Raw genomic sequence first — 56,899 nt, 5'->3', positions numbered from 1 at the left:
AGGTGTGCGATATGGATTTTGCTAAAAAATACGGTACCTGGGGCGAAGGTTTTATTCACGTCCATCATCACAAACCGATATCTTCAGCGAGCGGGCCTTATCTAGTTGATCCTATCAAGGACCTCATTCCGGTCTGCCCCAATTGCCATGCCATGCTTCATAGAAAGAAGGATGTCATCACGGTTCAGGAGTTGCGTGACCGGCTTCATGACGCCTCACTAACCCACCCGAAGAAGAACTCATTTAATCAATAAGTTAACCACACTTCGAATACCCACAATTCAAGCAAGTCTGACACCCATCCATCATCACCAACGCCTGCGTATTGCACTTGCTGCACAACGTAGCCCCCGCAGGGAACCCTGCCGCGTTGGTGTGCGGTTCGGTGTCTGGTTGTGATTCGGGCGATGGGTCGCGCGCAGGGCGCGCTCCTACAGGGGTGGGGGTGGTGGCGGATTCGTAGGCGGCGCGTTTTTCCGCGATGAGTTGGCGGGTGGCTTCGTCGAGTTCGGGGGCCTGGATCAGGCCGATCGACTTCATATGCTGTTCGATGACGGCGCCGATCTCGGCGACGATGCTGGGCATGTAGATGCCGCCGGCCTTGAAGTAGCCGCCGCGGGGGTCGAAGACGGCCTTGAGCTCTTCGACGATGAAGGTCACGTCGCCTCCCTTGCGGAAGACGGCGGAGAGGATGCGGGTGAGGGCCACGATCCACTGGAAGTGGTCCATGTTCTTCGAGTTGATGAAGATCTCGAAGGGGCGTCGTTGTTCGTGCCGGGTGCCGGCGTTGAGCACGATGTCGTTGATGGTTACGTACAGCGCGTGCTCGAAGAGCGGCGACTTGATCTTGTACGTGTTGCCCAGGAGGGTGTCCGGGCGCTCCAGGCTTTCGTGCATCTGGATGACTTCGGCGGCCGGTTCCTCGGCCGGCGTGGCGGTCGGGGCGGGTTTGTCATCGGGTTTGATGACCTGGTAGCCCGTGATCTTCTTCTCGATCCTGATCGCCATGACTCGGTTTCCTGCTGCGAGCGATGTGCCCGACGGGGTATCCGACCCGGCGCAGGCGCCGGGTCGGATGGGTGCTACTTACTTGCGACGGCCACGGCCGGCGGTCTTGCGCGCCGACGTACGGCCGGTCTTGCTGGCAGTGGACCTCTTGACCGCCGCCTTGGCGACAGTCTTCTTGCCGGTTGCCTTGCGGGCAACCGTCTTGCCTGCGGCCTTGCGGACCGTCTTCTTGGCAGCAGCGCGGCCCGTCACCTTGCGGGCGACCTTGCCGACTGCCTTCTTCACCGCCTTCTTGGCGGCCGTCGCCTTGCGGACGACGCGGTTGGCTGCCTTCTTGACGGCCTTCTTTACTGCAACCTTGCGGCCGGTCTTCTTGACGGCAACCTTCTTCGCTGCCGACTTCTTGACCGCCTTCTTCGCGACAACCTTCTTTGCTGCGCCCTTCTTGACCGCGGCCTTCTTCGGGGCGGCCTTCTTGACGGCCACCTTCTTCGAAGCACCCTTCTTCACGGCCTTCTTGGCGGCAGCCTTCTTCGGAGCGGCCTTCCTCACCGCCTTCTTGGCGGCCACCTTCTTCGAAGCGGCTTTCTTCACGGCCTTCTTGGCCGCAGCCTTCTTCGGAGCGGCTTTCTTTGCAGCCTTCTTGGACGCAGCCTTGGTCGGCGCGGCCTTCTTGGCAGCCTTCTTGGCGGCGGCCTTCTTCGGAGCGGCCTTCTTGCCGGCCTTCTTCGAAGCAGCCTTCACCGGTGCTTCTTCAGCAGCAGCGGCCTTCTTCGCCGGGGCCTTCTTCGCAGCCTTTTTGGCCGGAGCGGCTTCGACGACAGCCGGCTTCGCGGCGGCCTTCTTGACCACCTTGCGAGCCTTCTTCGCCGGCGCCGGAGCGGCCGGTTCATCGGCAACCACCGGGGCCACGTCAGCCACCGGAGCGGCTTCGGCCGCAACCGGCTTGGCCTTCTTCACGGCCGGCTTGCGCGGCTTCTTGACCTTGGCGACCGGGGCTTCGTCGGTCACCGGGTGATCGGCGAAGTCGGAATCGCTGTGATCGGCCGTGCCTTCGAACAGGTCGGCGGGAGCCGGAGCGGCCTCGATGACCTTCCTGGCGACCGGCTTCTTCTTCACCACCGGCTTCGGGGCGACCGGAGCGGCGGTGTCTTCGACCGACTCGGACGAGGCATGGGTGTCGTCGGAGGCAGCGTCTTCACCGGTGACGGTGGTGACGTTGTCTTCGGGCTGGATGTCGTTTACGGGCAACTCGCCCTCGACGGTCTGGTTTTCAATGGACATAGGTTTCCCTCTCCGCGGGGTTTCAGAACTTGCCGTAATAACCTTCCTTCAGGGCATCGAAGAGGTTGGCGGCGGTGTGCATCTCGCCGTCATATTCAACTTCTTCATTGCCCTTCAGTTCGACAACGCTACCGTCTTCCAATTCGAAGCGGTAGTGGGTGCTCTCAAGATCGGCTTCCTTGACGAGTACACCCTGGAACGCGGCGGGGTTGAAACGGAAGGTGGTACAGCCCTTCAGACCCTGCTTGTAGGCGTAAAAATAGATGTCCTTGAAGTCGTCGTAAGGATAATCGGTAGGGACGTTCGCTGTCTTGGAAATCGAGCTGTCGATCCACTTCTGCGAGGCGGCCTGGATGTCCACGTGCTCTTTCGGGCCGATGTCGTCGGCCGCCACGAAGTATTCCGGCAGCCGGATCTTCGGATCGTCGGTGAACGGCATCGCCTCGCTGTTGATCAGCGCCCGGTAGGCCAGCAGCTCGTAGCTGTACACCTCGACCTTTTCTTTCGATTTCTTTCCTTCGCGGATCACGTTGCGCGAATAGTGATGGGCGAAGCTGGGCTCGATGCCGTTGGAGGCGTTGTTGGCCAGGCTCAGCGAGATGGTGCCGGTGGGGGCGATGGAGGTGTGGTGGGTGAAGCGGGCGCCGGTCTCGGCCAGCGCGTCCACCAGGGCCGGGGCCACGCCGGCCACGCGCTGCATGTAGCGGGAATACCTGGCGTGGAGCACGCTGCCGCGGATACGGTCGCCGGATTCCCATCCATCCCTCGCCATTTCCGGGCGCTTGCGCAGCATGTCGCCCGTAACGACGTACTCGCGCGCCAGCACCGGTGCCGGGCCTTTTTCCTTCGCCAGGTCCAGCGCCACTTCCCAGCCCGCCACCGCCATCTCGCGGGATACATCCTCGGTGAAGGACACCGCCTCGGCGGAGCCGTAGCGCATCTTCAGCATGGTGAGGGTGGAACCCAGGCCGAGGAAGCCCATGCCGTGGCGGCGCTTGGACAGGATTTCCTCGCGCTGCTCTGCCAGCGGCAGGCCGTTGATCTCCACCACGTTGTCGAGCATGCGGGTGAACACGCGCACCACCTCGCGGTATTCGTCCCAGTCGAAGCGGGCCTTGGGGCCGAACGGGTCGCGCACGAACAGGGTGAGGTTCACCGAGCCGAGCAGGCACGAGCCGTAGGGCGGCAGCGGCTGCTCGCCGCAGGGGTTGGTGGCGCGGATCTGCTCGCACCACCAGTTGTTGTTCATCTCGTTGACGCGGTCGATGAGGATGAAGCCGGGCTCGGCGTAGTCGTACGTCGAGACCATGATCATGTCCCACAAATGCCGAGCGCGGATCTGGCCGTAGATCTTGCAGGCCACCAGGCCGTCCTCGCGCACCACGTAGTTCTCGTGAATGGGCCATTCGCGCCAGAGAACCTTGCTGGCGTCGTCCAGGTCGATCTCGTCGCGCTCCTTCACGTGCACAGGGAAGACGGTGGGCCAGTCGCGGTCGTGCTCAACGGCCTCCATGAAGCCATCGGTGATCAGCAGCGAGAGGTTGAACTGGCGCAGCCGGCCGTTTTCGCGCTTGGCGCGGATGAACTCCCGGGCGTCCGGATGGCTCACGTCGAAGGTGCCCATCTGCGCACCACGGCGGCCGCCGGCCGACGACACGGTGAAGCACATCTTGTCGTAGATATCCATGAAGGACAGCGGACCGGACGTATAGGCGCCGGCACCGGACACATACGCGCCGCGCGGACGCAGCGTGGAAAACTCGTAGCCGATGCCGCAGCCGGCCTTCAGGGTGAGGCCCGCCTCGTGCACCTTCTGGAGGATGTCGTCCATCGAATCGGCGATGGTGCCCGACACGGTGCAGTTGATCGTGGAGGTGGCGGGCTTGTGCGCTAGGGCACCGGCGTTGGAGGTGATGCGGCCGGCCGGAATCGCGCCACGGCGCAGCGCCCATAGAAAGCGGGCATTCCAGTGTTCGCGCAATTCGGGGGTGGCCTCCACGTCGGCCAGCGCACGGGCCACACGCTGGAAGGTGCCGTCCACGGAGTCGTCCACGGGCTCGCCGGACTTGGCCTTCAGGCGGTACTTCTTGTCCCAGATGTCGTACGAGGCAGGCTGTAACGGAATGGCCGCGGGATCGATGCCCATCGCGTGCGCACGTGCAGTGCTCATGTCGTCGTCATCCTCTCAGCCGGATGCGTGTCCGGCCTGTTGCCATGGGAGCGTCGTCGCACCGTGTCGGCGCCCTCCCCCGGAAGCGGCGCCGACCCATCGACCGTCTCTTACGTTACCGCGCGCGGAAAACCGTTTGCGGGCGATGGTTTGAAGCAGGAATCTCACGAGCCACAACACCACTTCTTGATGATCATCAGTTAACGAAACACAAGATGTTGTGGTTGCTGACGTGGCGAACCTTACCCCCGGCGCATGGCGATGTAAAGTGTCGGAAAACGCTGTCGCGCATCATGAAACCGATGCGTGCCGGCGTGGTCGAATGCGGCGATCCACGTGCCCGGAGCACACCTGCCAAGGAGCGTTTCCATGACCTCTCGCCTTCACCGGCCACTTCCCTCCCTGCTGCTCGGCGCAGCCCTGGCCATGGCGCTGGCTCCGCCCGCCTTCGCCTCGTTGCCGCCGGCCGTCAACGGCGAACCCCTGCCCTCCCTCGCGCCGATGCTGGCGAAGGTGACGCCGGCGGTGGTGAACATCTCCACGAAGACACGCGTGCGCACGCGCAATGCGTATGCCGACGATCCGATCTTCCGCCAGCTGTTCGGCGGCCAGGGCGTGCCGCGCGAGCGCGTGGAGCAGAGCCTGGGCTCGGGCGTGATCGTGGATGCCGGGAAGGGCTATGTGCTCACCAACAATCATGTCGCCGGTGGTGCGGACGACATCACGGTCACCCTGCAGGACGGGCGCGACTTCAAGGCGAAGGTGGTCGGTACCGATCCGGATACCGACCTCGCGGTGTTGCAGATTCCCGCCGAGCGCTTGCAGGCGCTGCCCGTGGCCGATTCCTCGCAGCTGCGAGTCGGCGATTTCGTAGTGGCCGTGGGCGATCCGTTCGGCCTGGGACAGACGGCCACGTCGGGCATGGTCTCGGCGCTGGGGCGTTCGGGCCTGGGCAAGGGCTTCCAGAATTTCATCCAGACGGATGCCTCGATCAATCCGGGCAATTCCGGTGGCGCGCTGGTGAACCTGCGCGGCGAGCTGGTGGGCATCAACTCGATGATCTTCACGCCCTCGGGCGGCAACGTGGGCATCGGCTTCGCCATTCCCACCGATCTGGCCACGGGCGTGATGAAGCAACTGCTCGCCTACGGCAAGGTCCGTCGCGGCAACCTGGGCGTGGAAGTGCAGGACATCACGCCACGCATCGCCCAGGCGCTGGGGCTCAAGGACACCAATGGCGCCGTGGTCACGCGGGTGAACCAGGGCTCGCCTGCCGATGGCGCGGGCTTGCAGACGGGCGACGTGCTTACCGCCATCGACGGCAAGCCGGTGCGCGGCGCACAGGACCTGCGCAATGCCGAGGGCCTGCTGCCGCTGGGCGCGCAGGTGAAGCTGGCGGTGCGCCGCGATGGTACGCCGCGCGATGTGGAGGCCACGATCGAGGCGGTGAAGCTGGCGACGCTGGATGGCGCGAAGGTGGACAAGCGCCTGGCGGGGGTCACGCTTAACGACCTGTCGTCGGACCAGAAATCGCAGGGGCTGTATGGCATCGCCCTGAGTGCGGTGTCGCGCAGTTCGGTGGCCTATCAGGCCGGATTACGTGACGGCGACGTGATTGTCGCCATCGCCCAGCAGCGCATCAACGGTGTGAAGTCACTGCCCACGACGGGCTCGCTGCCGGTGCGGCAGCTGCTGCTCTCGGTCGTCCGTGACGACGCCGTCTACTACGTCGTCCTGTAGGAGCGCGCCTTGCGCGCGACCGGGTCGAAAGATGTGAGCGGGTCGCTCCGATCCGGTCGCGCGCAAGGCGCGCTCCTACAAAAACGGGCGTGTGGGGGCGCGCTCCTACAGCGTCAGCTTTGGTTCGGCTTCGGGAGGGCAGGATGCTGAACGACGTCAATGGTGCGCGCGGGCCTTCAATAGCCCACAATTGCGCCCTTCAGCCTACCCCGTTCCTTCCGAGGTTCTTGCCGTCCATGTCTCTTCGTCTCGCGCGACTGTTCACCGCCACGCTGATCGGCCTTAGCGCCTCTGCCACCGTTCTTGCCGCTGGAACGCAACTTGTCTGGCGTGGCGACATCACCACCGCGCGTGGCGTGGTCACCGATGTTGCCAAGGCATGGGAGAAATCCGGCAAGGGCAAGATCGAACTGCAGCCCTTCAACACCGCCTCGGGCATCGATGCCGTGGTCAACGGCACGGCCGACCTCGCCGGTTCGGCTCGTCCGAGCGTGGGCGCCGCGGAACAGGCGCTGACCTTCACGCCGGTGGCGTGGGACGCGCTGGTCATGGTCACCTACCCGTCGAACCCGGTGAGCAACATCACGCTCAAGCAGCTGCATGACATCTACATGGGCCGCATCACCAACTGGAAGGACCTCGGCGGCGACGACGCGCCGATCAACCTCTACTCGGTGGCCAGCCCGGGTGACGGCGTGGAATACAGCATGCGCAAGCTGCTGTTCGGACGCGGCAACCAGCCGGTGGCGGCGCCCCGCCTCTACGTGAACGTGGCCAAGCTCGAAGAGGGCGTCACCCTCGACCGCCACGGCCTCGGCGCCAGCACGCTCGCCGGCGCGGCAGGCAACAAGAAGCTCAAGGTTCTTTCGATCGATGGCGTCGCGCCGTCGTCGTCCACCGTGGGCAGCGGCGCCTATCCGCTCTACACCGAACTCTACCTGGTCACCAAGGATGCCAATCCGAAGGCGGCCGACATCAAGGAATTCCTGGCGTTCGTCACGTCCGGTTCCGGCAGCTCGCTGCTGCGTGCGCATAGCCTGGTGCCCTACGCCGATGGCCTGGCCCTCGCCTCGGGCGATGCCGCGCGTCGCGCGAAGATCGCCTCCGTGGTCGGTACCCGCGCGAACGTGGGCGAACCGATGACCACGCCGACCGCCGTGGCTGCCGCTCCGGCTGCTGCACCGGAAGCCGTCGCCAAGGCCGAAACCAAGGGCAAGGGTGGCAAGACGAAGGAGCCGAAGGCCGCGGTCGCCGCCGCCGAGCCGTCGCAGTTCGCGAAGGTGCAGGGCACCGTCGCCACCACGGCGCACGTCGGTTTCTCGGGTATCCACGCCGATGCCATCACCGTGTCCGATAACGGCAAGCGTGGCGGCAAGTTCGCCAAGGTCACGGCCGACGTGGTCACCGTGAAGGGCAAGCCGGTCGCCAAGCCCCTGGCTCCGACCGACAGCTCCGAGAAGCCCTCGGGCAAGATCGAAACGCCGAAGGTGAGCGAAGCCAAGCCGGCCAGGGTGCAGGAAGCCAAGCCCGCCAAGGCGGAAAAGAAGGAAGTGGCCAAGGCCGAGAAGAAGCCTGCTGCTGCCTCGCACACCTACAAGGTGTCCACCGGCGACACGCTCTATTCCATCGCCAAGCGCCACAACATCGACGTGAACCAGCTTCGTGCCATGAACGGCCTGAAGGACAACAACGTCAAGCCCGGCCAGGTGCTCAAGGTCGGTGCCCGCTAAGCCGTGCTGATCCGCGCCGTCTCGCTCGACCTCGATGACACCCTGTGGCCGGTACTGCCGGCCCTGATCGAGGCCGAGCACTGCGCCGATCGCTGGCTCAAGGAGCATCACCCCGCGGTTGCCAGCGCATGGCCTATCCAGGCCATGCGCGAACTGCGCGAGAAGATCTCCAGCGACTACCCGCACCTCGCCCACGATTTCAGCGAGCAGCGTCGCCTCACCATCCGCCACGCCTTCGCCACCTGCGGCATCGAGGATGCCCCGGTCGAAGAGCTCTGGCGCATCTATTACGTGGCACGCAACAACGTCGAGCTGTATCCCGACAGCCTCGCGGCCCTGGAACGCATCGCTGCGAAAGTGCCTATCGCCAGCGTGTCCAACGGCAATGCCGACCTGGAAATGATCGGCCTGCACCACCTGTTCAAGGCCCGCCTCAGCGCCGGCCGCGTGGGCTTTGCCAAGCCAGACCCGAAGATCTTCCTCGCCGCAGCCCACGAGCTGGGCGTGAGCCCAGCCGAGATCCTGCATGTCGGCGACGACCCGCTGCTGGACGTGGTGGGTGCCCGCGAAGCCGGGCTGCGCACGGTGTGGCTGAATCGCACGGGCGAGCGCTGGTCGCATGGCCCCACACCCGATTTCGAGTTCGCCGACATGACCGCTCTTGCCGACTGGATTGACAACTCGGTCGATGCGCGCCGGTAGAATAGCGGCCTTCAATTGCAATCATCCATTGTCGCGGTTGCCAACGACCGCGAGGCACGGGAGCCGTAATGTCGTTGATCGAACGCAAGTCTGGAAAACGTAACGTCGTCGCCATCGAAACCGTCGACGCCGCCGGCATGGCCGCGGTCGAGGCAAGGCTCAGCGCGACACACCGCCAGTGGCTGGCGGCGACCGGCTTCCGTCCCACGCCTGGCGCCCTGGCGCTGCTTCCCGACGCCAAGGGCCACATCCATCGCGTACTGGTGGGCGTGGATCGCGCCGACCCGGTGTCCGCACTGGGCGACCTGGCGCGCAGGCTGCCGGAAGGCTCCTACGAGCTGGTCGAGGATGGCGTCATCGACGATCACGAGCTGCTGGCGCTCGGCTGGGCATTGGGTGCCTATCGCTTCGAGCGTTACCGCAGCACGGGCCGCGAACCGGCCTCGCTGTGCGTCGACGGCTCCACCCTGCGCACGTTGCAGCCGCTGATCGAGGCCACCGCGCAGGTGCGCGACCTCGTGAACACGCCCACCGAAGACATGGGGCCGGAGCAGTTGTCCGAGGCGATCCATGCGCATGCCGCCGAGCACAAGGCGAAGGTGCGCGAGTGGGTGGGCGACGAACTGCTGGAAGCCAACTTCCCCACCATCCACGCCGTGGGTCGCGCCAGCCATCGTCCGCCACGCCTCATCGAGCTCACCTGGGGCAAGAACTCCAACCCCAAGCTGGTCATCGTCGGCAAGGGCGTGTGCTTCGACACGGGCGGCCTGGACATCAAGCCGTCCGACGGCATGCGCTGGATGAAGAAGGACATGGGCGGCGCGGCGCATGCGATTGCGCTGGCCGGCCTGGTGATGCGCGCCCGTCTGCCGGTGCGCCTCACCCTGCTGGTGCCTGCCGTGGAGAACGCCATCGCCGGTAATGCCATGCGTCCGGGTGAGATCATTCGCACGCGCGGCGGTCATTCGGTGGAAGTGGACAACACCGATGCCGAGGGTCGCCTGGTCCTGTGCGACGCCCTCGCCTTCGCGGCCGAGCAGGCGCCGGATCTCATCGTGGATTTCGCCACGCTCACCGGTGCCGCGCGTATTGCGCTGGGTCCGGACCTACCCGCGTTGTTCACCAACCGCGACCAGCTCGCCGATCACGTGATCGGTTCGGCCGAGGCCGTGCACGATCCGATGTGGCGCCTGCCGCTGTGGCGTCCGTACCGTCGCATGCTGGATTCCTACCTCGCGGACTTTGCCAATGCGGGGCCGTCGCGTCATGCCGGTGCCATCACGGCGGCGCTGTATATGGAGCGCTTCATTCCCGACAGCCAGAACTGGATGCACCTGGACACCTACTCGTGGAACGACGGCGACCGCCCGGCGCATCCGCGCGGTGGCGAGGCCCAGGGCCTGCGCGCGTTCTTCCGCTTCCTGTCCGAACGTTATTCCTGATCGGCGCCTTCGCCGGCAACCTGCGCGCTCCTGGCTTTCCACGCGATGACCGCGCGCAGGTTGCGCTCCATTTCCGCGAGGGTGAGCGGGAAATAGTTGTCGTCCCGGTCCGAGGCCTGCCAGCTGGCGATGCGCTGGTCGGTGGCCGGCACGCCGATGGCGTTGAGGGCCTGGCGCACGTCAGCGGGGTCGAGATCGGTAGCCTGCAACACCAGTTGCCATAGCCAGTTCATGCGCTGCGGATCGACGCCACGCGTCATCGGCGGCCGGGTGTATTCGCGCGCGGGGATGTCCTGGTCTGTCATGCGAAGGCCTTGGGGGAGTCGGCGGGTCAGTATGCCGTCATTGCGCCTTCGCCGCTCTTGTAGGAGCGCGCCTTGCGCGCGACCGGTATTGCGCGAACGTTGAACATGATCGCAGCGTCCGGTCGCGCGCAAGGCGCGCTCCTACAGGGTGTGTGCTTCCGCTTGTGATACCTGCATCCTCAGGCTTCCCGCTGCACCGGGCGCACGACGTACCCGACCGGTAACCAGCCCTGCGCCCCGGGTGCCAACGACACGGTCTCGTACTGCGTCGCATGGACGAAGTGCGCGATGAAGATCACGTTGAGGTAATCGCCTTCCGGCAGGCCCACGGGATCGCGGACACGCGTCACCTCGAACCACTCGCGCGATTGCAGCGGCCCGCGGTCGATCCGTATCCGGCGCAGGTAGCGTTGCCATTCGCCGCGCGGCACGCGCTTCTGCATCAAGGCCCCGGCTTCCAGCCACATGGCATCGGAACGCCTGCCGTCGGCCAGGCGCACCCAGTGGGTGGCACCGCTGACGGCGTTGTCGAGGGAGTTTGGCTGGGGGCCAAGCCGCGGAGTACCCGCGACAGTGAGCAGCGCGCCGATGGCGGCGGCGCTGGGCGTGACGGTGGCGATCCGGGCACCGTGAAAGCTCGACACGCTCATGGGATGTCCTCCGTGGGTGACGGGGACAGGGTCGTATCGTTGGATCAGTGAGGCAATCGGCCTGATGGTCTAGGCCTGGGTGGTGGGGTCGCGCGGCCGGGCGTTGTGGCTTTGCCGGTCGCGCGCAAGGCGCGCTCCTACAAGGACATCGGCGACTTGTAGGAGCGCGCCTCGCGCGCGACCATCAAGCAGCAGCACGACCAGACTAGCGCCTCCCTGTAGGAGCGCGCCTCGCGCGCGACCGGCGAAGCCGAAAATTAGCCCCTCAGCGCTTGCCGAACGCCAGCACTTCGGAGGTGTAGGTCTCGACCACCAGGCTGAAAGGCTCGTTGGCGGCCGTGTACAGCACCGCACGATGCCTCAGCACCTCGTGCGGAATCGTCAGCGCGCCCGCACGCGGTGCCGGCAGCGGGGTGTCCATTTCCCAGCCCTTCGGCAGCGGCGCCCACAGGAGGTCGGCGCTGATCGTCTGGCGGCGGAAGTGGAGGTCCTGCACGACCTTGCCGAACGGCTGGTCGGTGGTGTCGAGGATATGGTTCATCTCCGGCGTAAGCCGCGCGGGGACATACCAGTTATCCGCCTCGGAAAGCACATGCTCGCCGCAGGCCAGCTGCACGCGGCGATAGCGCACCGGCTCGTCGGCGCCGATGCCCAGCGTCTTGCGATCTTCATCCGCCAGCGGCTTGTCCTGTCCCTTCACGCGCCGGGCGAGGATCTTCGCCTCACCGGCCAGTCCGTGATCGCCGCACCAGCGCTCCAGCGTGAGCGTGGCGCTGGGATGGCTGAGCAGGTCGGCGTTGAGGGTTTCCAGCAAGGCCAGGGCCTGCGTGCGCGAGGCGACGTCGTCGCTCCACGCTTCGCGGGCCTGCACGGGAGCATTGCTGGTGGCGGCCATGACAGCGATGGAACCGGCAGCGATGAGGATACGGGTATGCATGGCTTAAAGCCCCTTGGCCGCCTGCGCCACGGCGCGGAACAGCGCGCGGCCCTTGTTCATGGTTTCTTCCCACTCGGCGCCCGGGTCGGAGTCGTAGACCACGCCGCCGCCGGCCTGCACATGCAGGCGGCCGTCCTGGATGACCGCCGTGCGGATCGCGATGGCGGTGTCCGCATCGCCCCACCAGCCCAGCCAGCCGATGGCACCGGCGTAGATGTTGCGCTTGAAGGGTTCCAGCTCCTGAATGATCTCCAGCGCGCGGATCTTCGGCGCGCCGCTGACCGTGCCCGCCGGGAAGGTGGCCTTGATGACGTCCATGTACGACATGTCGCCCTTCAGGTTGCCTTCCACCTGGGACACGATGTGCATCACGTGGGAGTAGCGCTCCACCACGAAGGATTCCGTAAGCTCTACCGTGCCCGTCTCGCTCACCCGGCCCACGTCGTTGCGGCCGAGGTCGATCAGCATCAGGTGTTCGGCGCGCTCCTTCGGGTCGGCCAGCAGCTCGGTTTCGAGCGCGGTGTCTTCGGCTTCGTCCTTGCCACGGCGACGCGTGCCGGCGATGGGACGCAGCACCACGCGGCCGTTCTTCAGGCGCACGAGGATTTCCGGCGACGAGCCGACGATCTGCGTGGTACCGATGTCGATGAAGAACATGTACGGCGAGGGATTCATCGCACGCAGGGCGCGGTAGACGTCCACGGGCCGCGCGTTGAAGCCGATGCTCAGGCGCTGCGAGGGCACCACCTGGAAGATGTCGCCGGCACGGATGTACTCCTGCGCCGTGCGCACCATGGCTTCGTATTCCTCGCGGGTGAACGAGGATTTGAAATCGGATTCATCGAGCGCCGCAGGCTGCAGCAGCTGCGGATACGACACGCCGCCCTGGCGCAGGCGGAAGGCCAGCGCGTCGAGGCGGCGCGAGGCTTCCGCGTAGGCCTGCGGACGCGAGGGGTCGGCATGCACGATGAGGTACAGACGGCCCTTGAGGTTGTCGAACACGGCCACTTCGTCGGCCAGCATGAGCAGGACGTCGGGCGTGCCCAGTTCGTCGCGCTTGTCCCACTGGGCGAGGCGTTCTTCGATGTAGCCGATGGTCTCGAAGCCGAAATAGCCGACGAGACCGCCGGTGAAGTCCGGCAGGCCGGGCAGCCTGGGCACGTCGTACTGCTTGCGCAGTACTTCGATCTCGGCGAGCGGGTCGTCGAGGTGACGGCGCTCGACCACCTCGCCACTTTCTTCCACTTCCAGCTCGTGGCCGCGCAGGCGATACACGCGCCGCGCCGGCAGGCCGATGATGGAGTGGCGTCCCCAGGTGGCGCCGCCCTCGACCGACTCGAACAGGAAGGTATACGGGCCGTCGGCCAGTTTCAGGTACACCGACAGCGGGGTATCGAGGTCGGAGAAGACCTCGCGCACCAGCGGGATGCGGGTGTGGCCCTGCGCGGCGTAGGCGTCGAATTGTTCGCGGGAGATCATGGGGAGTGCATTGAGGGGTGACTCCCGATTGTAGGCCCAGCCGACGACCAGAGGCACGCCCCTGTAGGAGCGCGCCTTGCGCGCGACCGGATAAACCGGAACGTTCAAGCCAAAACCGGTCGCGCGCGAGGCGCGCTCCTACAGGGGATGCCATTCCGGTTTATCCGGTTGCGCGCAGGCGCGCGCCTACACGGAGAGGCGTTGTCGGGGCATGCCGCGCAGGTGGAGGGTGAAGGCGACGCCGTCGTCGATGTTGCGGGCGCTGGCGGTGCCGCTGTGGCGTTCGGCCACGAGGCGCACGACGTAGAGGCCCAGGCCCAGATGTGGGGCATCGCCTGGGGTGGCCTTGTCGCGCAGGCTCACCAGCGAATCGAACAGGCGGCCCTGCATGGCCTCCGGCAGGGGCGGTCCCTGGTTGGCCAGCTCGATCTCGGCGCCGTCGGCCACCGGCCGCAGGCCGATGCGCAGCCAGCCGTCGGCCGGGGTGAAGGACAAGGCGTTGTCGAACAGCTTGTCGAGCGCCTGGGCGATCAGCTCGGGGGCCACGTGCATGCGCACCGGGCCGGGCGGCAGCTCGGTCTGGATACGCCGCTGGCCGGCCAGCCCGCGATACCCCTCGGCGCAGCCGCGCACGATCTCGGCCAGGTCTACGTCCTCGGCTTCGGCCGCGGCGATGGCGCGCTCCATGCGGCTGGCCTCGCTCATGGCGCGCACCAGCGCACCGAGACGGGCCACGCCATCGCGGGCACGCGCCAGGTAGGGCTCGGCCTCCTTCGGCAGGCCGGCATGATCGAGGTTGTCCAGCGACGACTTCACGATCGCCAGGGGCGTATTGAGCTCATGCGACAGCTTGGAAGCCAGCGTTCGCAGGTAATCCGTATAGCCACCCACCACCTCGAACAGGCGCTCGAAGCTGCGCGCGAGGTCACCCAGCTCGTCGGTGGCATCGGTGAGGGGGAAGGGGCCGTCCAGCCGTCCGTCGTTCCGCTGCGCGCGCTCGGCGGCATTGCGCAGGCGACGCAGGCGGAAGGTGAGCCGCGTGGCAAACAGCAGCAATACGCCACCGGCCACCAGCAGCACGGCAAAGCTGGTGATCAGCAGGCCGAACAATGCCCGGTTCGCCAGCAGCGGTACGGAGCGGCTGGGCTGTTCCAGCAGCACCACGCCGTGCAGCTTGCCGCGCATGGTCACCGGCATCGCCGCCGCCAGCACCACGCTGCCGCGTGCCTCGCCGGCACGCCATGCCGTGGAGGGGTGATCCTGCTGGAGCGCACGACGCACCTCGGGCAGGTCGATGCGTGGAGCATCCTCGGCCCAGGGAGCGGCATCGTCCAGGCGCGTGGCGAGCAACGAACGGTAGACCAGCGACGCGAACCAGCCCGGACGATCGGCAGCCGGCATGTCCGGCAGCGACAGCTTGCCGGCCTGCCCCAGCAGCCATGCATCGGGCGACAGCACGCGCACCCGCACGCCATCGGGCGCCAGACGCGCCAGCTCCTGCGACAGCGCCGTGGAGAAATCGAGCAGCGGCCGGTTGTCGGCAGACAACGGCTCGCCACCGCCATCGGCGGCCAGGTGCACGCCGATGCCGAAGTGATCGAGGCGCAGCCCACGCGGCAGGCGGAATTCCGCATGAAAGCCGCCGCCGTCTTCCTGCCACTGGGCGTTGATCCGGTCGGGTAGCACGCCGGCACCGGGATCAAGTGCGATGGCCGTGGTGGGGCCGGGTGCGGCGCTCGCCAGCAGGTAGCGCTGCGCATCGTCGCCGCTGGCGATGGACACGATCAGATGATCGGCCGAGAGGGCCAGGCGATCACCCGCATCCGCACGACGGCGCGATGGCGCGCGTACGTCGACATAGACGTAGAACCAGTGATCGTCCTCGGCCAGCATCACCCGGCCGTTGCGATCCAGCGACTGCGCCCAGGGACTCAGCGGTGCCCAGTCATCGCCGTAACCGTCGACGGTGATGGGCACGTTGGTCCGCTGCACGTACCAGGATTTGCCGGCCGGCGGCAGCGGCGCGTCCACCACGACGAGGCTGCGCGCGAGTGCGCGGGCGGAAGCCACCAGTGCCTGCGCCTGGCCTTCGCGCAGCAGGGTTTCCATCTGGCGCACGTACAGCCATCCGGCCACCGGCAGGGCCAGTGTGCAGAGGGCGACGAGAAGAAGTTTGCGACGAAGCGTCATACCAGGGCTGTTGTAGGAGCGCGCCTTGCGCGCGACCGGGTGTCTGGAAGATATCGCAGGGACGGTCGCGCGCGAGGCGCGCTCCTACAGCGACCGATCAGGGTGTCCAGCGGTAGCCGACGCCATGCACCGTTTCGATGGCGTCGAAGTCTGGCGCCAGCGCCACGAACTTCTTGCGGATGCGCTTGATGTGCGAGGTGATGGTGGCATCGTCCACCACCAGTTCCGCTTCGCGCATGAGCTGGTCGCGGTTCTTCACGTGGCCGGGGAAACGCACCAGCGTGTGCACCATCCAGAACTCGGTGACGGTGAGCGGAATCTCGATGTTGTTCCAGGTGACCCGCATGCGCTCGGATTCCAGGCGCAGCGGACCATGCTCGATCACCGTCTCGCTCGCCGCCGGCGTCTTCAGCGACTCGATGCGGCGGAACAGCGCCGCGATGCGCGCGGCGAGCTGGTGCAGGCTGGTGTCCTTCGACAGGTAATCGTCGGCGCCCAGGCGCAGGCCGGAGATCACGTCGAAATCCGAATCGCGCGCGGTGAGGAAGATCAGCGGCAGCGTGGCCGACTTGGCACGCAGTTCGCGGCACAGGTCGAAGCCGCCTTCCGGCTCGTCGCCCAGGCCGATGTCGATGATCACCAGCTCCGGCAAACGCATGGCGAAGGCGTTGGATGCCTCGGCGCGCGAGCCGTACCCCCGCGCCTCATAGCCGAAGCGATTGAGCGCCTCGACATAGTTGGCACGGATCAGGGGTTCGTCTTCGACGATGGCGATGCTGCGGGCCATGGGTATTTCCGTAAAGTGAATCGGCGTGCGCAGGGTGCAACGCGCAGGGCCTTACCGCAAGCGATTAAGCCCCTTCACGCCGCTTTGCCCGGGCTTTGCCATAAACGGCCTGTAGATTGCCCCGGCGTCGCCGCTGCCGCCGCCCCACCGGGCGATGAACTAGGCACCACGGCGGCCCGTACCCGATCCGCTCCGAAGAGACCCCATGAAGACCAAGCTCGACGCCGACAACACCGAACTGGAACGCAACTTCGAACCCCTGCGGGTGATGCTCGCCCTTGGCGCGCTCGTGCTGGGCATCCTGTTCGGTCTGCACTGACTTCGTGGAACGTGCCAGGGATGGCACAGGAGCGACCGGCGCGCAGGGAAGTGCGCCGGTCGAGGGGCCTGGACGCCGGTTCCCGTCGATTGACCCGTTTCCCCTCGGGACGCTCCTTCAGCCGGAGCCCCTTCACTCCCCCGCCGGTTGGCCGGGGGAGCTTTTTTGCGAGCGCGCCGCGGCATCGCCTATCGGCACCAGCTGCATGTCGCCGACGGTGACGTGGGTGGAATACCCGTAGAAGAACTCCGCCTTTCGCGTCTGCAGGAAACGGGTGAAGGACAGCGCGCTCTGGGCGCCCGCCATGCCGGGTGCCATGCCGCTGGGCGAGGTGAGGCCATCGATGAAGATGCCCCCGCCGAAGTCGGCCAGCCAGGCGATCTGCCGGTACTCGCGATCAAAGCGCCGCTCGGCTCTGGGAGCGGCTACTTCGTCGGCGTACTTCGTCTTCAGGTCCTTCCAGTAGACGTTGGCCTGGGCCAGTTCTTCGGGCGATACCGAGCGAAAGGCGGAAATGAAGGCCGGCTCATAGGTGGGGTCGTGCCGCTCGGCCGAAAGCGCCAGCCAGGCCAGGCCCAGCGGGCGGTTTTTCTCCATGCGATCGCCGTTGAAGTACATGATGCCCAGGGCGTACTGGGCCGGCTTGCTGGCCCAGGCGGCGGCATCCTTGAGGCTTTCGCGCGCCGCGCCGAATTCGCCGCTCCAGTAATGGCGCGTTGCCGAGCAGAAGTAGTATTCGCCAGGCAGGAAGCGCTCCAGGCCGCCTGGACAGGGCGAAAGCAGCTCACCCACTTTGTCTTTCTGGTCGGGCAACGGTTGCGGGCGTTCGCCGGCAGATGCGCTGCCGGCGAGGATCAGTCCAAGGCACAACGATAGAACGACAGTCGTCTTCATCGGCGGTTCCTCCGCGATTCGCTCCCCCGAGCGAAGGGGAACATATCACCTGTCGCGTTGGCTCGCCGTGGAGCGACTCAGCCTGCGTCGATCGCCGCGTGCATGCGGCGGATCACGTCCGCGTAATCGGGGGCCGTGAAGATGGCCGAACCGGCGACGAAGGTGTCTGCGCCAGCGGCGGCGATCTGGCCGATATTGTCGGTGTTGACGCCACCGTCCACTTCGAGACGGATGGCGCGGCCGCTGGCATCGATGCGCTCGCGCGCCTGGCGGATCTTCTCCAGCGCATGCGGGATGAACTTCTGGCCGCCGAAGCCCGGGTTCACCGACATGATCAGCACGATGTCGATCCTGTCGATCACGTGATCGAGCCAGTTCAGCGGCGTGGCCGGGTTGAATACGAGACCGGCTTCGCAACCTTCGTCCTTGATGAGCTGGATGGTGCGGTCCACATGTTCGGACGCTTCGGGATGGAAGCTGATGCTGCGCGCGCCGGCCTTCGCGAAGTCGGGCACGATGCGATCCACCGGCTTCACCATGAGGTGCACGTCGATGTGCTCGGTGATGCCGTAGTCGCGCAGCGCCTTGAGCACCATGGGGCCGATGGTGAGATTGGGGACGTAGTGGTTGTCCATCACGTCGAAATGCACCCACTGTGCACCGGCGTCGAGCACCTTGCGCGTGTCCTCGCCGAGCCGGGCGAAATCGGCGGAGAGAATGGACGGGGCGATGATGGGGGATTGCTTGGCCATGGGGGATACCGTTCGGTTTCAGCACAAGCCGCCAGATTACCGCAGTCCGCTTCCGTAGGAGCGCGCCTTGCGCGCGACCGGTATGGACGGGGTTTATTGGCGTACCTGATCCGGGGGCATCTGGAAGCTGCGCTTTGTGGCGATAGGTGCGGCTTTTTTGCTTCGTTGGGTGTCGCGCGCGAGGCGCGCTCCTACAGAAGGCGGCGGCTGACAGGGCTTACTTGAAGCCGCGTTCGGCCTTGATGCGTTCGTAGGCGGCGTTGATTTCGCTGGCGCGCGCTTCTGCGCGGCGGCGCATGTCTTCCGGCAGGTCGCCCAGGCGGTCGGGGTGGTGCTCGGAGATCAGCTTGCGGTAGGCGCGCTTGATTGCTCGTTCATCGGAGTCGCGCTGGATGCCGAGCACGGCATAAGGATCAGGCCCCTGCGTGTTCCGCTGGGGAGGCACGTAGCCGCCACCACCGCCACCGTAGGACCGATTGCCACCGCCCGTGCCGGCGTTCCACGCATAGCCCTTCATGGCCATCAGCGCCATAAGCTCCATGTCGCTCACGCGCAGCGCAAAGGCCAGCTGGCGCAGGATCGCCATCTTCTCCGGCGACGGCGCGCCTTCGGCCAGCACGGTGTCGATCACCACGTCGATCACTGGGAAGGCGTGGTCACGGCGATGGCCAACCCACTGGCGCAGTTCGTCGATGACTTCAGTGGCGTTGAACTCGGGCTGCTTGCCCTCGTTGAACGCCTCGATGGCCCGGCGGCGCTCGTCCTGGTCGAGGCCCATGCGCGACATCATGCGTTCGGCAATGGCGATTTCCGCTTCGGAAATGCGGCCATCGGCCTTGGCGACCGCGCCGATCAGCGCGAACAGCGGCCCCACGTAACCGCCCTGAGCAGGCGTGCGGCGACGTTGCTGGCGACTGGCGTCGAACATGAAGCCCAGCGCACCGCCGATGAGGGCGCCGAGCAGGTTGTGGGTGAGCCACATGCCGATGACGGCGCCGATGAGCGTACCGGAGAAGTTCATGGAGCGGCCCTGGAGGGGGTCTGTGCGGAGAACCACTCGGCAAGCTGGTCGAGTTCCGCGTCATTGAGGGGACCGACCGCCGCACGCATCACGGGGATGTTGCGGCGGCCGTCGCGATACTGGTGCAAGGCTTCGCGCAGGTAGTCGAGTTTCTGTCCAGCGAGATTCGGCGCCCCGGGAATCCGTGCCATGCCGTTTTCGCCGTGGCACGCCGCGCACAGGCCCAGGCGCGCCGGCTTCGTGGGCGGCGCGGCGAGGACGGGGGCGGAGAGGGCCAGGGCGATAGCCGCGGTCGTCAGGATTCGCATGGACAAGGTGTGGGGACGGAAGCGCCCGATTCTAGCAGGCCCCTCACCTCCCCCGTGCTGCCCCACCTACACCGCGCGATCTGTAGGAGCGCGCCTGCGCGCAACCGGGTTCAGAGAGGTGCGCTGGACGGCGCTACCCCCTCAAAGCTATCGATTCCATGGCGGTTTCGCTTCGTCGGCTGTCGCGCGCGAGGCGCGCTCCTACAGGCAGGGTCGGTACAATGGGGGGATTCCCCGCCTCACCGGAGCCCCGCCGTGCCCACCACCCTGAGCCAATCCGACCTGCCCGGCCTGGACCTCATCCATCGCGGCAAGGTCCGCGACGTCTACGCCCTGCCCGGCAACCGCCTGCTCATGGTGGCGACGGACCGGCTCTCGGCCTTCGACGTGGTGCTGCCCGACCCGATTCCGGGCAAGGGCGAGATGCTCACCCAGATTTCCAACTTCTGGTTCGCCAAGACGGCCCATATCATTCCGAATCACCTCACCGGCGAGGATGTCGCCTCGGTGCTGCCGCCCGGTGTCGATCCGGCGCTGTACGCGAAGCGCGCGGTCGTCACCAAGCGCCTGAAGCCGGTGCCGGTGGAAGCCATCGCACGCGGCTACATCATCGGTTCGGGCTGGAAGTCGTACCAGGCCACGGGCGATATCTGCGGCATCCGCCTGCCGGAAGGCCTGAAGCAGGCACAGAAGCTGCCGGAGCCGATCTTCACCCCGTCGACCAAGGCGGCCGTGGGCGACCACGACGAGAATGTCAGCTTCGAGAAGGTGGTGGCCGACGTGGGCGCCGACCTGGCCAACGCCGTGCGCGAGGCCACGCTGAAGATCTATCGCTTCGCCGCCGAATACGCGGCCGAGCGCGGTGTGATCATCGCCGATACCAAGCTGGAATTCGGTACCGACGAACACGGCGTGCTGCACGTGATGGACGAGATGCTCACCCCGGATTCCTCGCGTTTCTGGCCGGCCGACGAATACCAGGTGGGCATCAGCCCGCCCAGCTACGACAAGCAGTTCGTGCGCGACTACCTGGAGCGGATTGGCTGGAACAAGCAGCCGCCGGCTCCGAAGGTGCCTGCCGATGTCATCGACGGCACGGCCGCGAAGTACGCCGAAGCGCTGGCAAAGCTGGCCGACCTGCGCCTGGGCTGAGTCTTCCGCCCGTGGCGAAATGCGGCATCGCGAATTGAGCCGGATGCCCGGGCGGTGTAGAAGGTGGAAGCGTCCAATGCAGGACGCTTTCCGCCAAGGCAGACCACCCAACCCATGCGCGATGCAGCTACCTGGTTCGGCAACTACAGCCGCGACCACCAGAACCCCACCAACCGCCTGATCCACTGGATCTGCGTGCCGGCGATCACCTGGACCGTCGTGGCGCTGGTGTGGCTGATCCCGGTCCCGTCCTGGCTGGGGCGCCCGGGCCTGTGGGCCGTGCTGGCGATGTTTCTGGCGTTCTGTTTCTACTATTACCGGCTGTCGCGAAAGATCGGCCTGGCCATGGCCGGAGCCTTCCTCATCCTGGCCTTCGTCACCGACACCCTTTACCAGGGCCTGGGCATCACGGGCCTGGCCTGGCTCGCCATCGGCGTCTTCGTGGTGGCGTGGGTGGGCCAGTTCATCGGCCACAAGATCGAAGGCCGCCGGCCCTCCTTCTTCACCGACCTCCAGTACCTGCTGATCGGCCCCGCGTGGCTGATGAGCAAGGCGCTGGGTCGCTTCGGCGTCAGCTACTGATGACGCAATCGCTGCTGACCCTGCTCTCGGCTGCCATCTGGTGGATCATCTATTCCAGCGCCGCCGCGGTGATACCCGCCGTGATGGTCTGGGCGGCGCTGCGCTGGCTGGAACGCGTGCCCGTGGTGTTCAACCGGGCCTACCTGGCCAGCCTGCTCTGGGCCCTGGCCATCGTTGCCACCTGCGGGCTGGTGATTGCCGCCCAGCACGGCAGCGCGGCCGGGCAGTCGCTGTTCGCCCTGCCCTGGATGCGCGGCGTGCTGGTGGCCGACATGCTGCTGGGCGCCCTCCTCATCTGGCGACTGGTGCCGCGCATCGACGCCCGCCGGGTGAAGCCCACCAGCGCCTGCATGGCCGTGGCCCTGGTCATGGTGGTGGTGCTGGTGGTGGGAACCACGATCCATCGATAGGAATCCCCTATCAGGATCATCCAAAGCATCTGTTGGACTCTGGGGATGGCGTCCCCATAATGAGATTCATTCTTATTGGAGAGTCCGGCTATGGCCAGGAAAATCAAATACGCGGCGACGCATTTCAGCATCGCCTTCTCGATGAGCTATGCGGTGAACCAGAACGTCGCCATCAGCGCCCTGGTGGGCATCGCCGAGCCGTTCGCCTTCGCACTGGGCCGTAACGTGGCCCGCGAGACCCGTGCCGGTTTCCAGCTAACGCCCGCCGCCTGATCCACCACCGACGCGCGCGTTGACGGTGGTCACGGCGCGGGTAAAACCTTCGAACGGGATGTCGGTGATGCCGACCAGCCCGATATGCGCGTTCTCGCCATCGAGGATGCGTCCGGTGACAGGCTGGTCCACATACTGGAACCAGTGGGTGCCGACGATCACGCCCGACGCGGCCGCTGCGTCCACGAAGCGCGCATAGGCCTTGCCCCGCTCTTCCTCGTTCGCCACCGCCGCCACGCCATTGCCGAAGGGGCCGCGGTCCGCCGAGCCGAAATGGAACTCGGTGATGAGTACCGGTTTATCCCACTTGCGAAATTCGGCCACGTCGAAGCCGTGTTCGGGCAAGTCTGTATAGGTGTTGATGCTGGTGACATCGGCGAAATGCGAACTGGCTTCTTCTACTTCGGGCGTGCGCACGGCGAGGCGACCACCCAGGAACATGTGGTGCGGGTCGGCCTTCTTCAGGGTGTCGGCCACGGTCTGGAAATAGCGGGTGGCATAGAGCTTCAGGAAGGCGATGTAGTCGGCGGCGATGGCCGGGTGCGCTTCGGAAGGATCCGGCGCATGGAATCCGGCGGCCTCGACGTGGTTCCAGTCAGGCGCTTCCACGCCCCATGCCTTCGCGAAGGCCGCAGCGTCCGGATACGTTTTCTTCAGATACGCGAGAAAAGCCTGCTTGGCGGGACTGTCGGGCCCTTGCACCAGTGAGCCCACGGCAAGCGCCCAACGTCCCTGGGGACCCTGCCCTGCCCACGCCAGTTCGTTATCGGCGAAGTAGCCCAGCAGCCAGGGATCGTCGCGCACGTTCTTGGTCGCGTTCGCCACGGCGGTTTCGGTCGCACGCACGAAGCGTGGATCGAACGGATCGGGCATGCGTCCCCAGTAGTCGTAACCGGTGCTCACCGTGTTGAAGTCGCCGCGGATCAGGATGGGCACGGTATAGGCCATGCGCTTGTCGTTCGCGAAGGCCGGATCGCTCCAGTTTCCGAGCGTGTTGAAACGCCAGGCGCGCAGGCGATCAACGCTGCGCTTGCGCCAGGACGCTTCGATGTTGCCGTCGAACGTGCGGGCGACATTGTTTGCGTAGATATCCCACCAGCGGCCGTGGTTCATGCCGTTGTCGCGCTGCGAGCCGTTGTTGCTGCGGCTGTCCGCCGCGCCGCCGTAGGGACCGTTTGCACCGTTAGTGTCGGTGAACATGAACTCGCGCCCCTGCACGTAGGTGCGACCGTCGGTGCGGTTCACGGCATTCACGCCCAGCGAGAAGAAGGCATGGCCTTCTGGCGTGACGAGCCACCAGCGGTTGCCTTGCTTCTGTGCGTGGAACCAGCCGGTGACCTTCATGGCGGGAAGATCGGTGCGACCACCGTAGCGGTCGAGGCCTTGCACGTCGGCAGAGGCCGTCACTTCGTTGGCGCGTTTCTTCAGTGCGGCGTCGCTGTCGATCTTTTCAGGCCATGTGGCACGCGTGAACTGGCCGTAGCGATCGACGATGCCCGTGTAGGCCGCGCGCAGTTCGTCATCGCCGGCCACGGTATCCAGCTTGCCGAACAGCACCGTCTGCGCTGCGCCGGGCTGGGGCATGGACAACGTCACGGATTGCACCGCGCTGGCATCGAACGCGCCATCGACGTTCGTGGCGACGAGGCGCTTGGTCGCCCCGTCGTCGAATGGCATCGGTGGGCCGACCTGCATGCCGAATGCGCGCGGCGAGGTGGCATGCAGGGGAATCGAAAGAATCTGCGGCGGACCAGGTGGCAATCCCACCGTCGTCTTCAGGTGTTTACCATTCGATGCAACATCCACCAGCAGGGTGACCGGCCAGGGCATGCCATTCTGCACGTCCAGGCGCAGCGTTCCATCGTTGGACCACGACCAGGCACCCTGGGTCGGTGCCAGCACGACGGAAGGCGATGGCGAGGGCTTGAACGTCACCGCGACAAGGTCGCGGCCGTCCGCCGCCTTGCGCACGGTGGGATCGACGGACGCATCGGTAGCCGTTATCCGGAGTGCATCGCCAGGATGCGTGAGATCCAGCGTTCCCGCGTGGGCGGAAGCGATGGTGCCTGCCAACAGAAGAGGAATGATGGGACGCATGAGCGGACCTTATCACTGTAGGAGCGCGCCTCGCGCGCGACCCGGTTACGCCCCGGTCATCCCAGTCGCGCGCAAGGCGCGCTCCTACACATCATCGACCACCTTGTAGGAGCGCGCCTGCGCGCGACCCGGTTACGCCCCGGTCATCCCAGTCGCGCGCAAGGCGCGCTCCTACTTGCGGCGGCGCCAGAGGTAGTAGACGGGAACACCGATCGCGATGATCAACAGGCTCATGCCAGCGTTCTGCGGCTGGGCGATGGCCGTGGCGGCGATCACGCAGAGTACCGTTGTCGTGAAGATAAGCGGCACCACGGGGTAGCCCGGTACGAGGTACGGCGATGGCTCCGATTTCAACTTGCGGCGATACCAGAAGATCGTCGCGATACCAAAGGCATGCGACAGCCACTCGCCTACGGTCGTGTAATCGACCAGCGCTTCAAAGCTACCCGAAAGAATCAGCGCAATCGCCCAGCCACCCAGCGCCATCAGCGCGATCTGCGGTGCATTCGTGCGCGGGTCGATACGCGCGATCGGTTTGAAGAACATGCCATCGGCGCTCATCACCTGGAGCACGCGCGCACCGCCCGCAATGGCGATGCTGCAATAGCCGAAGGTGGAACAGGCGATACCGACGGCAATGACCGTGGCGCCGGCTTCGCCGAACACACGGCGCATGAGGTCGGCCGCAGGCGCCGTGCTCGCCGCGAGGCCGGCATGTCCCAGCCCCGCCATGTAGGCGATGTTCACCAGCACATAGCACACGACCACGCTGCCCATACCGAGACCGAGCGCACGCGGAAGGGTGCGTTGCGGGTCGCGCACTTCTCCGGCGAGATCGTTGAGGTAGTGGAAGCCGCCGTACGCGAACATGGCCGGCAGCAATGCGCCGATAAGCATGCTCGTCGGCACCTCGCGGGTGGTGTCCGCGACGAAGGCGAGCCCCAGATGACCGCGTGCAAGGTACAGGCCCACCACGATCAGCAACGCCACGGCGCTGAGCTTCAGGATGGTGAAGATGTTCTGCATCAACGCGCCGGCACGGATGCCGAACAGGTTCACGGCCACGATGAAGCTGATGGCACCGACGGCGATGGGTTTGACCCATTCGTGCGGCAGGCCTACGGCACGCGCGGCGTAATCCGCGAACGTGGTGGCCACCGCGGCGACGCTGCCGGGGTAGTTGATAAGGGCCATCGTCCAGCCGAAAAGGAAAGCCGGTAGCTGGCCGAAGGCTTCGCGCAGGTAAACGTAGGTGCCGCCGGCCTGGGGGCGCCTTGCGCCCAGTTCGGCGTAGCAGAGCACGCCGGCCAGGGTGAGCAGGCCGCCGATGGTCCACAGAAGGATGACTTCCGTGCCGGAGCCCGTGCTCTTGGCCACCGCCGCGGGGGTGCGGAAGATGCCCGCGCCGATGACGCCGCCAATGACGATCATCGCGGCATCCCAGATGCCGAGGCGACGGAGGTAATGAGCGGGCTGAGGGGCTGGCATCCGGCGACGATGCCATAAGCGACGGCGGTGTGCGATAGGCCGTGCCTGGCGATTTGTAGGAGCGCGCCTTGCGCGCGACCGGGAAAGACGGTGGATCACCAGGGCTCCGGCGTCTACGCCTTGTCGGCTGTCGCGCGCAAGGCGCGCTCCTACAGGAGGATGCTTTGATGTCGAACTATCAGCGACGGTTACGGGATGACGTTCAATACCGGACATTCACGCCTGCGCCATGGTCGCGTTTCCGAAACTGATCGCATCTATCTCGTCACTACGGTGACCTGGAACCGCGCTCCCGTTTTCCGCGACTACCGTGCTGCCCGGATTGCCGCGCGCATCATCCACGGAAGATCAACCTGGCGGCAGGCCGAGTGCCTGGCATGGGTATTGATGCCGGATCACTGGCACGGGCTACTTCGCCTTGATGACGGAGGCGACCTGTCCAAAGCGGTGGGAAAAATGAAATCGTTGGTTGCGCGGGCGTTTCGGGAAGAAGGGCGAACGTCTCCGCTATGGCAGCGGGCGTTTCATGACCGGGCGCTTCGTGAGGACGATGATCTGAAAGCGGCGGCACGGTATATCGTGGCCAATCCGCTCAGAGCCGGACTGGTGCACCGGATAGGCGATTACCCGTACTGGAATGCCGTATGGCTGTAGGAGCGCGCCTTGCGCGCGACTGGGGAGCCCTGTGAATGACCAGGGTTCCCGCATCTGCGCCCTGTGGGCTGTCGCGCGCGAGGCGCGCTCCTACAGGGGCATCGATCATGCCATGCCGTGTGACTGTAGGAGCGCGCCTTGCGCGCGACTGGGGAACCCTGTGAATGACCCGGGTTCCCGCATCTACGCCTTGTGGGCTGTCGCGCGCGAGGCGCGCTCCTACAGGGGACCTACTTTTTCTTGGGGATGTACAGGTCGGTGATCGTGCCTTCGTACACCTCGGCAGCCATGCCGACGGATTCGCCGAGCGTGGGATGCGGGTGGACGGTGCGGCCGATATCGCCGGCTTCGCAGCCCATTTCGATGGCAAGCGCCAGCTCGGAGATGAGGTCGCCCGCGTGCGGACCGACGATGCCGGCGCCGACGATGCGATGGGTTTCCTCGTCGAAGATGAGCTTGGTGAAGCCTTCGGTGCGGTCGATGCCGATGGCGCGGCCGGAGGCCACCCACGGGAACTTGCCCACGCCGATCTTCAGGCCCTTTTCCTTCGCTTCGCGCTCGGTCACGCCGACCCAGGCGATTTCCGGATCGGTGTAGGCCACCGACGGGATCACGCGTGCGTCGAAGAAGCTCTTCATGCCCGCAGCCACTTCTGCGGCCACCTTGGCTTCGTGCGTGGCCTTGTGCGCCAGCATCGGCTGGCCCACGAGGTCGCCGATGGCGAAGATGTGCTTCACGTTGGTGCGCATCTGGCGGTCGACCGGGATGAAACCGCGATCGGTCACTTCCACGCCGGCCTTGTCCGCACCCACCTTGTTGCCGTTCGGCGAGCGGCCGACCGACACCAGCACGCGATCGTACAGCGTGGTTTCGGGGATGCTGTCGCCTTCGAAGGTGACTTCGATGCCCTTCTTCGTGGCTTCGGCCTTCACCACCTTGGTCTTCAGGTGGATGCCCTTGTAACGCTTGGCGATGCGCTGCTGCAGCGGCTTCACCAGGTCGATGTCAGCGCCCGGCATGAGCTGGTCGGCGAGTTCGACGACGGTGACTTCCGCGCCCAGCGAGGCATACACGGTGGCCATTTCCAGGCCGATGATGCCGCCGCCGACCACGAGCAGCTTCTTCGGCACGTCACGCAGTTCCAACGCGCCGGTGGAGTCGATGATGCGCTCGTCGTCCCACGGGAACGACGGCAGCTTCACCGACTGCGAACCGGCGGCGATGACGGCGTTTTCGAAGCGGATGAGCTTCACGCCATCGGCCGTCTGGACTTCCATCTCGTTGGGCGAGATGAAGCTGCCCACGCCGGTGACGGTGCGTACCTTGCGGGCCTTGGCCATCTTGCCGAGACCGCCGGTGAGCTGGCCGACCACCTTGTCCTTGAACGAGCGCAGCTTGTCGAGATCGATCTTCGGCTTGCCGAAGCTGATGCCGTGCGCGCCGATGGCTTCGGCTTCCTCGATCACGGCAGCGGCGTGCAGCAGCGCCTTGGACGGGATGCAGCCCACGTTGAGGCAGACGCCGCCGAGCGTTTCATAACGCTCGACCAGCACGGTATCCAGGCCGACGTCGGCGCCACGGAATGCGGCGGTGTAGCCGCCCGGGCCCGAGCCCAGCACGACGAGCTGGCATTCGATGTCGGCCTTGCGACCGGAGGCGCCGGCCGCCTGCGGAGCGGCGGCGCGCGGAGCGTCCTGCTTCGGCGGCGGCGGGGCCGGCGACGGTGTGGGAGCCGCCGGGGCGTCCTTCACCGAGGCCTGGCCGACGGCCTTTTCTGCCGCCGGCTGCTCGCCTGCGGCTTCGATGGTGGCGATGACGGTGCCTTCGTTCACCTCGGTGCCGACCTGGACCTTGATCTCGATGATCTTGCCGGCCTGCGAGGCGGGCACGTCCATCGTGGCCTTGTCGGATTCGAGGGTGATGAGGCTCTGGTCCTTCTCGACGGTGTCGCCGACCTTGACCAGGATCTCGATGACCGGCACGTCGTGCGAGCCGCCGAGGTCGGGAACCTTCAGTTCGATGTTTGCCATGATCGTGTCCCTCGCGTCAGAGCAACAGGCGACGGATGTCGCCGAGCTGCTGGGCCAGGTACACGGCGAAGCGCGCGGCCAGCGCGCCGTCGATGACGCGGTGGTCGTACGACAGCGACAGCGGCAGCATCAGGCGCGGCGCGAATTCCTTGCCATTCCACACCGGCTTCATCTGCGCCTTGGAGACGCCGAGGATCGCCACTTCCGGTGCATTGACGATCGGCGTGAACGCCGTGCCGCCGATGCCGCCGAGCGAGGAGATGGAGAAGCAGCCGCCGCTCATGTCGGCCGCGGTGAGCTTCTTGTCGCGCGCCTTCTTCGAGATGTCGCCCAGTTCGGCGGCGAGTTCGAGAAGGCCCTTCTTGTCGGCGTCGCGGATCACCGGCACGACGAGGCCGTCCGGCGTATCCACGGCGATGCCCACGTGGAAGTACTTCTTGAGCGTGAGCTTCTCGCCCGTCTCGTCCAGCGAGGCGTTGAAGGTGGGGAATTTCTTGAGGGCCGCAACCACCGCCTTGATCTGGAACACCAGCGGGGTGACCTTGAGGTCCTTGTTTTCTTCGCCGAGCTTCTTGCGGAAGGCTTCCAGCTCGGTGATGTCGGCGTCTTCGAACTGCGTGACGTGCGGAATCATCGCCCAGTTGCGGGCGAGGTTCGCGCCGGAGATCTTCTGGATGCGCGACAGCGGCTTTTCTTCCACTTCGCCGAACTTCGAGAAGTCGACCTTGGGCCACGGCAGGAGGGTGAGACCATTGCCACCGGCCACGGCGCCGCCAGCGGACGGACGCGCACCGGAGGTCATCACGTTCTTGACGTAGGCGGTGATGTCTTCGCGCTGGATGCGACCGCCACGGCCGCTACCCTTCACCTCGGCCACGTCCACGCCCAGCTCGCGCGCGAAGGCGCGCACGGCGGGGCTGGCGTACGGGGCGTTGCCCGGCATGATCACCGAGGCGTCGAACGACACCGGCGGCGTGCGCGGCGTACCGCCGGCAGGAGCCGCTTCAGACTTCGACGGGGCCGAAGCGGCTTCGCACGCAGGCGCGGGGGCCGGGGCCTCGGAAACGGTGGGCTGTGCGGCCGGTGCCGGAGCAGCGGCTTCGCCACCGCCCTGGCCTTCGAGGATGGCGATCAGGTCGCCGTCGTTCACTTCGTCGCCGACCTTGACCTTGATTTCCTTGATGACACCGGCGGCAGGCGCCGGGATGTCCATCGTGGCCTTGTCGGATTCGAGCGTCATGAGGCTCTGGTCTTTCTCGACCGTATCGCCGACCTTGACCATGATCTCGATGATGGGCACCGGCTTGCCGCCGATGTCCGGGACATTGACGTCGACCGGGCCGGAAGCCTTGGACGGTGCGGCGGCCTTGGCGGCGGCCGGAGCCGGGGCGGGAGCGGGAGCCGGCGCGGCGGCCTTTTCTTCCTGCTTCGGCGCTTCGGCCCTGGCGGCCGGGGCATCGCCCTCGGCTTCGACCAGCGCGATCACGGCACCTTCGTCGACCTCGTCACCGACCTTGACCTTCAGTTCCTTGATGACGCCGGCGAACGGCGCAGGAACTTCCATCGTGGCCTTGTCGGACTCGAGCGTCACCAGGCTCTGGTCCTTCTCGACGCGATCGCCGACCTTGACCATGATTTCGATGACGGGAACCGCTTTGCCACCGATATCGGGGACGCGGGCTTCTTTGACGTCGGCCATGGAACCTCCTGAGGAACTTGCGGCGACGGGCGGCGAACCCGGCGTCGGGGGAAGAAAGGGCGCCGTGCTGCGGCGCAACCCATCGATTGTAATCCCTCAGAAGCCGATTCCCACGATTCAAACGATTGTTTAGGACATTCCGCCCTTCCGTAGGAGCGCGCCTTGCGCGCGACCGGCACGGAGAGAAGCGTTTCCAGGTCCGCGCCTTGCGACCGGAAACGCCCCGTTTTTACCCGGTCGCGCGCAAGGCGCGCTCCTACAAGGATTGCAGGACGCAGGGTTTCAGGTCGCCGGGGTTTCGGGGGCGGCCGGGTTGATCAGGCGGATCTCGCTCTGCGGGAAGGGGATGGTGATGCCCTCGTCGGCGAAGCGCTCCTTGATGCGGCGCAGGAGGTTGGTCTGGGCGCCGTACATGTCGGGGACGTTGGCCCAGGCACGGATCACCAGGTTCACAGCCGAATCGCCGAGGGTGTCGGTCCAGACGCCCGGGGCCGGGTCCTTCAGGATGCGCGGATCGGCGGCGAACAGCTCCTGGATCACCTCCATGGCCTTGCCGATGTCGTCGCCGTAGCCGATGCCCACCTTGAACTCGAAACGACGGGTACCGCGCACGTTGAAGTTGATGATGGCATCGCCACCCACCTTGGCATTGGGCACCACGGCCTCGCGGTTGTCCGCGGTGACGATATAGGTGTGCATGAGATTGATGTTCTGCACCGTGCCTTCGACACCGCCCACCAGCACGTAGTCGCCGATGCGGAACGGGCGGAACAGGATCAGCAGCACGCCCCAGGCCAGGTTGGACAGCGAGCTGTTCAGGGCCAGGCCGATGGCCAGGCCGGCGGCGCCGAGGGCGGCGATGAACGAGGCCGTGGGAATGCCGGCCATGCCCATCACCTGGACGATGATGAAGGCGATCAACAGGCCGTAGATGGCGTTGCGCAGGAAGTTGGCGAGCGTGACATCGACACGCGCCCGCTCCAGGGCACGACGGCCGACGTTGGCCAGGCGCGCGGCGATCCAGATGCCGATGACCAGCGCAACGAGCGACAGGCCGATGCGGATGGCGTAGCCAATGAGCAGCACGCGCGTGGCGTGGTCGATGCCTAGGTGGTCGAGAAAATCGATCATGGGCGGGCCCTTGCCTCTGTGGAATTCGCGGCAAAGGCTAGCAACGGGTTTGTGAATACCCGGTTTCTGTATCCGCGGATACCGATCCGGATCGATGACACCACCGCGATCATGGGCCGACCTGCGCTTCCACCGGCTCATGGAAACGGCAGCAATGGTCATATCTCTCTGAAAATGCGAAAATTTGCGGTTGAAGGCGGCCCTCGAAGCGCCAACGACCCACCCGGATACCGTGAAGACCCCACCAGGATTGCAGGCGCTGATCGATGACGGCGTCATCGATGAAGTGCTGCGCCCGCTCAAGAGCGGCAAGGAAGCGGCTGTGTATGTCGTCCGCAGCGGCGACGACGTGCGCTGCGCGAAGGTCTACAAGGACATGGCCCAGCGCAGCTTCCAGCAGCGCGCCCAGTACCAGGAGGGTCGCAAGGTCCGCGGCAGTCGCGAAGCCCGCGCCATGGAGAAATCCACCAAGTACGGTCGCAAGCAGCAGGAAATGGCCTGGAAAAACACCGAGGTGGATGCGCTGTACCAGCTGCGCGATGCCGGTGTGCGCGTGCCCGTGCCCTATGGTTATTTCAACGGCGTGCTGGTGATGGAGCTGGTCACCGATGCCGACGGTTTCTCCGCGCCACGTCTTGGCGAGGTTGAGCTCACCGCCGGACAGGCACGGGAGTACCACGGCGTGCTGGTGCGGCAGGTGCTGCTGATGCTTTGCTGCGGGCTGATCCACGGCGACCTGTCCCCGTACAACGTGCTGGTCGCGCCGGATGGCCCCGTGGTGATCGACTTCCCGCAGGTCGTCAGCGCCGCCGGCAACAATGCCGCGCGCACGATGCTGCTGCGTGACGTCAACAACCTCACCGCGTATCTCGGGCGCTGGGCCAACGAACTGCTGGAAACCTGGTACGGCGAGGAGATGTGGGCGCTGTTCGAGGCCGGCGAACTGCATCCGGATACCGTACTTACCGGTGAATTCACGCCGGACGAATCCGAGGTGGATCTGGACAGCATCCGCCAGTCGATCAACGACGCCCGCGAGGAAGCATTGATCCGGCAGCAGGGTCGTGAAGCGGCGGAAGAAGATTACTGACGCAGGGGCAAGGCGTCAGTACATACGTGATTCAAAAGCGCTCGCCTACCGGCAGATAACGCCACTCGCCCGCAGGCATTGCGCCATTCGGGCCCTTGCCCAGGCCGATCTTGCCGATACGAAGGCGACGGATCGAGATCACATCCAGATCGACCTGCGCGCACATGTCGCGCAACTGGCCCTCGCGTGCGCCCTTGATGGCGAAGCGCAGGCGGGTTTCGTTCTGCCAGCTGACCTTGCATGGTTGCAGGGAACGGCCCTTGTAGCTCATGCCACGGGAGAGTTTCGCCAGGCCATAGGGAGCGATCTGGCCGCTGACTTCCACCACGTATTCGTGCTCGATGAGGTCGGCGTCGTCGGTCAGGCGGCGCCATACGCGGCCATCCTGAGTAAGCACGACGAGGCCGCTGGCTTCGGTGTCCAGCGATACGAGCGGGGTGAGGCGATGGAAGTGGCGGCGTAGCAGGCGTTCGCCGCTGGGATCGTCGGCCCAGCGGGTTTCCGGGGTCACGAGTGCGCTGGCCGGGCGGGTGCCTTCGATGGCGTGGAAGCCGGCAGGTTTGTGCAGCAGGATCGTGGCCGGCTCCACCGCGTCGAGGCGGGCCTCGGGGTCGAGTTCGACGCGCTCGTCGGTGACCTTGTGTTGCGGCAGTTCGATGACGTCGCCGTTCACGGACACCCAGCCGTTGCGGATGAATTGCTCGGCGTCGGCACGGGAAAGGCCGAACTGTTCGCAGACGCGATGGGCAAGCCGGACGGGAATGGACATGAAGCAAACCTGCTGTTGTAGGAGCGCGCCTTGCGCGCGACCGGGTATGACGGAGAAATCGGTCGCGCGCAAGCACGCTCCTACAGAAGAGGGTTGCATGCGGCGGAAGAGAGGGGCCGGTCGCGCGCGAGGCGCGCTCCTACAAGGGCTGGGCGCGGCCGGTGTGTGTACCGGCCGCGCCCAGGGTTTTACGGGCTGTTCGGAGCGGGCTTGTCGGCCTGGGCCGTCTGCGGGGCGTCGACCTTGCGGCCGCCGTACGGCAGCACCTGGGAGGCCAGCTTCGCATCGCCCTTGATGAGCGCCACTTCGTCGCTGACGATGTGGGCGGCTTCATCCATCGGCGTGTCCTTGGCCTTCTTCGCGTCGGCTTCCTGCTTGAGGTCGGACTTGATGCTGCGCTCGTTGGCGTTCAGGCCGTCGTCGCCGCTGTTGTCATCCGTGGTGTCCAGGGCGCTGTCACCGAAGATGGCCTTGCGACGGTTGCGGAAATCGGCCTGCGTGGCGTCGAACTGCTTGCGCTCGGCCATGCGGGTGGCGAAGTTCAGCGAGATGTCGGTCTTGTCGCGCATCTTCTTGTACTGCGCCAGCTCGTCGAGCATCAGCTTCCACGCCGGGGAGCTGGCCACGCGCGCTTCGTGCTTCTGGTTGAGCGGGCCGAAGATGGGCTTCAGGTTCGCCACCGGCTTGTAGTCGGCCGGATCGATATGACGCCACGGCAGCGCGTTGTCGTAGGTGGATTCGCCGAATTCCTTTGCGTCGCCATTTTCCGGGAAGCGGACATCGGGCGTGACGCCGTGCAGCTGCGTGCTGTCGCCATTGATGCGGATGAACTCGGCGATGGTCATCTTGAGTTCGCCGTACTTGGCGTCCTCACCCGTGGTGGCCTTGCCGAACTTGTCGAGGTCGACGAGGTTCTGCACGGTGCCCTTGCCGAAGGTGGGCTCGCCGATGATGATGCCGCGGCCGTAATCCTGGATGGCGGCAGCGAAGATTTCCGACGCCGACGCCGAACCGCGATTGACCATGACAGCCATGGGGCCGTCCCACGACATGCCCGGGTCGTCGTCGCCCTGTGCTTCCACCTGGCCACGTGCATCGCGCACCTGCACGACCGGACCGGTGTCGATGAACAGGCCGGTGAGTTCGGTGGCTTCGTTGAGCGAGCCGCCGCCGTTGTTGCGCAGGTCCATGATGATGCCGTCGACCTTTTGCGCCTTGAGCGCGGTCAGGAGCTTCTTCACGTCGCGCGTGGCGCTCTTGAAGTTGGCGTCGCCGGCACGGCGCGCGCCGAAGTCCTGGTAGAAGGTGGGCAGCTCGATCACGCCGATCTTGCGGGTGACGTCGCCGTCCTTCACGTCGATGACCTTCGACTTGGCGGCCTGCTCTTCCATCGTGACCTTCTTGCGTACCAGGGTCACGATCTCATGCTTGCCATCCACGCCGGCATCGGCCGGGAGGATTTCCAGGCGCACCGTGGTGTCCTTCTTGCCACGGATGAGCTTGATCACGTCATCCTGGCGCCAGCCGACCACGTCGACCATGGTGCCGGTTTCGCCCTGGCCGATGGCGACGATGCGGTCGCCGGGCTTCATCTTGCCGGACTTGATCGCCGGGCCACCAGGGACCAGCTCGCGGATGGTGGTGTAGTCGTCGCGTGCCTGCAGCACCGCGCCGATGCCTTCCAGCGAAAGGCGCATGGCGATGTCGAACGCATCCGCCGCACGGGGGCCGAGGTAGTCGGTGTGCGGATCGGTGGAGTTCGCATAGGCCGTCATGAAGGCCTGGGTGGCGTCTTCGTCGTCGAGCTGGCGTACGCGGGTGATGTAGTTCGCGTAGCGCTTGTCGAGCGTCTTGCGGATGTCGTCGTCGCTCTTGCCGGCCAGCTTCAGGCGCAGCCAGTCGTTCATCGTGCGCTTGCGCCAGATGTCGTCCAGCTCGGCCTGGTCCTTCGGCACCGCGGCCTTCTTGCGGTCGAAGTTGAAGCTCTCGTTGCCGCTGAGGTCGAAGCCTTTCTTCAGCAGGCCGCGCGCGAAGTTCATGCGATCGACGGCACGCGTGATGTACAGGTTGAACACCGAGAACGGACCGGAGAGGTCCTGGTTCCAGATGGCGTCGTCGAACTGCGTCTTCAGCGGTTCGAACTTGGCCATGTCTTCCTGGGTGAAGAACACCTTCTCACCGTCGAGCGAGTCGAAGTAGGCCTTGTAGATCTTGGCCGACATGGCATCGTCGAGCGGCTGGGCCTGGTAGTGGAAACGGGTGAGGAAGCGCGCGGAAAGCTGCGCGGCCTGGGCCTCGGCTGCGGTGGGCTTGAGCGGAAGGCTGGATTCCTTGCGCTGCGGCTCGGGTGAGGTGGCGGCCTCCGAGGCGTCCTTCGGCTGGGGGGCCGAACTCTTCACCGGCGGTGTCGCGCCCGGCTGCGGCTGCTGGGGAGCATTCTGGGCTTGCGCCCCTGCGGTAGCGAGGACCAGCAGGAGGGCGAGCGACACGGGGCGAAGAGTCATGTAATGGAGGCCTCGGAATGCTGTTCGGTTATTCGACGACGCCGGCGGCGTGGGCCATCAGGTCGGCATGGTAGGAGGATCGCACCAACGGGCCGGAAGCGACATGGGAGAAGCCCATGTCCTCGCCGGCAACACGCAGCGCCTCGAATTCGTCCGGCGTCCAGTAGCGGACCACCGGGTGATGGTGCGCCGTCGGCTGCAGGTACTGGCCGATCGTGATCATGTCGACGTCATGGGCGCGTAGATCGCGCATCGTCTCGATGACCTGGTCGTAGGTTTCGCCAAGGCCCAGCATGATGCCGGATTTGGTGGGGACGTCCGGGTGCTGCGCCTTGAAGCGCTTGAGCAGGTCGAGCGACCACTGGTAGTCGGCACCCGGGCGCACTTCGCGGTAGAGGTGCGGCACGGTTTCGAGGTTGTGGTTGAAGACATCCGGCGGGAAATCCTTCATCACCTCGAGTGCTCGCTCCATGCGGCCCTTGCCGCGGAAGTCGGGGGTGAGGATCTCGATGCGGATGTTGGGGCTGGCATGACGCACCGCGCGGATGCACGAGGCGAAGTGCTCGGCACCACCATCGCGCAGGTCGTCGCGGTCCACCGAGGTGATCACCACGTACTTCAGGCGCATGTCGCGGATGGTCTCGGCCAGGCGTGCCGGCTCGAGCGGATCCGGAGCCAGCGGGCGGCCGTGGGCCACGTCGCAGAACGAGCAGCGGCGGGTGCAGACCTCGCCCAGGATCATGAAGGTGGCCGTGCCCTTGGAGAAGCACTCGTGGATGTTCGGGCAGGAGGCTTCCTCGCACACCGTCACCAGCGAGTTTTCGCGCAGGCGCGCCTTCAGCTGCTGCACGGCGTTGCCCTGCGGCAGGCGTACGCGAATCCAGCTGGGTTTGCGCAGCGCGGGCTGATCGGCATCGAAGCCCGCGCGGTTCAGCGCGATCTTGTCGTTGCCGAGCATCTTCTCGCCGGGCTTGTCGACGACGGCGATGGGGATGCTGCGGGAGGGGGAAGTGGCTGTCTGGCTCATGATGACTAGGCCTTCAGACCGCAAGGCGCGCGGGGAGTTCGGGGAGGGAGGCGTCGGCCGACACGGCGTGGAAGCCAAACTGCTTGCAGAATTCCTGTACCAGGACGTCTTCCACGTCTGCCAACCGCGACGGACCGCCCAAGTCTATCACCTGGGTGGTTTCCAAACCCTTGTAGCCGCAGGGATTGATGCGGTGGAAGGGCTCCAGGTCCATGTTCACGTTGAAGGCCAGGCCGTGGAAGCTGCAGCCCCGGCGGATGCGCAGGCCCAGCGCGGCGACCTTGGCCCCGGCGACGTAGACGCCCGGGGCACCGTCCTTGCGTTCGGCGCCGATGTTCCACTCGCCCAGGGTGTCGATCAGGGCCTGTTCGATGCGGTCCACGAGCTCGCGGACGCCCACGCCGACGCGGCGCAGGTCGATCATCGGGTAGGCCACGATCTGGCCCGGGCCGTGGTAGGTCACCTGCCCGCCCCGATCCACGCGCACCACCGGGATGTCGCCGGCGAACAGCACGTGTTCCTCGAGGCCCGCCTGCCCCAGAGTGAACACCGGGTCGTGCTCCAGCACCCACAGCTCGTCGACGGTATCGTCGGTGCGGTTGTCGGTAAAGGCGCTCATGGCCTTCCAGGTGGATTCGTAGGGGACGCGCCCCAGCCTGCGGACGTTGAGGGGGAGGGTCATGGGAATGGGAGCGGTGGTGGGCAATGCCCGGAACCTATGGGCCCGGGAGCCGATATACAACTGCAGGAGCGCGCCTTGCGCGCGACCGGGGAACCTATCGCCGCACCGATCGCGGTGAGGCGTTACCGGAGGCCGTCGTTCTTCCGGTCGCGCGCGAGGCGCGCTCCTACAGGGCTGCGTTACATCGTGAAGCGGATGTTTTCGTCGGCGCGCAGGGTGCTGTGCGCCTCGAGGTACTTCTCGCGGCTGGGCGCCACGAAGGAGACCGTGACCGACTGGTAGTTGCCGGCCGGCGTCAGCTTCGTCGACAGGGTTTCGTGGAGCACTTCCAGGCCGATACCGTGCAACAGCGCCGGGACGTGCTTGTCGAGCCCGGCGTTCGCGTTGCCGATGGCGGTGATCTCGAACTCACCGGGAAACTGGAAGCCCTTGCCGTCTTTCTGGGCCTGGCTGAAGTCGATCTCACGCATGGCGTGCTCCTTACTTCTTGTCGCTGTCGCTATGGAACCACAGCATGATCGTGTCCCACAGGCGCGAGAAGAAGCCGCCTTCCGGCGCGTCGTTCAACGCGACCAGCGGGACGGTGACGACGGGCTGGCCGTCGAGCGTCACACGCAGGGTGCCGACCTGCTGGCCCTTCTTGAACGGGGCAATCAGGGTGGACGGCACGTCGAGGTTGGCCTTGAGCTTGTCGTAGTCGCCGCGCTTCACGGAAACCAGCACATTCTCGCTGACGCCCAGCGGCAGGGTGTTCTCGGCGCCCTTCCACAGCTTCGGCGTGGCCAGCGGCTTGTTGGCGTCGTAGAGCTTGTGCGCTTCGTAGAAGCGGAAGCCGTAGTTCATGAGCGCCAGCGCGGAATCGGCGCGACCCTTTTCGCTGCCGGCACCCATCACGATGGCGATCATGCGGGCATCGCCCTGCTTGGCCGAGGCGGCGAGGCAGTAGCCGGCGGCGGCAGTGTGGCCGGTCTTGATGCCGTCGACGGTGTTGTCGCGCCACAGCAGCAGATTACGGTTGTGCTGCTTGATGCCGTTCCACTCGAATTCCTTCACGGCCGAGATAGCGTAGTCCTCGGGGAAGTCGTGGATCAGCGCGCGCGACAGGATCGCGATGTCGCGGGCCGTCGTGTAGTGGTTGGCAATGGGATAGCCCGATGCGTTCTCGAAGTTCGAGTGCGTCATGCCGATCTGCTTGGCATAGGCGTTCATCAGGTTGGCGAACGCCGGCTCGGAGCCTGCGGTGTGCTCCGCGAGCGCGATGGCCGCGTCGTTGCCCGACTGGATGATGAGGCCGTAGAGCAGATCCTTCAGCGGCACCTGGCTGTTGAGCTTCAGGAAGCTGGTGGAACCGTCGGTGCCGGCACCGCCGCCACGCCAGGCGTTTTCGCTGATGGTGACCGGGTCGGTCATGTGGATCTTGCCGTTGGCGACCTCGGCGGAGACGACGTAGTCGGTCATCACCTTCGTGATCGAGGCCGGCTCGACCTGGAGGTCGGGGTCCTTCGACGCGATGATCTGCCCCGTGTTGTAGTCCATCAGGACCCAGCTCTTGCCCTCCACATCCGGCGGCGGCGGCACCGGCGCCTCGGGCATCACCGGACGCGGGACGCTGGGACGGGGCGGCGTCTGCTGCGCCACGGTCACGCCGGCGACGAGCGCGGCGGCGGCGAAAGCGAACAGGGAACGGGGCAAGAGCTTCATCGTTTCAACGGTCCAGTCAAAGCAGGAAAAAAGAGGGTCAGTCTACCGCGACCTGGGGCCTGGGCAGGCCCATTTTCTCGATCTGGTCGGTAACCTTGTCGGCGGTGTCTACATCGGCCAGTGGCCCTACCCGGACCTTGCGCACGCTGCGCCCGCCGATGGAGGTCTCGATCACGCTGACGGGGCCGAGCCCCGCGCGATTCAGCTGGTCGGCCACCCGGGAGGCGTTGGCCATGTCCGAGAAGGCGCCTACCTGGAGGTAGATGCTGGGTTTGCCTAGCACGGCCGGACCGGCGGGGCTCGTCGCAGCGGCAGGCTGCGCCGTGGCGGCCACGACCGGGGCGGTGCCGGTCTTCGGGGGCGATACAGGGGCCTGCGCGGCCGGCAGCGACTGGGCGGACGACGGCACGAGCGTATTCGATGCCTGCTGGCCGGCGGATGGCATCGGCGGCAGGGCTTCCGCGGCGGTCACTCCGGTCATGCCGGGGATGTACTCCGGCGGCTCGCCCGTGCTCGTGGAGGGTGCCGGCTTCGGCGAGGTAGCGACGATGGTAGCCGCGGCCACGCTGGCAGCCGTGGGGGCCGTACGTGCGGAAGGAGGCGGCGGCGAGGCAGCGGGGCGTGAAGGCGGTGGGGGTGCGCTCACCGGCGCCGGGCCCGGCGCCGTCGCGATGATGGGTGGCGCCGTATTGCTGCGCGGGTCGGAGGGGTCGATCGCGCGGACTTCGACCAGGCCGGTGCCCTTGGGCCACACGCCGATTTTCACGGCGGCGGCGAACGAGAGGTCGATGACGCGGTTGTCGTGGAACGGCCCGCGATCGTTGACGCGCACGATCACGCTCTTGCCGTTCTCCAGGTTGGTGACGCGCGCGTAGCTCGGCAGCGGCAGGGTCTTGTGCGCCGCCGAGAACTGGTACATGTCGTATTCCTCGAGGTTCGAGGTTTTGTAGCCGTGGAACTTGTTGCCGTAGAACGAGGCGATGCCGCGCTCCACGTAGCCGCGGGGGCTATCGAGCACGGTGTAGCTCTGGCCCAGCACCGAGTACGGCGACTTGTTGCCGTAGAGCGAGCGCGGCTCCACTTTCGGCACGGGCTCGGGGAGCTTGCTGACGTCGGGAATATCGGTGGGCACGCTGTCGCTGCGCGAGCGATAGCGCGACGACTGCGACTTGCTGATGTCGTCGTAGCCACGCGACGACTTGCTGCCGCCACGCGAACCCGGGCGGGTGTTCTTGCCGCCGCCACACGCGGTGAGTACGAGCGCCAGCATGACGATCACGATGACCTGTAGGAGCGCGCCTTGCGCGCGACCGGTATCTATCGCGACGACCGGTCGCGCGCAAGGCGCGCTCCTACAGGTTTTGCGTGCGGGAATCCTGCTCCCAACGATCACCGCCCCCACGGTGTCCCCCGTCATCGCGCGTTCGGTCCTTTCACGCGGGCGCGGATTTCCTGCGCCAGCTGATCCACGGCCAGGGCGTACATCGGGCTGCGGTTGTAGGTGGTGATGACGTAGAAGTTCTGGAAGGTGAACCAGTATTCGTCACCCGCCGGCCCATCGAGGCGCACCAGCTGCGCGTCGCGGCCCGGGTCGAGATGCTGCACGGGGGCGAAGCCGTCGGCCACGAAGGCCTCCACCGGCGCCACGGGCTTCCAGTTCTTCGGCAGGTCCGGCGCGCGGGCACGACGGTCCGGCTGCGCGCGGGCGACCACGGGGCCGCCGGTTTCCCAGCCGTGCTGGGCGAAATAATTGGCCACGCTGGCGAAGATGTCGCCCATCGAGCCCTTCATGTCGATACGGCCGTCGCCGTCGTAATCCACGCCCCACTCGCGGATCGAGGTGGGCATGAACTGACCCCAGCCCTGCGCGCCGGCATAGGAGCCCGTGAGGGTGTCCAGCGGGCCGCCGAGATGATTGGACGGCAGTTCGAGCAGGGTCTTCAGCTCGCCACGGAAGAACGGCGCACGCTTGGGGTAGTAGAACGCCAGCGTCGTGAGCGCATCGAGCACCTTGTACTTGCCCGTATTGCGCCCGTAGAAGGTCTCCACGCCGACGATGGCGACGATGTATTCCGGCGGCACGCCGTACTTGCGGCCGATGGTATCGAGCAGCTGGCGATGGGTGCGATAGAACTCGGCACCGGCGGCGATACGCTCCTCGGTGAGGAAGATCGGCCGGTAGTCCTTCCACTGCTTGCCCTCGGCCGGGCGGTTCATCGCATCGATGATCGACTGCTGTTTCTTCGCGCCATCGAGCAGCTTGTTCAGCGCCGCCGGACTCTTGCCCGTATCGCGCGCCACCTCGCGCACGAGCGCGGCCTGCCCCGGATGGGTCTCGGCCTGCGCCGCGACGGCGGCGAACATCAGGGGAAGTGCCAGCATCGCGCCGGCAAGGCGCGGGAGGAAGCGTACGGGGCGGGCGCGGCGCGCGATCAGAACATCATCCATGCGCCGAAGCGTAGCACGCGAGAATGGCCATTCCGGGGCACGCTTCGGCCGCCGTTCAGCCCTAGTCGTGAAGCTTCCGGTTGGCGTGGATCGACATGAGCACGCCGAAGCCGGTGAGCAGCGACACCGCCGAGGTGCCGCCGTAGCTCACCAGGGGCATGGGCACGCCCACCACCGGGAGGATGCCGGCGACCATGCCGCCGTTCACCGCGACGTATACGAAGAAGCTCATGCCGATGGCGCCTGCCAGCAGGCGCGAATAGGTGTCGCGGGCGTTCATCGCGATCCACAGGCAACGGCCGATGATGAAGGCGTAGAGCAGCATGATCGCGATGACGCCGATGAGACCGAATTCCTCGGAAAACACGGCGAAGATGAAGTCGGTGGTGTGCTCGGGGAGGAAGTCCAGGCGCGACTGCGTGCCGTTCTGCCAGCCCTTGCCGAACATGCCGCCCGAACCCACGGCGATCTTCGACTGGATGATGTGCCAGCCGTTGCCCAGTGGGTCGGATTCCGGGTCGAGCAGCGTGCGCACGCGGTTGCGCTGGTATTCGTGGAGGAACTGCCAGGCCACCGGTACGGCGCCCGCCGCGCTGCCCACCAGCAGGCCGATACGCCACCACGCCATGCCGGACAAAAACAACGCGAACGCGCCCGCGCCGGCCACCAGCAGCGCGGTGCCCAGGTCGGGCTGTTCCGCGATGAGACCGGCCGGCACGGCGATGAGCAGGCCGACCACGACGATGTCCTTCCAGCCCGGCGGCAGCTGCCGCGGATGCAGGTACCACGCCACCATCATGGGCATGGTCAGCTTCAGCAGCTCCGAGGGCTGGAAACGCATGATGCCGAGATCGAGCCAACGGTAAGCGCCGCGCCCTTCACCCAGCGCGGCCACCACGAGCAGCAGTGCCGTGCTGCCGGCGTAGAGCCACGGCGTCCACGAGCGCAGCACCGAAGGCGGAATGCGTGAGATGACGACCATCAGCACAGCACCCAGCACGAAGCGCGCAGCCTGCCCGCCCACCAGCGAATAGTTGCCGCCACCTGCGCTGTAGAGCGTGGCGAGGCCGGCGCCGGCCAGCACGATGAGCGCCAGCAGCAGCGGCAGGTCCAGGCGTGGCCGGGTGAGCAGGCGCAGGCCGAAACGCTTCAGGCGGACGGTGAATTGCTCGATCATGGTTACTGGTCCTCTCCGCCGTCTTCAGGCGGCGCCAGCACGCTCGAAGGCTCGGCCGGCTGCGCCCCCTGCACGGACGAGCTCTCCGCCGGAGCCGCCGTGGGCTCCGGAGCGGCATCCGCCGTGACCACCTGCCCTGGCGTCGGATCGACCGGACGCTGGCCGCCCTCGTCCACGACCCACTGGTCGAGGATCTTTCGCGCGATGGGGCCGGAATCCTGGGCGCCCCAGGCGCCGGCTTCCAGCACCACCGCGACCGCGATCTTCGGATCGTCGGCCGGCGTGTAGGCGATGAACAGCGCGCGGTGGCGGCTGGCCAGGTAGGCCGTATTCTTGTTGGTGTCGTAGGCGTCGGTCTTGCGCGAGAAGCGTTCGGCCGTGCCGCTCTTGCCCGCGATGAGGTATGGGAAACCGCCACCCAGCTTCTTGCCTGTGCCCGAGTTGATCACCGCCTCCATGCCTTCGTTCACCGCATCCCAGTCGGCGGGCTTGCGGATCAGCGACGGACCGCTCGGCGGGAAGGACTGGGGTTCGCGCGGTGAATCCACGCCGTCCTGCGTGTCCAGCATCAGGTGCGGCACGTAGGGCACGCCATGACCGGCGAAGGTGGCGGTGGCATGCGCGAGCTGCAACGGGGTCACTGCCCAGTAGCCCTGGCCGATACCCGAGATGATCGTCTCGCCGGGGAACCAGCCGGCCTTGCTGCGCGCGGCCTTCCATTCGCGCGATGGCAGCACGCCGGTGACTTCACCGACCAGGTCGATACCGGTCTTGCTACCGAAACCGAAGCGGCCCATCCATTCAGACAGGCGGTCGATGCCCATGTCGAGCGCGAGCTTGTAGAAATAGGTGTTGGTCGATTTTTCGATCGCGCGGACCAGGTTCACCACGCCGTTGCCGCCGCGCACGTCGTCGCGATAGCAACGTGACTGCCCCGGGATGCAGAACTCACCGGTGGAGAGCACCGTGTCCGAAGGGCGGCGCAAGCCCAGTGTAAGACCGCCCAGACCAAGGAACGGCTTCACCGTGGAGCCCGGCGGATACACGCCACGCAGGGCACGGTTGTAGAGCGGCTTGTCCGGTGCGTCGATCAGCGCCTTGTAGTCGGCGGAGCTGATGCCGTTGACGAACAGGTTGGGGTCGAAGTCCGGCACGCTGACGAAGGCCAGCACCTGGCCGTTGCGCGGATCGATGGCGATCGCCGCGCCCGCCCTGCCCGCCATCGCCTCGGCGGCCGCCTTTTGCAGGCGCACGTCGATGGTCAGGTAGACATTCTTGCCCGGCGTCGGCGGCGTGGTGTCGAGCACGGCCTGTGTGCGGCCATCGGCATTGACTTCCACCAGTTCGTAGCCGGGCGCGCCGTGCAATACGTCTTCGTAGTAGCGCTCGATACCGATGCGACCGATATGCGTGGTGCCCTTGTAGCGGGCCTCGTCCACGCGTTGCAGGTCGTCGGCGTCGATGCGGCTGACGTAACCGATGACGTGCGCCATCAGCGGGCCGAGCGTGTAGCGCCGGGTGAGGTACGGCACCACGTCCACGCCGGGGAAGCGCCAGCGGTTCACGGCAAAACGACCGATCTCGTCCTCGGTGAGCTTGAGCTTCAGCGGCACGCCATCGAAACGGCGGCTTTGCTTCACCTGCTTCTTGAAGGTGGTGATGTCGTCGTCGCTGATCGGCACCACGGCACTCAGGCGCGCCAGCATCTCGTCCATGTTGCCGACCTGCTCGGGCGTTACCTCAAGGCGGAACGCGGGAACGTTGTCGGCCAGCAGGACGCCGTTACGGTCGTAGATGAGTCCACGCGCGGGCGGAATCGCGCGCGGTTTCACGCGATTCTGCTCCGAGCGCGCCACGAACTCGTCGTGGTGATAGACCTGCAGGTAGACGTAGCGCGATACCACCGCGCACAGGCCAAGCAGGATCAGTGCAAAGCCCGTGAGCGCTCGACGGCGGAACAGCGCCGCTTCGCCGCGTAGCTCCTTCAGCGAGGCGCGCCGGGAGCTCATGCGTCATGAATGCGCAGGCGCGCACGCAGGTCGTCGAGAATGAGAAACACGAACGGCCACAGGGCCGCGCCCACCAGGGGCGAGATCCAGAATTCCGGCGGCGGCAGCGGATCCCCACCGAACACGCGCACCAGCAACAGCAGGATGCGGTCGTTCACCAGCAGGCCGAGCACGGCCAGCGACTGCTGCCACATGGGGAAGAAGCGCAGGCGCGAGCGGAACCGCAACGCGATGAAGACCATGGCCGTGAGGCGCAGCGCCTGTTCGCCCAGCACCATGCCGTCGAACAGGTCGGCGCCGACGCCCAGGCAGAAGGCCATGCCCAGCGTGACGCGGTCGCCCGATTGCAGGCACCAGTAGAGCAGCACCAGGGCTGGCCAGTACGGCTTGAACGGCGCCAGCGGTCCCGGCATCGGGATCAGCATGAGGAACAGGGAGATAAGCAGCGTGACGGCGAACCACAGCTGGCGGACGCGGACCTTGTTCATGGCTGGGTCGCTCCCGAGGTCGCGGCATGCGCAGGCACCGGCGTCACCGATGGCGACGTCACGGACGGCAGGGTCGGCGGCGGAGGCGCGTTGGGATCGGGCGCGAGGCTCGTGGGCGGCCCGGCGTTCGGCGCGGGCTGCGGGGGACCGGCCGGCTCGGCCAGGTCGTGCAGCAGCAGCACGTCTTCGCTGCGGTCGAGATCCGCTGCCGGCTTCGCCTGCGCGGACAGGAAGGTGCCCGACGGGGTCTGCGCCACGTCGCGGATCTCGCCTACCGGGAAGCCCGGCGGAAAACGTCCGCCCAGGCCCGAGGTGACCAGCTTGTCGCCTGCCTGTACATCGGCGGCCACGGGAATGTTGGGCAGCGTGAGCATGTCGCCGGCGCGCGAGCCATAGGCGACCGTACGCAGGCCTGTGCGTTCGATGGTCACGGGAATGGCGTGGTTCGGGTCGGTGATGAGCATGGCGACGGACGTGGTGGGCATCACCTCGACGATCTGGCCCATGATGCCGCGAGCGTCGATCACCACCTGGCCAGGCTGTACCTTGTCGCGGGCACCCACGTTCAGCACGATGCGGTGGCGGTAAGGCCCCAGATCCACGCCGACCAGGCGTGCCAGCTGCACGTTCAGCGAGAGGCTGTGCTGGGTGTCGAGCAGTTCCTTCAGGCGCTGGTTCTGCTCGGCTACCGAGGCCATGCGGTTGAGCTTGGCATTGGCCAGCAGCAGATCCTCACGCAGGCGCTGGTTGGCCTCCGTGAGCGCCTGGCGATCGGCGAAGGCCACCGTGGCCGCATGGAAACCTTGCGACGGCAGGCCCGCGACGCGGTAGATGGGCTCCACCACCAGCGACAGGCCATAGCGCACGTTGGCCAGCCAGCCGCCGCGGTGATCCAGCACCATGAGCACGCAGGCGAGCGCCAGATAGACGATCAGGCGCAGGGTGCCGGCCACCGCGGGCGAAAACAGCGGCGACTTGTCGTCGCGATTCAGGGCCATGGATCAACGCGCTCCGGCCGTATGCGCGGCGCGCGCGATCATCATTCGAAGGCGAAGAAGTCGCTGCCGTGCTGGTCGATCATCTCCAGCGCCTTGCCGCCACCACGGGCGACGCAGGTAAGCGGGTCGTCGGCCACCATGACGTGCAGGCCGGTTTCCTCGGAGATGAGGCGATCCAGGTCACGCAACAGCGCGCCGCCGCCGGTGAGCACGATGCCGCGCTCGGCCACGTCGGAGCAGAGCTCCGGCGGGGTCTGCTCCAGCGCCGCCTTCACCGCCGCCACGATGCCGGAGAGCGGCTCGTGCAGGGCTTCCAGCACCTCGTTGGAGTTGATGGAGAACATGCGCGGCACGCCTTCGGCGAGGTTACGGCCGGAGATTTCCATCTCGCGGACTTCGCTCTGCGGGAAGGCGCAGCCCACTTCGAGCTTGATGCGCTCGGCGGTGGATTCACCGATGAGGGTGCCGTGGTTGCGGCGCACGTAGTTGATGATGGCCTCGTCGAAGCGGTCGCCGCCGACACGCACCGACTGCGAGTAGACGATGCCGTTCAGCGAGATCACCGCCACTTCGGAGGTGCCGCCACCGATGTCGAGCACCATGGAGCCACGGGCCTCGTGCACCGGGATACCGGCGCCGATCGCGGCCGCCATCGGCTCTTCGATGAGGAAGACGTCGCGGGCACCGGCGCCTTCGGCCGATTCCTTGATGGCGCGGCGTTCCACCTGGGTGGAACCGCAGGGCACGCAGACCAGCACGCGCGGGCTCGGGCGCAACATGCGCGAGCGGTGCACCTGCTTGATGAAGTGCTGGAGCATCGCTTCGGTCATGGTGAAGTCGGCGATGACGCCGTCCTTCATGGGTCGCACCGTGGCGATGTTGCCCGGGGTACGGCCCAGCATGCGCTTGGCGTCGCCACCGACGGCTGCAACCGCCCTCGGACCACCCGGGCCGCGGTCCTGACGGATCGCAACAACCGACGGTTCGTTAAGGACGATGCCCTGGCCCCGCACATAAATGAGCGTGTTGGCCGTGCCGAGATCGATGGAAATGTCGTTCGAAAAGATTCCGCGGAACTTCTTAAACATGATGCGGCGGGCGCCAATTGCGGGAAAAAGTAAGCGTGGAAGTCTAGATTGGCGCCCTCCCCCACGCAAGGGCAAAGAAGTTAAGAAAGCCTTGTAAGTCCGGGTGATGCGTGAGAATGCTGTACCAGTCCCGTAAATCTGTACGACTCCGGGTTATCGCCTACGGAAATGTTTTTCGGTACCATCGATGGGTTTACCGGACCCTGCATGGGCCGGGTTCGCAGCGGCCGGGTCACGGCCGCGCCATTCACTTCAGGGTCGCCCACGCATGACTGCCGTAATCTGCGGATCTTTAGCCTATGACACCATCATGGTGTTCCAGGACCAGTTCAAGAACCACATCATTCCGGATCAGGTCCACATCCTGAACGTGTCATTCCTGGTGCCGGCCATGCGCCGCGAGTTCGGCGGTTGTGCGGGCAACATTGCCTACAACCTGAAGCTGCTCGGCGGCGACCCGATGCCCGTGGCCACCGTGGGCCAGGATTTCCTGCCCTACCGCGCCCACATGGAAAAGCACGGCATCCGCCTCGAAGGCGTGCGCCAGTACGACGACATGTTCACGCCGCAGTGCTTCATCACCACGGACCTGGACAACAACCAGATCACCGCCTTCCATCCGGGCGCGATGTCCAACGCCCACGACAACCACGTGCGCGATATCCCGAACTACGAATTCGGCATCGTGGCACCGGACGGTCGCGAGGCGATGCTCCAGCACGTGGAAGAGTTCGCCGCCCGCGGCGTGCCCTTCATCTTCGATCCGGGCCAGGCGATGCCGCTGTTCAACGGCGACGAGTTCCGCTCGATGATCGAGAAGTCCACGTACGTCATCGTCAATGACTACGAGTCGCAGCTGCTGCAGCAGCGCACGGGCTGGAGCGCGGCCGAGATCGCGTCCAAGGTGAAGGCGTATATCGTCACCCTGGGGCCGCGCGGTTCGCAGATTCATGTTGGTGGCGAGACGATCGAGATCGGACCGGCGCGCGAGCGCAAGGTGGTGGATCCGACCGGCTGCGGTGACGCGTATCGTGCCGGCCTTATCTTCGGCATCATGAAGGGCTACGACTGGAAGACCATCGGCAACATGGCGTCGCTCATGGGCGCGCTGAAGGTGGAGCATCCGGGCACGCAGAACCAGTACTTCACGCACGAGCAGTTCGCGGCGGAGTTCAAGGCGCAGTTCGGTTACGAGCTGGGTTGAGGCTGGTTTTGTGAGAAGGGGCGGCGCAGTGATGCGTCGCCCCTTTTTTTGTGGTGTTTTCGCTCAGACGGTCGCGCGCGAGGCGCGCTCCTACAAGGCACGGTTACGCCGTTGCGCAGCGAGCACGGTTACGCCGTTGCGCAGCGGGCACCGTTACGCCGTTGCGCAACGGGCACGGTTACGTCGTTGCGCAGCGAACACGGTTACGTCGTTGCGCGGCGGGCACCGTTACGTCGTTGCGCGGCGGGCACGCTCATGCCGGTGCGCGCAGGACACGACGCCCTTGTAGGAGCGCGCCTCGCGCGCGACCGGTATCGCGATCAATTACGCGGCTTGAACCCCATCGTTGCATTCACCGCCTGCTTCCACCCGTCGTACAGATCGTCACGACGATCCTTCGCCATGGCCGGCTTGAACTCGCGATCCACGGCCCAGCGCTTGGCGATGTCGTCTTTGCTCTTCCAGAAACCCACGGCAAGACCGGCGAGATACGCCGCACCCTGGGCCGTGGTCTCCTGCACCTTCGGGCGTAGCAACGTCACATCGAGGATGTCGGCCTGGAACTGCGCCATGAAGTCGTTGGCGATGGCGCCACCGTCGGCGCGCAGCTCCTTCAGCTGGATGCCCGAATCGGTCTGCATCGCTTCGAGCACGTCACGCGTCTGATAGGCCATGGATTCCAGCGCGGCACGAATGAACTGCTCCTTCGTGGTGCCGCGCGACAGACCGAACACGGCACCGCGCACATCGCTCTTCCAGTACGGCGCACCAAGGCCCACGAAGGCCGGCACGAAATACACGCCATCGTTGTCCTTCGCGCGCTCCGCATAGGCCTGCGAATCGGACGCCTTGCCCAGCATGCGCAGACCATCGCGCAGCCACTGTATCACCGAGCCGGCAACGAAGATGCTGCCCTCCAGTGCGTATTCGACCTTACCGTCGACACCCCATGCGATGGTGGTAAGCAGGCCGTTCTTCGAACGCACCGCTTTCTCGCCGGTGTTCATCAGCATGAAGCAACCCGTGCCATAGGTGTTCTTCGCCAGGCCCTGCTCGAAACAGGCCTGGCCGAACAGCGCCGCCTGCTGGTCGCCGGCCACGCCTGCGATGGGCACTTCGCGACCGAAGAAATGCTTGGCCAACGTGTTGCCATACACTTCGCTGGACGACTTCACCTCGGGCAACATGGCCTTGGGCACGTTGAGCATCTTCAGCAGCTCGTCGTCCCACTGGCGCTTGTAGATGTCGTACATCAGCGTGCGCGAGGCATTGGTGTAATCGGTGACGTGCACCTTGCCGCCCGTGAGGTTCCAGATCACCCACGTATCGATGGTGCCGAACAGTAGCTCGCCCTTCTCGGCTTTCTCCTGTGCACCTTCCACGTGATCGAGGATCCAGCGCACCTTGGTGCCTGCGAAATAGGCATCAATAAGCAGGCCGGTCTTCTCGCGAACCATCTCTTCATGGCCTTCGGACTTCAGCCGCTCGCAGATCTCGGCCGTCTGGCGAGACTGCCACACGATGGCGTTGTAGATGGGCTGGCCGGTGGATTTCTCCCACACCACGGCCGTTTCGCGCTGGTTGGTGATGCCGATGCCTTCGATCTGCGACGCGTCGATGCCAGAGCTGCTGATGACCTCGGTCATCGTCGACAGCACGCTGGTCATGATTTCGCGCGGATTGTGCTCGACCCAGCCCGGCTGCGGGAAGATCTGGGTGAATTCGCGCTGCGCGGTGCCAGCGATGTTGCCGTCATGATCGAACAGGATGGTGCGCGAGCTGGTCGTGCCCTGGTCGATCGCCAGAATGTATTTCTTGCCCATGTCCGGCCTCACTTGATGTTTTGCGGAGAAGACTTGCCGGCCGCCGCAAGACGCGCTTCTTCAAGCGCACGCTGGCGGGCCGGGAGGAAGGGATGCACCAGTAGCTGGTATGCACCGCCACCGACGACACCGCCGATCAGCGGACCCACGATGGGCACCCACCAGTAGTTGTCGGGCGACGGCAGGGCCGACGGACCCCAGCCGGCGAAATAGGCGAACAGGCGCGGGCCGAAGTCACGCGCGGGATTGATCGCCCATGCTTCCAGGTAACCCATGGATGCACCGATGGTGGCCACCAGCAGGCCGATCATGAATGCACCGGAGTTGGCGCCCGGCGCCGTCTCGTTGTACTGCTCGGTGATGGCGAAGATGCCGAACAGCAGGAAGGCCGTCAGGATGACCTGGTCGGACAGCGCATGCATCGGCGTGATGGCCAGGCCCGGATGCGTGAAGAACACACCGGCCGCACCACCCGCTTCACGGGTGAGGTTGTGCGTGGCGTTGAAGTGGTCGATCACCGGCCCGAACAGCACGTAGACGATGGCCGCGCCGAGAAAGGCACCGATGACCTGGGCGATCCAGTACGGCACCACCTTTTTCCAGGAGAAATTGCGGAACAGCGCCAGGGCCAGCGTCACCGCCGGATTGGCGTGCGTGCCCGACACCGACGCCGTGGCATAGATGGCGATGGTGACCGCAAGGCCCCACGCAATACACACGCCCCAGTACGCGTTCTGGTACGGACTCGGATCGTAGAGTACATACATGCACGCCACGGAATCGCCGAACGCGATGATGATGAACATCGCCAGCGCTTCGGATATCAACTCGCCAATCTGTTGCCGCATGACCCTACTCTCCATTGGTTTCACGGTGTGGCGCCCACCACGGCGCTAAGGGTTCGTTGTTTTTTCGTTTTTCGCGAAACGGTGGGCGAGGTAATCGGTAAGGCGCTGCACGCCGGCCGCGTCGATGCGCAGGCCGAGCTTGCTGCGACGCCAGAGCACATCTTCGGCTTCGGTGACCCACTCGTGGCGCACGAGGTAGTCGACCTCGGCCTGGTAGAGATCGGCGCCGAAGTGCTGGCCCAGCGCGTCGAGCCCGCCGGCTTCGCCGAGCAGGTCGCGGGCACGCGTGCCGTAGCTGTGCGCAAGGCGCCATGCGTGGTCTTCGGTGAGCCAGGGGCGGCTGGAACGCAGGTCGGTGATGAGCTCGTCCATGTCGCGCTCGCCGCCGCCGGGCAACGGCGGGGCGTCCGCCGTCCACGCGGGCTTGTGGTTGCCAAGCAAGGGGGCAAGACGATCCACGGCTTCCTCGGACAACTTGCGGAAGGTGGTTAGCTTGCCACCGAAGACGTTCAGCAGGGGAGCACCGTGTTGGTCTATGTCGAGCAGGTAATCGCGCGTGACCTCGGAGGCGCTGCCCGAATCGTCCTGGAGAAGCGGGCGGACGCCGCTGTAGCTCCAGACGACGTCGGCCGGGGTGAGCTGTTTCTTAAAGTAACGATTGGCCGCCTCGCACAGGTAGGAGGTCTCCTCTTCCGAGATCTTCGGCTTCGAAGGGTCGTCCTTGTATTCGATATCCGTGGTGCCGATAAGCGTGAAATCGCGCTCGTAGGGGATGGCAAAGACGATGCGGCGGTCGGGCTGCTGGAAGATGTACGCATAGCGGTGCTCGAAGATCTTCGGCACCACGATGTGGCTGCCCTTGATGAGGCGCAGCGAGTGGTCATGCTTCACGTGGGCCACGTCGTCGAGGAACGAGGCCGCCCAGGGGCCGGCCGCGTTAACGAGCGCACGGGCCTTCACGAAATGACGGGAACCGTCGCGGGCTTCCAGTTCGGCGATCCAGCCCTCGCCGTCGCGGCGGGCACTGACGCAGCGGGTGTGCGTTTCGATGTGGGCGCCACGACGGGCGGCATCCATGGCGTTCAACACGACGAGGCGGGCGTCCTGCACCCAGGCGTCGGAATACACGAAGCCCTGCTTGAATTCCTGGCGCAGCGGTTCGCCGGTGACGTGCTTGCCGAAGCGCACGCGACGTGAGCCCGGCAGCGTGCGCCGGCCGCGACCGAGGTGGTCGTACAGGAACAGGCCGATGCGGATCATCCACGCCGGACGCAGGTGCGGCTGGTGCGGAAGCACGAAACGCAGCGGCCAGATGATGTGTGGTGCCGCGCGCAACAGCACCTCGCGCTCGGCCAGCGCCTTGCCCACAAGGGCGAATTCGAACTGCTCCAGGTAACGCAGACCGCCATGGATCAGCTTGGTGCTGGAACTGGACGTATGGGACGCCAGGTCGTCGCGCTCGCACAGCCACACGCTCAGGCCTCGCCCCACGGCATCGCGGGCAATGCCCACGCCGTTGACGCCACCACCGACCACCAGAACATCGACCTGCTCGACCATCACGCACTCCGCTTGGCTGGAGGCGAGACGTCGCTGAAGGGGCACCCTACGCTCGGGTACGTTCGTTTTCGGTAACCGATACGCGAAATCCTGCGCGTATACGAACATTTCACACGTTCAGCGGCGCCTAGCCCGCGTTGAAATGAGCATATTCGAACACAAACGAACATCGCACGCTGCATTGCAGCGAATCGGCAAGTCAGCGTGCGGACGGATAGCCGGCTTGCCAGCCCGGGGCCGGCTCGCGCACAGTCATGGTCTTCGCCGTCAGGAGTCCCGCCATGGAGTGGAGTGACGTACGTATCTTTCTGGCCGTGGCCCGCCAGGGGTCCCTGGGCGCTGCCGCGCGGACGCTCGGCCTCAGCCATCCCACGGTGGGGCGTCGCGTGCGGGCGCTGGAAGAGGACACCGGTCACCCCCTGCTCCAGCGCCATCAGGATGGTGTGCTGCTCACCGACGCCGGCACCCGGGTGTTCCGGCTCGCGGAAGAGATGGAAGCCTCCGCGCTGGCGATCGAGCGCCGGCTGTCCGGAGAGGACGGCAAGACGGCCGGTCCACTACGGATCTCGTCTGCCGACTGGTTCGCCACCTATGTGCTGCCTCCGGTCATCGAGACCCTGCTGCACGAGCACCCGGGCATCGAGCCGGAGCTGCTGGTCAGTTCCCGACGCTATGACCTGTCCCGGCGCGAAGCCGACGTGGTTTTCCGCGTGGTGCCTTTCGAGGAACCCGGCGTGGTGCAGTGCCGGCTGCTGCGGATCGATTACGGCCTGTATGCGCGGGACGACGCCGACATGCCCGCACGGGGCGATGGCCGCGGCACGAAGGTGGTGCTGATGGATACCTCGGTGCATCGGTATCCGGAGGTGGACTGGCTCCGCGAGGTGCTTCCGCACGCGCAGGCCGTCGCGACGACCAACCATCGGGCGCTGCAGGCACGTCTGTGCCAGCGAGGCATGGGGCTGGCGGTGCTGCCGTGCGCGGTGGGTGATACCAGCATCGGGCTGAAGCGCCTGGACGTGGGTGATGCCCCGCCTTCGCGCCATATCTGGATGGGTTACCACGAAGACATGCGCGGCATGGACCGGGTTCGCGCGCTGGCCGATATCGCCACGCGGCTGCTTGGTGGCGAAGCCGAACATTCCTGAAGGACCGGGGCACATCGGTGTCAGTGTGACGACTCGCCTGGTCGCGGCACGCTGGGGCTCCTTTTCATGGAGTTCCTTTCATGTGCGACGTCGATACTGCCCTTCTGCCTCCTGCATCGTTCGCGACCGTCGATAAGGCAACTCTCCATCGTGTACACATCGGCACGATGACGATCATTGCCCTGTGCGACGGACACTTTCCACTGGTGGCACATGACGTACTACGCAGCGGGCCTGCGTCACTGGACAGCCTGTTGTCGCAGGCGCGGCTTACTGATGTCGTGCCCAGCCACGTCAACGCGTTCCTCATCGATGATGGTGAGCATCGTGTGCTCGTCGATGCCGGCGCGGGCAGCTTGCAGGATCCGACGCTTGGGCGGATGAACGTGCATCTGGCAGAGGCCGGATATGGCGTCGACGACATCGATACCATCCTGCTTACCCATCTGCACCCGGACCATATGGGAGGGATTACCCGGAATGGCGAAGCCGTGTTCCCAAAGGCCGTCGTCCATGTGCCGCGCGATGAGGCGACGTTCTGGCTGAAAGAGGGGGGCCTAGGCGATGTGGACGAAAGCGTCCGTGCGACGTTCGATCATGCGCGGCATACCCTTTCACCATATATCGAGGCGGGACGTTATCGAACCTTCGATCCTGGCACCTGCTGGTTCGACATGCTTACCGCTGAATCACTGCCGGGGCATACCTGTGGTCACACCGGATATCGCTTGCGCACGGATGTGGCGGATGTCGTTTTCTGTGGTGACTTGTTTCATGTAGCCGCGGTGCAGCTGGCTACACCGGCCGTAACGGTCTGCTATGACAGCGCCCCCGGACAGGCACGGGCCACGCGCGAAGCCTTCCTGGCGCAGGCCGATCATCGTGGCGATATCGTTGCCGCCGCCCATGCTCCCTTCCCCGGCCTGGGAACTATTCACGGCACCACCTCAGGCTACGCCTGGCACCCTCTCGGCACCTTGTAGGAGCGCGCCTGCGCGCGACCAGCTTGTCGCGAAAAGTGGCGCTATTGCATCAGCCTGCAATGTGGAGCTGGGTGTTCGAGGTTTCCAGCACGGATACCAGTTCATCCGGCGGGCGGCGATCCGTGAACCACGCATCCACCCTGGAGAAATCGCCCAGCCGTACCATGGCATTGCGGCCGATCTTGCTGTGATCCGCGCCCAGGAAAACCTGCCTCGAATGGTCGATGATGGCCTGCGCAACACGGACTTCATGGAAATCGAAATCCAGCAATGTGCCATCCAGCTCGATGCCTGAAATACCGATGATGCCGTAGTCCACCTTGAACTGACGGATCAGCTCGATGGTGGCCTCGCCTGTCACGCCATGATCGCGTCGACGCACGACACCGCCGGCCACAATCACCTCGAACGTGGGGTTGTCGCTGAGCAGGATGGCGATATTGAGGTTGTTGGTAATAACCCGGAGATCCCGGTGGTCAAGCAACGCCCGGCCGACACCTTCATTCGTGGTGCCAAGGTTGATAAACAGCGATGAGCCATCCGGGATTTCACGGGCGATCGCCTGGGCAATCAGCCCCTTCTCTTCCGCCTGCAGCGTCTGCCGTGCGGCATAGGCCACGTTCTCCACACTCGACGGGGCGCTCACACCGCCGTGATAGCGACGGATCAGGCCTCCGTCCTCCAGCAGGTTGAGGTCACGGCGGATCGTCTGCGGTGCGACGTCGAAATGGCTGGCCAGTTCGTCGACACCGAGGAAACCCTCCCTCTGGACGAGGGCAATCAGTTCTTCCTGGCGGCGGTTGAGTCTTGGGTCCATCGTCGTTCCGTTGCTGCAGCGTACGGAACCATCATGACGCGTTCCCGGATAGGTGTCATGCGGCGTCCGCATAGGGTGCCTCCTTACGCTTGCCCATTCCGCCTATCGATAACGGAGATAAACGACATTCGTTGGCCTCGTATCCCCGGATCATCCCCCGGCGTTCAGGGCACCGACCGGTGCCTGTGCGTTCGCGCGACGGACAGCCGTGCGCATTCACACCCGAACGGCAGCCGCGATCCTCCACGCCATGGCTGGGAGGTGAAGCCCTGCCGCGGGCCATGATTCCCTTCGAAGAGTATTCGTACCAATGACCTTTCGTTTTGCCGTACTCGCTGCTGTACTCACCGCCTCGGCGGTTACCCAGGCCCAGGACCTGCCGACCAGCATCGTCACCCTGCCGCCGCTCGTCCAACCCGCCGATGCGCCTGTGCAGATCGAAGCACCGTCCCCCTTCGTGGTGTTTGCCCCTGCACCTGCGCTTTCGAGCATTCGTGTATACGGCGTCGGTTCGTCGAACTGCGGTTGGGAGTATCCCGCCGCCGGCCAGATGACGACCAACTGCGACCATGGTGGCGCGCAGCTGCGCGTTGCCGTGCTGGAGATCGGTTATGGCAGCAATGCCATTGCGTGGATGAATGGCGGACAGCTGCCGCGATCGGCTCAGTATGCGAGCACCACGGTATGCATCACGGGCAGCAATTACACCTGGCCGTGCACGGCGGGCCAGACTGTCGTGGGCTGGCTCAACGAGTACAACCTGGATGGCCAGCAGTCGGGTTTGTTCAAGTACCAGAACACGTCGACCAATGCGCCGTGGAATACGATTTCGACGCAGATCAATATTCGTTGAGGGTGTTTTGGCGCGTAACGCGTGCATGAAAGTAAAAAGCCCGGTTCGTGAGAACCGGGCTTTTTTTGTGCCCTCGTCGCTGGTACCGAGCCCTGGCACGAGCCTGAAAACTAGCCTCCGGAAAGCGCTGTACTCACTGATTTTCTGCAGGAGCGCGCCTTGCGCGCGCCCGGCGTTGGCCGACCGGGTCGGTGCCGACGCCGACGCCGGCGCGGGGCCATTGTAGGAGCGCGCCTTGCGCGCGACCGGTTGGGCAGGAAGGCATCGGTGATGCGAAGCGCTGGGGACCAGGGGTCGCGCGCAGGCGCGCTCCTACAGGGATTTGGGGCAAAGAAAAAACCCGGTCTCAGAAAAGACCGGGTTTTTAGGATAAAGCCCCTGGCGGTGACCTACTCTTGCATGGCTTGAGCCACACTACCATCGGCGCATGCGCGTTTCACTTCTGAGT

General features: G+C 65.6%; 50 protein-coding genes (1 of these 50 cut by a window edge). 15 read left to right on the top strand and 35 right to left on the bottom strand.

Features of this window, described 5'->3' with window-relative positions:
* Positions 1–254 carry the 3' portion of an HNH endonuclease gene (locus HBF25_RS22480; protein WP_166952290.1) on the top strand. It extends 190 nt beyond the left edge of the window, so the window shows 254 of its 444 coding nt (coding positions 191–444); the start codon falls outside the window, past its left edge; it ends in the stop codon at positions 252–254.
* A 1-nt stretch (position 255) separates the two neighbouring features.
* Here HBF25_RS22480 and HBF25_RS20620 read toward each other — a convergent pair whose 3' ends face one another.
* The 3 genes from HBF25_RS20620 to HBF25_RS20610 form a co-directional block, all read right to left on the bottom strand.
* Entirely contained in the window at positions 256–1,008 is a 753-nt protein-coding gene (locus HBF25_RS20620) for a TSCPD domain-containing protein (protein WP_166952287.1), read from the bottom strand.
* A gap of 78 nt (positions 1,009–1,086) precedes the next feature.
* Positions 1,087–2,292 (bottom strand): hypothetical protein, encoded by a 1,206-nt coding sequence (locus tag HBF25_RS22700; RefSeq protein WP_425483517.1) that lies wholly within the window; start codon positions 2,290–2,292, stop codon positions 1,087–1,089.
* Positions 2,293–2,314: 22 nt separating this feature from the next.
* Positions 2,315–4,462, bottom strand: a complete 2,148-nt coding sequence (locus tag HBF25_RS20610; protein WP_166952284.1) for an adenosylcobalamin-dependent ribonucleoside-diphosphate reductase — start codon at positions 4,460–4,462, stop codon at positions 2,315–2,317.
* Positions 4,463–4,831: 369 nt separating this feature from the next.
* On the opposite strand from HBF25_RS20610, the gene HBF25_RS20605 reads away from it, so the two are divergent.
* The 4 genes from HBF25_RS20605 (at position 4,832) to HBF25_RS20590 (ending at position 10,076) form a co-directional block, all read left to right on the top strand.
* On the top strand, positions 4,832–6,202 hold the full coding sequence (locus HBF25_RS20605; RefSeq protein ID WP_166952281.1) for a Do family serine endopeptidase: 1,371 nt from the start codon (positions 4,832–4,834) through the stop codon (positions 6,200–6,202).
* 236 nt (positions 6,203–6,438) lie between these two features.
* Complete coding sequence (locus HBF25_RS20600) at positions 6,439–7,932, top strand: LysM peptidoglycan-binding domain-containing protein (protein ID WP_166952278.1); 1,494 nt, start codon at positions 6,439–6,441, stop codon at positions 7,930–7,932.
* Positions 7,933–7,935: 3 nt separating this feature from the next.
* Positions 7,936–8,634, top strand: coding sequence for an HAD-IA family hydrolase (locus HBF25_RS20595; RefSeq protein WP_166952275.1), 699 nt, complete (start codon positions 7,936–7,938; stop codon positions 8,632–8,634).
* 68 nt (positions 8,635–8,702) lie between these two features.
* On the top strand, positions 8,703–10,076 hold the full coding sequence (locus HBF25_RS20590) for a leucyl aminopeptidase family protein (RefSeq protein WP_166952272.1): 1,374 nt from the start codon (positions 8,703–8,705) through the stop codon (positions 10,074–10,076).
* Here the strand turns inward: HBF25_RS20590 and HBF25_RS20585 are convergent.
* The 10 genes from HBF25_RS20585 to HBF25_RS20540 all read right to left on the bottom strand — a co-directional run bounded on the left by HBF25_RS20585 (position 10,067) and on the right by HBF25_RS20540 (position 19,718).
* Positions 10,067–10,381: a hypothetical protein gene (locus tag HBF25_RS20585; protein WP_166952269.1), complete on the bottom strand. Its 315-nt coding sequence runs from the start codon at positions 10,379–10,381 to the stop codon at positions 10,067–10,069. The two genes, HBF25_RS20590 and HBF25_RS20585, sit on opposite strands and share 10 nt — an antisense overlap.
* A 179-nt stretch (positions 10,382–10,560) precedes the next feature.
* Positions 10,561–11,031, bottom strand: a complete 471-nt coding sequence (locus tag HBF25_RS20580; protein ID WP_166952266.1) for a DUF4019 domain-containing protein — start codon at positions 11,029–11,031, stop codon at positions 10,561–10,563.
* A gap of 265 nt (positions 11,032–11,296) precedes the next feature.
* Complete coding sequence (locus tag HBF25_RS20575) at positions 11,297–11,968, bottom strand: hypothetical protein (protein WP_166952263.1); 672 nt, start codon at positions 11,966–11,968, stop codon at positions 11,297–11,299.
* 3 nt (positions 11,969–11,971) lie between these two features.
* On the bottom strand, positions 11,972–13,447 hold the full coding sequence (trpE, locus tag HBF25_RS20570; protein WP_166952260.1) for an anthranilate synthase component I: 1,476 nt from the start codon (positions 13,445–13,447) through the stop codon (positions 11,972–11,974).
* Positions 13,448–13,633: 186 nt separating this feature from the next.
* Complete coding sequence (locus HBF25_RS20565) at positions 13,634–15,637, bottom strand: ATP-binding protein (protein ID WP_166952257.1); 2,004 nt, start codon at positions 15,635–15,637, stop codon at positions 13,634–13,636.
* 97 nt (positions 15,638–15,734) lie between these two features.
* Positions 15,735–16,424 carry a proteobacterial dedicated sortase system response regulator gene (pdsR, locus tag HBF25_RS20560; RefSeq protein ID WP_166952254.1) on the bottom strand — a complete coding sequence of 230 codons (690 nt, stop codon included), beginning with the start codon at positions 16,422–16,424 and terminating at the stop codon, positions 15,735–15,737.
* A 451-nt stretch (positions 16,425–16,875) separates the two neighbouring features.
* Entirely contained in the window at positions 16,876–17,637 is a 762-nt protein-coding gene (locus HBF25_RS20555) for an SEL1-like repeat protein (protein WP_166952251.1), read from the bottom strand.
* Between the two features lie 77 nt (positions 17,638–17,714).
* On the bottom strand, positions 17,715–18,389 hold the full coding sequence (gene rpe / locus HBF25_RS20550) for a ribulose-phosphate 3-epimerase (protein ID WP_166952248.1): 675 nt from the start codon (positions 18,387–18,389) through the stop codon (positions 17,715–17,717).
* Positions 18,390–18,606: 217 nt separating this feature from the next.
* Entirely contained in the window at positions 18,607–19,410 is an 804-nt protein-coding gene (gene djlA / locus HBF25_RS20545) for a co-chaperone DjlA (protein ID WP_166952245.1), read from the bottom strand.
* Entirely contained in the window at positions 19,407–19,718 is a 312-nt protein-coding gene (locus tag HBF25_RS20540) for a c-type cytochrome (protein WP_166952242.1), read from the bottom strand. Before HBF25_RS20540 ends, djlA begins: the two co-directional genes overlap by 4 nt.
* Before the next feature lie 255 nt (positions 19,719–19,973).
* On the opposite strand from HBF25_RS20540, the gene HBF25_RS20535 reads away from it, so the two are divergent.
* From HBF25_RS20535 to HBF25_RS20520, 4 genes are all read left to right on the top strand, one after another.
* Entirely contained in the window at positions 19,974–20,870 is an 897-nt protein-coding gene (locus tag HBF25_RS20535) for a phosphoribosylaminoimidazolesuccinocarboxamide synthase (protein ID WP_166952239.1), read from the top strand.
* A gap of 114 nt (positions 20,871–20,984) precedes the next feature.
* The gene (locus HBF25_RS20530) at positions 20,985–21,452 is read left to right on the top strand and encodes an Mpo1 family 2-hydroxy fatty acid dioxygenase (protein ID WP_166952236.1); all 468 of its coding nucleotides are present in this window, start codon (positions 20,985–20,987) and stop codon (positions 21,450–21,452) included.
* Positions 21,452–21,862, top strand: coding sequence for a hypothetical protein (locus HBF25_RS20525; RefSeq protein ID WP_166952233.1), 411 nt, complete (start codon positions 21,452–21,454; stop codon positions 21,860–21,862). Before HBF25_RS20530 ends, HBF25_RS20525 begins: the two co-directional genes overlap by 1 nt.
* A gap of 90 nt (positions 21,863–21,952) precedes the next feature.
* Positions 21,953–22,135, top strand: a complete 183-nt coding sequence (locus HBF25_RS20520; RefSeq protein WP_166952230.1) for a DUF2061 domain-containing protein — start codon at positions 21,953–21,955, stop codon at positions 22,133–22,135.
* Here the strand turns inward: HBF25_RS20520 and HBF25_RS20515 are convergent.
* Positions 22,118–24,232, bottom strand: coding sequence for a beta-agarase (locus tag HBF25_RS20515; RefSeq protein ID WP_166952227.1), 2,115 nt, complete (start codon positions 24,230–24,232; stop codon positions 22,118–22,120). The two genes, HBF25_RS20520 and HBF25_RS20515, sit on opposite strands and share 18 nt — an antisense overlap.
* 171 nt (positions 24,233–24,403) lie before the next feature.
* A complete protein-coding gene (locus tag HBF25_RS20510; RefSeq protein WP_166952224.1) occupies positions 24,404–25,720 on the bottom strand; it encodes an APC family permease in 1,317 nt (438 codons plus the stop codon).
* Between the two features lie 195 nt (positions 25,721–25,915).
* Here HBF25_RS20510 and HBF25_RS20505 point away from each other — a divergent pair, with 195 nt between their 5' ends.
* Positions 25,916–26,374, top strand: a complete 459-nt coding sequence (locus HBF25_RS20505; protein WP_166952221.1) for an REP-associated tyrosine transposase — start codon at positions 25,916–25,918, stop codon at positions 26,372–26,374.
* 230 nt (positions 26,375–26,604) lie between these two features.
* Here HBF25_RS20505 and lpdA read toward each other — a convergent pair whose 3' ends face one another.
* The 3 genes from lpdA to HBF25_RS20490 form a co-directional block, all read right to left on the bottom strand.
* The gene (gene lpdA, locus HBF25_RS20500; protein WP_166952218.1) at positions 26,605–28,404 is read right to left on the bottom strand and encodes a dihydrolipoyl dehydrogenase; all 1,800 of its coding nucleotides are present in this window, start codon (positions 28,402–28,404) and stop codon (positions 26,605–26,607) included.
* 16 nt (positions 28,405–28,420) lie between these two features.
* Positions 28,421–30,103, bottom strand: coding sequence for a dihydrolipoyllysine-residue acetyltransferase (gene aceF, locus HBF25_RS20495; protein WP_166952215.1), 1,683 nt, complete (start codon positions 30,101–30,103; stop codon positions 28,421–28,423).
* A 282-nt stretch (positions 30,104–30,385) separates the two neighbouring features.
* Positions 30,386–31,234, bottom strand: coding sequence for a mechanosensitive ion channel family protein (locus HBF25_RS20490; protein WP_166952212.1), 849 nt, complete (start codon positions 31,232–31,234; stop codon positions 30,386–30,388).
* A 232-nt stretch (positions 31,235–31,466) separates the two neighbouring features.
* On the opposite strand from HBF25_RS20490, the gene HBF25_RS20485 reads away from it, so the two are divergent.
* Entirely contained in the window at positions 31,467–32,324 is an 858-nt protein-coding gene (locus HBF25_RS20485; protein WP_166952209.1) for a PA4780 family RIO1-like protein kinase, read from the top strand.
* A gap of 31 nt (positions 32,325–32,355) precedes the next feature.
* On the opposite strand, the gene HBF25_RS20480 is transcribed toward HBF25_RS20485, so the two are convergent.
* From HBF25_RS20480 to HBF25_RS20415, 13 genes are all read right to left on the bottom strand, one after another.
* On the bottom strand, positions 32,356–33,093 hold the full coding sequence (locus HBF25_RS20480; protein WP_166952206.1) for an rRNA pseudouridine synthase: 738 nt from the start codon (positions 33,091–33,093) through the stop codon (positions 32,356–32,358).
* Positions 33,094–33,281: 188 nt separating this feature from the next.
* A complete protein-coding gene (locus HBF25_RS20475) occupies positions 33,282–35,597 on the bottom strand; it encodes a carboxy terminal-processing peptidase (protein WP_166952203.1) in 2,316 nt (771 codons plus the stop codon).
* A gap of 28 nt (positions 35,598–35,625) precedes the next feature.
* Positions 35,626–36,624, bottom strand: coding sequence for a lipoyl synthase (gene lipA, locus HBF25_RS20470; RefSeq protein ID WP_166952200.1), 999 nt, complete (start codon positions 36,622–36,624; stop codon positions 35,626–35,628).
* A 13-nt stretch (positions 36,625–36,637) separates the two neighbouring features.
* A complete protein-coding gene (gene lipB / locus HBF25_RS20465; protein WP_166952197.1) occupies positions 36,638–37,306 on the bottom strand; it encodes a lipoyl(octanoyl) transferase LipB in 669 nt (222 codons plus the stop codon).
* Between the two features lie 179 nt (positions 37,307–37,485).
* Complete coding sequence (locus tag HBF25_RS20460; RefSeq protein ID WP_166952194.1) at positions 37,486–37,776, bottom strand: DUF493 family protein; 291 nt, start codon at positions 37,774–37,776, stop codon at positions 37,486–37,488.
* 10 nt (positions 37,777–37,786) lie between these two features.
* A complete protein-coding gene (locus tag HBF25_RS20455; RefSeq protein ID WP_166952192.1) occupies positions 37,787–39,007 on the bottom strand; it encodes a D-alanyl-D-alanine carboxypeptidase family protein in 1,221 nt (406 codons plus the stop codon).
* 37 nt (positions 39,008–39,044) lie between these two features.
* A complete protein-coding gene (locus HBF25_RS22305) occupies positions 39,045–40,277 on the bottom strand; it encodes a septal ring lytic transglycosylase RlpA family protein (RefSeq protein ID WP_243853351.1) in 1,233 nt (410 codons plus the stop codon).
* A gap of 143 nt (positions 40,278–40,420) precedes the next feature.
* Entirely contained in the window at positions 40,421–41,455 is a 1,035-nt protein-coding gene (mltB, locus tag HBF25_RS20440; protein WP_425483516.1) for a lytic murein transglycosylase B, read from the bottom strand.
* Positions 41,456–41,516: 61 nt separating this feature from the next.
* The gene (gene rodA / locus HBF25_RS20435) at positions 41,517–42,632 is read right to left on the bottom strand and encodes a rod shape-determining protein RodA (RefSeq protein WP_166952190.1); all 1,116 of its coding nucleotides are present in this window, start codon (positions 42,630–42,632) and stop codon (positions 41,517–41,519) included.
* Positions 42,633–42,634: 2 nt separating this feature from the next.
* Positions 42,635–44,641 (bottom strand): penicillin-binding protein 2, encoded by a 2,007-nt coding sequence (gene mrdA / locus HBF25_RS20430; protein ID WP_166952187.1) that lies wholly within the window; start codon positions 44,639–44,641, stop codon positions 42,635–42,637.
* The gene (gene mreD, locus HBF25_RS20425) at positions 44,638–45,129 is read right to left on the bottom strand and encodes a rod shape-determining protein MreD (protein ID WP_166952184.1); all 492 of its coding nucleotides are present in this window, start codon (positions 45,127–45,129) and stop codon (positions 44,638–44,640) included. Before mreD ends, mrdA begins: the two co-directional genes overlap by 4 nt.
* Positions 45,126–46,127, bottom strand: coding sequence for a rod shape-determining protein MreC (mreC, locus tag HBF25_RS20420; protein ID WP_166952181.1), 1,002 nt, complete (start codon positions 46,125–46,127; stop codon positions 45,126–45,128). The genes mreD and mreC overlap by 4 nt, the downstream gene beginning before the upstream one ends.
* Positions 46,128–46,168: 41 nt before the next feature.
* Positions 46,169–47,215, bottom strand: coding sequence for a rod shape-determining protein (locus tag HBF25_RS20415; protein ID WP_166952178.1), 1,047 nt, complete (start codon positions 47,213–47,215; stop codon positions 46,169–46,171).
* 268 nt (positions 47,216–47,483) lie between these two features.
* On the opposite strand from HBF25_RS20415, the gene HBF25_RS20410 reads away from it, so the two are divergent.
* A complete protein-coding gene (locus HBF25_RS20410; protein ID WP_166952175.1) occupies positions 47,484–48,419 on the top strand; it encodes a carbohydrate kinase family protein in 936 nt (311 codons plus the stop codon).
* A 320-nt stretch (positions 48,420–48,739) separates the two neighbouring features.
* On the opposite strand, the gene glpK is transcribed toward HBF25_RS20410, so the two are convergent.
* Genes glpK through glpD form a run of 3 tightly spaced genes read right to left on the bottom strand, consistent with a single transcriptional unit; the run spans position 48,740 to position 52,650 of the window.
* Positions 48,740–50,242 carry a glycerol kinase GlpK gene (gene glpK / locus HBF25_RS20405; protein ID WP_166952172.1) on the bottom strand — a complete coding sequence of 501 codons (1,503 nt, stop codon included), beginning with the start codon at positions 50,240–50,242 and terminating at the stop codon, positions 48,740–48,742.
* A gap of 8 nt (positions 50,243–50,250) precedes the next feature.
* Positions 50,251–51,090: an MIP/aquaporin family protein gene (locus tag HBF25_RS20400; protein WP_425483515.1), complete on the bottom strand. Its 840-nt coding sequence runs from the start codon at positions 51,088–51,090 to the stop codon at positions 50,251–50,253.
* Between the two features lie 45 nt (positions 51,091–51,135).
* Positions 51,136–52,650 carry a glycerol-3-phosphate dehydrogenase gene (gene glpD / locus HBF25_RS20395; RefSeq protein WP_166952166.1) on the bottom strand — a complete coding sequence of 505 codons (1,515 nt, stop codon included), beginning with the start codon at positions 52,648–52,650 and terminating at the stop codon, positions 51,136–51,138.
* 281 nt (positions 52,651–52,931) lie between these two features.
* On the opposite strand from glpD, the gene HBF25_RS20390 reads away from it, so the two are divergent.
* Both HBF25_RS20390 and HBF25_RS20385 read left to right on the top strand, forming a co-directional pair.
* Positions 52,932–53,798 (top strand): LysR family transcriptional regulator, encoded by an 867-nt coding sequence (locus tag HBF25_RS20390; protein WP_166952163.1) that lies wholly within the window; start codon positions 52,932–52,934, stop codon positions 53,796–53,798.
* Between the two features lie 80 nt (positions 53,799–53,878).
* On the top strand, positions 53,879–54,781 hold the full coding sequence (locus HBF25_RS20385) for an MBL fold metallo-hydrolase (protein WP_166952160.1): 903 nt from the start codon (positions 53,879–53,881) through the stop codon (positions 54,779–54,781).
* A 49-nt stretch (positions 54,782–54,830) separates the two neighbouring features.
* Here the strand turns inward: HBF25_RS20385 and HBF25_RS20380 are convergent, their stop codons facing one another.
* Complete coding sequence (locus HBF25_RS20380) at positions 54,831–55,598, bottom strand: DeoR family transcriptional regulator (RefSeq protein ID WP_243853349.1); 768 nt, start codon at positions 55,596–55,598, stop codon at positions 54,831–54,833.
* Between the two features lie 310 nt (positions 55,599–55,908).
* Here HBF25_RS20380 and HBF25_RS20375 point away from each other — a divergent pair, with 310 nt between their 5' ends.
* Complete coding sequence (locus HBF25_RS20375) at positions 55,909–56,451, top strand: YolA family protein (protein ID WP_166952154.1); 543 nt, start codon at positions 55,909–55,911, stop codon at positions 56,449–56,451.
* The last annotated feature ends 448 nt before the right edge of the window (positions 56,452–56,899 follow it).

Source organism: Luteibacter anthropi, assembly GCF_011759365.1.
In the GTDB taxonomy this organism is placed as follows: domain Bacteria; phylum Pseudomonadota; class Gammaproteobacteria; order Xanthomonadales; family Rhodanobacteraceae; genus Luteibacter; species Luteibacter anthropi.
The sequence above is the reverse complement of the archived record's forward strand: the minus strand, read 5'-3'. Positions and strand labels throughout refer to the sequence as shown.

Excerpts from the sequence above, each read along its gene's own strand:
- HBF25_RS20490 (WP_166952212.1), bottom strand. The coding sequence starts at position 31,234 with ATGATCGATTTTCTCGACCACCTAGGCATCGACCACGCCACGCGCGTG.
- aceF (WP_166952215.1), bottom strand. The coding sequence starts at position 30,103 with ATGGCCGACGTCAAAGAAGCCCGCGTCCCCGATATCGGTGGCAAAGCG.
- HBF25_RS20525 (WP_166952233.1), top strand. The coding sequence starts at position 21,452 with ATGACGCAATCGCTGCTGACCCTGCTCTCGGCTGCCATCTGGTGGATC.
- HBF25_RS20400 (WP_425483515.1), bottom strand. The coding sequence starts at position 51,090 with ATGCGGCAACAGATTGGCGAGTTGATATCCGAAGCGCTGGCGATGTTC.
- HBF25_RS20385 (WP_166952160.1), top strand. The coding sequence starts at position 53,879 with ATGTGCGACGTCGATACTGCCCTTCTGCCTCCTGCATCGTTCGCGACC.
- HBF25_RS20390 (WP_166952163.1), top strand. The coding sequence starts at position 52,932 with ATGGAGTGGAGTGACGTACGTATCTTTCTGGCCGTGGCCCGCCAGGGG.
- HBF25_RS20555 (WP_166952251.1), bottom strand. The coding sequence starts at position 17,637 with ATGAAGACGACTGTCGTTCTATCGTTGTGCCTTGGACTGATCCTCGCC.
- glpD (WP_166952166.1), bottom strand. The coding sequence starts at position 52,650 with ATGGTCGAGCAGGTCGATGTTCTGGTGGTCGGTGGTGGCGTCAACGGC.
- HBF25_RS20460 (WP_166952194.1), bottom strand. The coding sequence starts at position 37,776 with ATGCGTGAGATCGACTTCAGCCAGGCCCAGAAAGACGGCAAGGGCTTC.
- HBF25_RS20585 (WP_166952269.1), bottom strand. The coding sequence starts at position 10,381 with ATGACAGACCAGGACATCCCCGCGCGCGAATACACCCGGCCGCCGATG.
- HBF25_RS20605 (WP_166952281.1), top strand. The coding sequence starts at position 4,832 with ATGACCTCTCGCCTTCACCGGCCACTTCCCTCCCTGCTGCTCGGCGCA.
- HBF25_RS20575 (WP_166952263.1), bottom strand. The coding sequence starts at position 11,968 with ATGCATACCCGTATCCTCATCGCTGCCGGTTCCATCGCTGTCATGGCC.
- HBF25_RS20540 (WP_166952242.1), bottom strand. The coding sequence starts at position 19,718 with ATGCGAATCCTGACGACCGCGGCTATCGCCCTGGCCCTCTCCGCCCCC.
- HBF25_RS22305 (WP_243853351.1), bottom strand. The coding sequence starts at position 40,277 with ATGCTGGCGCTCGTACTCACCGCGTGTGGCGGCGGCAAGAACACCCGC.
- HBF25_RS20455 (WP_166952192.1), bottom strand. The coding sequence starts at position 39,007 with ATGAAGCTCTTGCCCCGTTCCCTGTTCGCTTTCGCCGCCGCCGCGCTC.
- HBF25_RS20480 (WP_166952206.1), bottom strand. The coding sequence starts at position 33,093 with ATGTCCATTCCCGTCCGGCTTGCCCATCGCGTCTGCGAACAGTTCGGC.
- HBF25_RS20520 (WP_166952230.1), top strand. The coding sequence starts at position 21,953 with ATGGCCAGGAAAATCAAATACGCGGCGACGCATTTCAGCATCGCCTTC.
- djlA (WP_166952245.1), bottom strand. The coding sequence starts at position 19,410 with ATGAACTTCTCCGGTACGCTCATCGGCGCCGTCATCGGCATGTGGCTC.
- HBF25_RS20505 (WP_166952221.1), top strand. The coding sequence starts at position 25,916 with ATGACGTTCAATACCGGACATTCACGCCTGCGCCATGGTCGCGTTTCC.
- HBF25_RS20375 (WP_166952154.1), top strand. The coding sequence starts at position 55,909 with ATGACCTTTCGTTTTGCCGTACTCGCTGCTGTACTCACCGCCTCGGCG.
- pdsR (WP_166952254.1), bottom strand. The coding sequence starts at position 16,424 with ATGGCCCGCAGCATCGCCATCGTCGAAGACGAACCCCTGATCCGTGCC.
- HBF25_RS22700 (WP_425483517.1), bottom strand. The coding sequence starts at position 2,292 with ATGTCCATTGAAAACCAGACCGTCGAGGGCGAGTTGCCCGTAAACGAC.
- trpE (WP_166952260.1), bottom strand. The coding sequence starts at position 13,447 with ATGATCTCCCGCGAACAATTCGACGCCTACGCCGCGCAGGGCCACACC.
- rpe (WP_166952248.1), bottom strand. The coding sequence starts at position 18,389 with ATGGCCAAGCAATCCCCCATCATCGCCCCGTCCATTCTCTCCGCCGAT.
- HBF25_RS20600 (WP_166952278.1), top strand. The coding sequence starts at position 6,439 with ATGTCTCTTCGTCTCGCGCGACTGTTCACCGCCACGCTGATCGGCCTT.
- HBF25_RS20565 (WP_166952257.1), bottom strand. The coding sequence starts at position 15,637 with ATGACGCTTCGTCGCAAACTTCTTCTCGTCGCCCTCTGCACACTGGCC.
- HBF25_RS20380 (WP_243853349.1), bottom strand. The coding sequence starts at position 55,598 with ATGGACCCAAGACTCAACCGCCGCCAGGAAGAACTGATTGCCCTCGTC.
- HBF25_RS20620 (WP_166952287.1), bottom strand. The coding sequence starts at position 1,008 with ATGGCGATCAGGATCGAGAAGAAGATCACGGGCTACCAGGTCATCAAA.
- HBF25_RS20415 (WP_166952178.1), bottom strand. The coding sequence starts at position 47,215 with ATGTTTAAGAAGTTCCGCGGAATCTTTTCGAACGACATTTCCATCGAT.
- HBF25_RS20410 (WP_166952175.1), top strand. The coding sequence starts at position 47,484 with ATGACTGCCGTAATCTGCGGATCTTTAGCCTATGACACCATCATGGTG.
- mreD (WP_166952184.1), bottom strand. The coding sequence starts at position 45,129 with ATGAACAAGGTCCGCGTCCGCCAGCTGTGGTTCGCCGTCACGCTGCTT.
- rodA (WP_166952190.1), bottom strand. The coding sequence starts at position 42,632 with ATGATCGAGCAATTCACCGTCCGCCTGAAGCGTTTCGGCCTGCGCCTG.
- HBF25_RS20580 (WP_166952266.1), bottom strand. The coding sequence starts at position 11,031 with ATGAGCGTGTCGAGCTTTCACGGTGCCCGGATCGCCACCGTCACGCCC.
- mrdA (WP_166952187.1), bottom strand. The coding sequence starts at position 44,641 with ATGAGCTCCCGGCGCGCCTCGCTGAAGGAGCTACGCGGCGAAGCGGCG.
- lipB (WP_166952197.1), bottom strand. The coding sequence starts at position 37,306 with ATGACCCTCCCCCTCAACGTCCGCAGGCTGGGGCGCGTCCCCTACGAA.
- lipA (WP_166952200.1), bottom strand. The coding sequence starts at position 36,624 with ATGAGCCAGACAGCCACTTCCCCCTCCCGCAGCATCCCCATCGCCGTC.
- HBF25_RS20610 (WP_166952284.1), bottom strand. The coding sequence starts at position 4,462 with ATGAGCACTGCACGTGCGCACGCGATGGGCATCGATCCCGCGGCCATT.
- HBF25_RS20530 (WP_166952236.1), top strand. The coding sequence starts at position 20,985 with ATGCGCGATGCAGCTACCTGGTTCGGCAACTACAGCCGCGACCACCAG.
- HBF25_RS20590 (WP_166952272.1), top strand. The coding sequence starts at position 8,703 with ATGTCGTTGATCGAACGCAAGTCTGGAAAACGTAACGTCGTCGCCATC.
- mreC (WP_166952181.1), bottom strand. The coding sequence starts at position 46,127 with ATGGCCCTGAATCGCGACGACAAGTCGCCGCTGTTTTCGCCCGCGGTG.
- glpK (WP_166952172.1), bottom strand. The coding sequence starts at position 50,242 with ATGGGCAAGAAATACATTCTGGCGATCGACCAGGGCACGACCAGCTCG.
- HBF25_RS20475 (WP_166952203.1), bottom strand. The coding sequence starts at position 35,597 with ATGACTCTTCGCCCCGTGTCGCTCGCCCTCCTGCTGGTCCTCGCTACC.
- HBF25_RS20515 (WP_166952227.1), bottom strand. The coding sequence starts at position 24,232 with ATGCGTCCCATCATTCCTCTTCTGTTGGCAGGCACCATCGCTTCCGCC.
- mltB (WP_425483516.1), bottom strand. The coding sequence starts at position 41,455 with ATGGATGATGTTCTGATCGCGCGCCGCGCCCGCCCCGTACGCTTCCTC.
- HBF25_RS20510 (WP_166952224.1), bottom strand. The coding sequence starts at position 25,720 with ATGCCAGCCCCTCAGCCCGCTCATTACCTCCGTCGCCTCGGCATCTGG.
- lpdA (WP_166952218.1), bottom strand. The coding sequence starts at position 28,404 with ATGGCAAACATCGAACTGAAGGTTCCCGACCTCGGCGGCTCGCACGAC.